At 61.4% G+C, this 56,891-nt stretch carries 56 protein-coding genes, 1 tRNA gene and 1 pseudogene (2 of these 58 cut by a window edge); 29 read left to right on the plus strand and 29 right to left on the minus strand.

The features are described from left to right. The 5 genes in view from pobA to NNA36_RS12700 are tightly spaced (at most 38 nt apart) and all read left to right on the plus strand, a layout consistent with a single transcriptional unit that may run on beyond the window. Positions 1-240, plus strand: partial view of a 4-hydroxybenzoate 3-monooxygenase gene (gene pobA, locus NNA36_RS12680; protein ID WP_255107537.1) — the 3' portion only. It extends 930 nt beyond the left edge of the window; the window shows 240 of its 1,170 coding nt (coding positions 931-1,170); its start codon lies off the left edge, out of view; it ends in the stop codon at positions 238-240. Positions 241-259: 19 nt separating this feature from the next. Continuing rightward, positions 260-667, plus strand: a complete 408-nt coding sequence (gene pcaC, locus NNA36_RS12685) for a 4-carboxymuconolactone decarboxylase (RefSeq protein WP_255107539.1) — start codon at positions 260-262, stop codon at positions 665-667. After that, positions 664-1,392: a protocatechuate 3,4-dioxygenase subunit beta gene (gene pcaH / locus NNA36_RS12690; RefSeq protein WP_255107541.1), complete on the plus strand. Its 729-nt coding sequence runs from the start codon at positions 664-666 to the stop codon at positions 1,390-1,392. Before pcaC ends, pcaH begins: the two co-directional genes overlap by 4 nt. Positions 1,393-1,396: 4 nt before the next feature. Beyond that, positions 1,397-2,017 (plus strand): protocatechuate 3,4-dioxygenase subunit alpha, encoded by a 621-nt coding sequence (pcaG, locus tag NNA36_RS12695; protein WP_255107543.1) that lies wholly within the window; start codon positions 1,397-1,399, stop codon positions 2,015-2,017. A gap of 38 nt (positions 2,018-2,055) precedes the next feature. Beyond that, positions 2,056-2,886: a 3-keto-5-aminohexanoate cleavage protein gene (locus NNA36_RS12700; protein ID WP_255107545.1), complete on the plus strand. Its 831-nt coding sequence runs from the start codon at positions 2,056-2,058 to the stop codon at positions 2,884-2,886. Positions 2,887-2,931: 45 nt separating this feature from the next. On the opposite strand, the gene NNA36_RS12705 is transcribed toward NNA36_RS12700, so the two are convergent. Both NNA36_RS12705 and NNA36_RS12710 read right to left on the minus strand, forming a co-directional pair. Next, on the minus strand, positions 2,932-4,395 hold the full coding sequence (locus tag NNA36_RS12705; protein WP_255107547.1) for a hypothetical protein: 1,464 nt from the start codon (positions 4,393-4,395) through the stop codon (positions 2,932-2,934). Next, positions 4,392-5,492 carry a glycosyltransferase family 4 protein gene (locus NNA36_RS12710; protein ID WP_255107549.1) on the minus strand — a complete coding sequence of 367 codons (1,101 nt, stop codon included), beginning with the start codon at positions 5,490-5,492 and terminating at the stop codon, positions 4,392-4,394. The genes NNA36_RS12705 and NNA36_RS12710 overlap by 4 nt, the downstream gene beginning before the upstream one ends. A gap of 158 nt (positions 5,493-5,650) precedes the next feature. Between NNA36_RS12710 and NNA36_RS12715 the strand changes: the two genes are divergently transcribed. Next, entirely contained in the window at positions 5,651-6,886 is a 1,236-nt protein-coding gene (locus tag NNA36_RS12715; protein ID WP_255107550.1) for a glycosyltransferase family 4 protein, read from the plus strand. Between the two features lie 3 nt (positions 6,887-6,889). Here the strand turns inward: NNA36_RS12715 and NNA36_RS12720 are convergent, their stop codons facing one another. Together NNA36_RS12720 and NNA36_RS12725 are read right to left on the minus strand one after the other, a co-directional pair. Further along, the gene (locus tag NNA36_RS12720; RefSeq protein WP_255107552.1) at positions 6,890-7,780 is read right to left on the minus strand and encodes a sulfotransferase; all 891 of its coding nucleotides are present in this window, start codon (positions 7,778-7,780) and stop codon (positions 6,890-6,892) included. A 2-nt stretch (positions 7,781-7,782) separates the two neighbouring features. Beyond that, the gene (locus tag NNA36_RS12725; RefSeq protein WP_255107554.1) at positions 7,783-8,892 is read right to left on the minus strand and encodes a glycosyltransferase family 4 protein; all 1,110 of its coding nucleotides are present in this window, start codon (positions 8,890-8,892) and stop codon (positions 7,783-7,785) included. A gap of 239 nt (positions 8,893-9,131) precedes the next feature. On the opposite strand from NNA36_RS12725, the gene NNA36_RS12730 reads away from it, so the two are divergent. The 6 genes from NNA36_RS12730 to NNA36_RS12755 are packed head-to-tail and all read left to right on the plus strand — an operon-like array spanning position 9,132 to position 16,550. Continuing rightward, complete coding sequence (locus NNA36_RS12730) at positions 9,132-9,821, plus strand: sugar transferase (RefSeq protein WP_255107556.1); 690 nt, start codon at positions 9,132-9,134, stop codon at positions 9,819-9,821. Further along, positions 9,818-12,070 (plus strand): polysaccharide biosynthesis tyrosine autokinase, encoded by a 2,253-nt coding sequence (locus NNA36_RS12735; protein WP_255107558.1) that lies wholly within the window; start codon positions 9,818-9,820, stop codon positions 12,068-12,070. The genes NNA36_RS12730 and NNA36_RS12735 overlap by 4 nt, the downstream gene beginning before the upstream one ends. A 4-nt stretch (positions 12,071-12,074) precedes the next feature. Further along, positions 12,075-13,418, plus strand: a complete 1,344-nt coding sequence (locus tag NNA36_RS12740) for a hypothetical protein (protein WP_255107560.1) — start codon at positions 12,075-12,077, stop codon at positions 13,416-13,418. Beyond that, positions 13,415-14,236, plus strand: coding sequence for a sulfotransferase family 2 domain-containing protein (locus NNA36_RS12745; RefSeq protein WP_255107562.1), 822 nt, complete (start codon positions 13,415-13,417; stop codon positions 14,234-14,236). The genes NNA36_RS12740 and NNA36_RS12745 overlap by 4 nt, the downstream gene beginning before the upstream one ends. Then, positions 14,233-15,510, plus strand: coding sequence for a lipopolysaccharide biosynthesis protein (locus tag NNA36_RS12750; protein WP_255107564.1), 1,278 nt, complete (start codon positions 14,233-14,235; stop codon positions 15,508-15,510). The genes NNA36_RS12745 and NNA36_RS12750 overlap by 4 nt, the downstream gene beginning before the upstream one ends. Next, the gene (locus NNA36_RS12755; protein ID WP_255107566.1) at positions 15,510-16,550 is read left to right on the plus strand and encodes a sugar-transfer associated ATP-grasp domain-containing protein; all 1,041 of its coding nucleotides are present in this window, start codon (positions 15,510-15,512) and stop codon (positions 16,548-16,550) included. The genes NNA36_RS12750 and NNA36_RS12755 overlap by 1 nt, the downstream gene beginning before the upstream one ends. 51 nt (positions 16,551-16,601) lie before the next feature. Here NNA36_RS12755 and NNA36_RS12760 read toward each other — a convergent pair. From NNA36_RS12760 to NNA36_RS12770, 3 genes are all read right to left on the minus strand, one after another. Continuing rightward, a tRNA-Met gene (locus tag NNA36_RS12760) sits at positions 16,602-16,678 on the minus strand. 76 nt (positions 16,679-16,754) lie between these two features. Next, the gene (locus tag NNA36_RS12765; protein WP_255107568.1) at positions 16,755-17,756 is read right to left on the minus strand and encodes a GlxA family transcriptional regulator; all 1,002 of its coding nucleotides are present in this window, start codon (positions 17,754-17,756) and stop codon (positions 16,755-16,757) included. Between the two features lie 98 nt (positions 17,757-17,854). Continuing rightward, positions 17,855-18,751, minus strand: a complete 897-nt coding sequence (locus NNA36_RS12770) for a LysR family transcriptional regulator (RefSeq protein ID WP_255107575.1) — start codon at positions 18,749-18,751, stop codon at positions 17,855-17,857. A gap of 110 nt (positions 18,752-18,861) precedes the next feature. On the opposite strand from NNA36_RS12770, the gene NNA36_RS12775 reads away from it, so the two are divergent. The 7 genes from NNA36_RS12775 (at position 18,862) to NNA36_RS12805 (ending at position 26,218) form a co-directional block, all read left to right on the plus strand. Beyond that, complete coding sequence (locus tag NNA36_RS12775; RefSeq protein WP_255107576.1) at positions 18,862-20,049, plus strand: lipid-transfer protein; 1,188 nt, start codon at positions 18,862-18,864, stop codon at positions 20,047-20,049. A 1-nt stretch (position 20,050) separates the two neighbouring features. Beyond that, positions 20,051-20,527 (plus strand): MaoC family dehydratase N-terminal domain-containing protein, encoded by a 477-nt coding sequence (locus NNA36_RS12780; RefSeq protein WP_255107577.1) that lies wholly within the window; start codon positions 20,051-20,053, stop codon positions 20,525-20,527. Continuing rightward, the gene (locus NNA36_RS12785; protein ID WP_255107578.1) at positions 20,524-20,934 is read left to right on the plus strand and encodes a MaoC family dehydratase; all 411 of its coding nucleotides are present in this window, start codon (positions 20,524-20,526) and stop codon (positions 20,932-20,934) included. Before NNA36_RS12780 ends, NNA36_RS12785 begins: the two co-directional genes overlap by 4 nt. Before the next feature lie 17 nt (positions 20,935-20,951). Then, on the plus strand, positions 20,952-22,100 hold the full coding sequence (locus NNA36_RS12790; protein ID WP_255107579.1) for an acyl-CoA dehydrogenase family protein: 1,149 nt from the start codon (positions 20,952-20,954) through the stop codon (positions 22,098-22,100). 212 nt (positions 22,101-22,312) lie between these two features. Next, complete coding sequence (locus NNA36_RS12795; RefSeq protein WP_255107580.1) at positions 22,313-23,140, plus strand: SDR family NAD(P)-dependent oxidoreductase; 828 nt, start codon at positions 22,313-22,315, stop codon at positions 23,138-23,140. Positions 23,141-23,189: 49 nt separating this feature from the next. Then, entirely contained in the window at positions 23,190-24,263 is a 1,074-nt protein-coding gene (locus NNA36_RS12800; RefSeq protein ID WP_255107582.1) for a CaiB/BaiF CoA-transferase family protein, read from the plus strand. Between the two features lie 176 nt (positions 24,264-24,439). Further along, positions 24,440-26,218, plus strand: a complete 1,779-nt coding sequence (locus tag NNA36_RS12805; protein ID WP_255107584.1) for an SLC13 family permease — start codon at positions 24,440-24,442, stop codon at positions 26,216-26,218. Positions 26,219-26,298: 80 nt separating this feature from the next. Here the strand turns inward: NNA36_RS12805 and hemE are convergent, their stop codons facing one another. Then, positions 26,299-27,333, minus strand: coding sequence for a uroporphyrinogen decarboxylase (gene hemE / locus NNA36_RS12810; RefSeq protein WP_255107587.1), 1,035 nt, complete (start codon positions 27,331-27,333; stop codon positions 26,299-26,301). Between the two features lie 210 nt (positions 27,334-27,543). Between hemE and hemC the strand changes: the two genes are divergently transcribed. Further along, positions 27,544-28,503 carry a hydroxymethylbilane synthase gene (gene hemC / locus NNA36_RS12815; protein WP_255107590.1) on the plus strand — a complete coding sequence of 320 codons (960 nt, stop codon included), beginning with the start codon at positions 27,544-27,546 and terminating at the stop codon, positions 28,501-28,503. 144 nt (positions 28,504-28,647) lie between these two features. Beyond that, a complete protein-coding gene (locus NNA36_RS12820; RefSeq protein WP_255107593.1) occupies positions 28,648-29,208 on the plus strand; it encodes a hypothetical protein in 561 nt (186 codons plus the stop codon). An 18-nt stretch (positions 29,209-29,226) separates the two neighbouring features. Here the strand turns inward: NNA36_RS12820 and hemF are convergent, their stop codons facing one another. The 4 genes from hemF to clpS form a co-directional block, all read right to left on the minus strand. Further along, entirely contained in the window at positions 29,227-30,120 is an 894-nt protein-coding gene (gene hemF, locus NNA36_RS12825) for an oxygen-dependent coproporphyrinogen oxidase (RefSeq protein ID WP_255107595.1), read from the minus strand. Positions 30,121-30,196: 76 nt separating this feature from the next. Beyond that, positions 30,197-30,997, minus strand: a complete 801-nt coding sequence (locus tag NNA36_RS12830) for an SDR family NAD(P)-dependent oxidoreductase (protein WP_255107597.1) — start codon at positions 30,995-30,997, stop codon at positions 30,197-30,199. A gap of 37 nt (positions 30,998-31,034) precedes the next feature. Continuing rightward, positions 31,035-32,015: a class I SAM-dependent methyltransferase gene (locus NNA36_RS12835; protein ID WP_255107599.1), complete on the minus strand. Its 981-nt coding sequence runs from the start codon at positions 32,013-32,015 to the stop codon at positions 31,035-31,037. Positions 32,016-32,045: 30 nt separating this feature from the next. Continuing rightward, entirely contained in the window at positions 32,046-32,366 is a 321-nt protein-coding gene (clpS, locus tag NNA36_RS12840) for an ATP-dependent Clp protease adapter ClpS (protein WP_255107862.1), read from the minus strand. Positions 32,367-32,486: 120 nt separating this feature from the next. Between clpS and NNA36_RS12845 the strand changes: the two genes are divergently transcribed. The 3 genes from NNA36_RS12845 (at position 32,487) to NNA36_RS12855 (ending at position 35,484) form a co-directional block, all read left to right on the plus strand. Then, positions 32,487-33,188 (plus strand): HAD family hydrolase, encoded by a 702-nt coding sequence (locus NNA36_RS12845; RefSeq protein ID WP_255107601.1) that lies wholly within the window; start codon positions 32,487-32,489, stop codon positions 33,186-33,188. 258 nt (positions 33,189-33,446) lie between these two features. Next, positions 33,447-34,751, plus strand: a complete 1,305-nt coding sequence (locus NNA36_RS12850; RefSeq protein WP_255107603.1) for a D-alanyl-D-alanine carboxypeptidase family protein — start codon at positions 33,447-33,449, stop codon at positions 34,749-34,751. A 40-nt stretch (positions 34,752-34,791) separates the two neighbouring features. Further along, a complete protein-coding gene (locus NNA36_RS12855; RefSeq protein WP_255107606.1) occupies positions 34,792-35,484 on the plus strand; it encodes a fumarylacetoacetate hydrolase family protein in 693 nt (230 codons plus the stop codon). An 85-nt stretch (positions 35,485-35,569) separates the two neighbouring features. Here NNA36_RS12855 and ccoS read toward each other — a convergent pair whose 3' ends face one another. The 4 genes from ccoS to ccoG are packed head-to-tail and all read right to left on the minus strand — an operon-like array spanning position 35,570 to position 39,817. After that, positions 35,570-35,728 (minus strand): cbb3-type cytochrome oxidase assembly protein CcoS, encoded by a 159-nt coding sequence (gene ccoS, locus NNA36_RS12860; RefSeq protein WP_255107607.1) that lies wholly within the window; start codon positions 35,726-35,728, stop codon positions 35,570-35,572. A gap of 3 nt (positions 35,729-35,731) precedes the next feature. Next, entirely contained in the window at positions 35,732-37,918 is a 2,187-nt protein-coding gene (locus NNA36_RS12865) for a heavy metal translocating P-type ATPase (protein WP_255107609.1), read from the minus strand. A 4-nt stretch (positions 37,919-37,922) separates the two neighbouring features. Then, complete coding sequence (locus NNA36_RS12870; protein ID WP_255107610.1) at positions 37,923-38,384, minus strand: FixH family protein; 462 nt, start codon at positions 38,382-38,384, stop codon at positions 37,923-37,925. Further along, entirely contained in the window at positions 38,384-39,817 is a 1,434-nt protein-coding gene (ccoG, locus tag NNA36_RS12875) for a cytochrome c oxidase accessory protein CcoG (RefSeq protein WP_255107611.1), read from the minus strand. The genes NNA36_RS12870 and ccoG overlap by 1 nt, the downstream gene beginning before the upstream one ends. 466 nt (positions 39,818-40,283) lie before the next feature. Between ccoG and NNA36_RS12880 the strand changes: the two genes are divergently transcribed. Beyond that, complete coding sequence (locus NNA36_RS12880) at positions 40,284-40,913, plus strand: DUF2270 domain-containing protein (RefSeq protein ID WP_255107863.1); 630 nt, start codon at positions 40,284-40,286, stop codon at positions 40,911-40,913. Here NNA36_RS12880 and NNA36_RS12885 read toward each other — a convergent pair. After that, entirely contained in the window at positions 40,910-41,767 is an 858-nt protein-coding gene (locus tag NNA36_RS12885; RefSeq protein ID WP_369681666.1) for a LysR family transcriptional regulator, read from the minus strand. The two genes, NNA36_RS12880 and NNA36_RS12885, sit on opposite strands and share 4 nt — an antisense overlap. Before the next feature lie 391 nt (positions 41,768-42,158). On the opposite strand from NNA36_RS12885, the pseudogene NNA36_RS12890 reads away from it, so the two are divergent. Continuing rightward, positions 42,159-42,439 (plus strand): annotated as a pseudogene (locus tag NNA36_RS12890) (IS1595 family transposase); the annotation flags it as partial. On the opposite strand, the gene NNA36_RS12895 reads toward NNA36_RS12890, so the two are convergent. The 6 genes from NNA36_RS12895 to ccoN form a co-directional block, all read right to left on the minus strand. Then, positions 42,408-43,079, minus strand: coding sequence for a hypothetical protein (locus tag NNA36_RS12895; RefSeq protein WP_255107613.1), 672 nt, complete (start codon positions 43,077-43,079; stop codon positions 42,408-42,410). The pseudogene NNA36_RS12890 and the gene NNA36_RS12895 sit on opposite strands and share 32 nt — an antisense overlap. Before the next feature lie 242 nt (positions 43,080-43,321). Continuing rightward, the gene (locus NNA36_RS12900; RefSeq protein ID WP_255107614.1) at positions 43,322-43,717 is read right to left on the minus strand and encodes a hypothetical protein; all 396 of its coding nucleotides are present in this window, start codon (positions 43,715-43,717) and stop codon (positions 43,322-43,324) included. A gap of 205 nt (positions 43,718-43,922) precedes the next feature. Next, positions 43,923-44,789 (minus strand): cytochrome-c oxidase, cbb3-type subunit III, encoded by an 867-nt coding sequence (gene ccoP / locus NNA36_RS12905; RefSeq protein WP_255107616.1) that lies wholly within the window; start codon positions 44,787-44,789, stop codon positions 43,923-43,925. A 12-nt stretch (positions 44,790-44,801) separates the two neighbouring features. Continuing rightward, on the minus strand, positions 44,802-44,972 hold the full coding sequence (locus NNA36_RS12910; RefSeq protein ID WP_255107619.1) for a cbb3-type cytochrome c oxidase subunit 3: 171 nt from the start codon (positions 44,970-44,972) through the stop codon (positions 44,802-44,804). 12 nt (positions 44,973-44,984) lie between these two features. Continuing rightward, positions 44,985-45,713, minus strand: coding sequence for a cytochrome-c oxidase, cbb3-type subunit II (gene ccoO / locus NNA36_RS12915; protein WP_255107620.1), 729 nt, complete (start codon positions 45,711-45,713; stop codon positions 44,985-44,987). Between the two features lie 14 nt (positions 45,714-45,727). Continuing rightward, positions 45,728-47,332 carry a cytochrome-c oxidase, cbb3-type subunit I gene (ccoN, locus tag NNA36_RS12920; protein WP_255107623.1) on the minus strand — a complete coding sequence of 535 codons (1,605 nt, stop codon included), beginning with the start codon at positions 47,330-47,332 and terminating at the stop codon, positions 45,728-45,730. A 207-nt stretch (positions 47,333-47,539) separates the two neighbouring features. Between ccoN and NNA36_RS12925 the strand changes: the two genes are divergently transcribed. Further along, a complete protein-coding gene (locus NNA36_RS12925) occupies positions 47,540-48,379 on the plus strand; it encodes a universal stress protein (protein WP_255107625.1) in 840 nt (279 codons plus the stop codon). Positions 48,380-48,451: 72 nt separating this feature from the next. On the opposite strand, the gene fnrL is transcribed toward NNA36_RS12925, so the two are convergent. Then, complete coding sequence (fnrL, locus tag NNA36_RS12930; RefSeq protein ID WP_255107865.1) at positions 48,452-49,198, minus strand: transcriptional regulator FnrL; 747 nt, start codon at positions 49,196-49,198, stop codon at positions 48,452-48,454. Positions 49,199-49,262: 64 nt separating this feature from the next. Between fnrL and hemN the strand changes: the two genes are divergently transcribed. Together hemN and NNA36_RS12940 are read left to right on the plus strand one after the other, a co-directional pair. Further along, positions 49,263-50,618 (plus strand): oxygen-independent coproporphyrinogen III oxidase, encoded by a 1,356-nt coding sequence (hemN, locus tag NNA36_RS12935; protein ID WP_255107627.1) that lies wholly within the window; start codon positions 49,263-49,265, stop codon positions 50,616-50,618. 22 nt (positions 50,619-50,640) lie between these two features. After that, positions 50,641-51,555, plus strand: coding sequence for an endonuclease/exonuclease/phosphatase family protein (locus tag NNA36_RS12940; protein WP_255107628.1), 915 nt, complete (start codon positions 50,641-50,643; stop codon positions 51,553-51,555). A 40-nt stretch (positions 51,556-51,595) separates the two neighbouring features. On the opposite strand, the gene NNA36_RS12945 is transcribed toward NNA36_RS12940, so the two are convergent. The 5 genes in view from NNA36_RS12945 to NNA36_RS12965 are tightly spaced (at most 6 nt apart) and all read right to left on the minus strand, a layout consistent with a single transcriptional unit that may run on beyond the window. Next, a complete protein-coding gene (locus NNA36_RS12945; protein WP_255107638.1) occupies positions 51,596-53,179 on the minus strand; it encodes an ABC transporter ATP-binding protein in 1,584 nt (527 codons plus the stop codon). After that, positions 53,176-53,472 carry a hypothetical protein gene (locus NNA36_RS12950; RefSeq protein WP_255107641.1) on the minus strand — a complete coding sequence of 99 codons (297 nt, stop codon included), beginning with the start codon at positions 53,470-53,472 and terminating at the stop codon, positions 53,176-53,178. The genes NNA36_RS12945 and NNA36_RS12950 overlap by 4 nt, the downstream gene beginning before the upstream one ends. After that, the gene (locus tag NNA36_RS12955; RefSeq protein WP_255107644.1) at positions 53,469-54,575 is read right to left on the minus strand and encodes an ABC transporter permease; all 1,107 of its coding nucleotides are present in this window, start codon (positions 54,573-54,575) and stop codon (positions 53,469-53,471) included. The genes NNA36_RS12950 and NNA36_RS12955 overlap by 4 nt, the downstream gene beginning before the upstream one ends. Positions 54,576-54,578: 3 nt before the next feature. After that, positions 54,579-55,679 carry a microcin C ABC transporter permease YejB gene (locus NNA36_RS12960; RefSeq protein WP_255107645.1) on the minus strand — a complete coding sequence of 367 codons (1,101 nt, stop codon included), beginning with the start codon at positions 55,677-55,679 and terminating at the stop codon, positions 54,579-54,581. A gap of 6 nt (positions 55,680-55,685) precedes the next feature. Then, on the minus strand, positions 55,686-56,891 hold the 3' portion of the coding sequence (locus tag NNA36_RS12965) for an extracellular solute-binding protein (RefSeq protein ID WP_255107648.1). The gene runs 729 nt beyond the window's last position; the window shows 1,206 of its 1,935 coding nt (coding positions 730-1,935); the start codon falls outside the window, past its right edge — the gene reads right to left on this strand; its stop codon occupies positions 55,686-55,688.

Here is a 56,891-nt window from a genome sequence, read left to right on the forward strand (position 1 = left end):
GGGCTGATCCAGCATTACCTCGACGGCGATGACACCGGCATCGACACCTATTCCGAAAAGGCTCTCGCCCGCATCTGGAAGGCCGAGCGTTTCAGCTGGTGGATGACCAACCTGCTGCACCGCTTCCCCGACCAATCCGAGTTCGATCTCAAGATGCAGGCCGCCGACATTGCCTTCCTGCGCGACAACCGCGCCGCGCAAACAGTGCTTGCTCAGAACTATGTCGGCCTGCCCTACTAAGGCCGAAGGAGACACCAAGATGACCGACCGCTTCGCAACAGGCATGCAGGTTCGCCGCAACATCCTTGGCGATGACCACGTCAACCGGGCCGAATCCGACAAGACGGACTTTGACACCCCCTTTCAGGACCTCATCACCGAAGGGGCATGGGGCACGGTCTGGGCCTCTGATGGTATCAGCGACCGGGAGCGTTCCATGCTCACTCTCGCCCTCCTCGCCGCCCTTGGCAACTTCGAGGAAATCCCCATGCACATCCGCGCCACCGCCCGCACGGGCGCCAGCAAACAGGACGTCCTCGAAGCCTTCCAACACGTCGCCATCTACGCCGGTGTCCCCCGCGCCAACCACGCGCTCAAACTCGCCAAGCAGACCTTTGCCGAAATGGACGCAGACGCCGCCCTACCCGAACAGGAGACACAGCCATGACCAAACCTGCGGAATTCTATCAACGCGACAGGCGCTGGCATCCCCCTGCCCTTGATGAACGCTACAAGACCTCTGTCGCCCGCTCCCCGCAATACGCGCCGATCTCGCTTGAAAACTCGCTAAGCGAGATCACAGGCCCCGTCTTCGGCCACAATGACATCGACGCAATCGACAATGACCTGCTCTCGAACTACGCCCAGCCGGGCCAAAGCCCGATTGGCGAGCGCATCATCGTCCATGGCCGCGTGCTCGACGAAAATGCCCGCCCCGTGCCAAACACCCTGGTGGAAATCTGGCAGGCCAACGCCGGTGGCCGCTACCGCCACAAGAAAGACACCTACCTTGCCCCGATTGACCCGAACTTCGGCGGCTGCGGACGGACCCTGACAGACGAAAACGGCTACTATTACTTCCGAACCGTGAAACCCGGCGCTTATCCCTGGCGCAACTGGGTCAATGATTGGCGCCCCGCCCATATCCACATCTCGGTCTTCGGCTCCGGCTTTGCCCAGCGCCTGATCACCCAGCTCTACTTCGAGGGCGATCCGCTGATTGCCAAATGTCCCATCGTCAACACCATCCCCGATCCCAAGGCCGTCGACCAACTGATCGCCGCCCTCGACATGAACGCAACCATCCCGCTGGATACCATCGCCTACAAGTTCGACATCGTCCTGCGCGGTCGCCGCTCGACCCTGTTTGAAAACCGTCTGGAGGGGAACTGATCCAATGGCTCAAGACCTGAATTATCTGAAAGAAACCCCCTCCCAGACCGCAGGCCCCTATGTCCACATCGGCCTCGCCCCCGGCGCGGCGGGCTTTGACATCTACCGCGAAGAACTCGGCTGGGACATTGCAGGCCCCAACGCCAGGGGTGAACGTATCCGCGTCGAAGGCCGTGTCATCGACGGCACGGGTTCCCCGATCAAGGACGTGCTCCTTGAGGCATGGCAGGCCAACAGCGAAGGCATCTACGCCCACCCCGAACACCAAGGCGAAGTCGAGGATGGCTTTCGCGGCTGGGGCCGTGTCATCACCGACTTCGACACCGGCGAATGGGGCTTCGACACCGTGAAACCCGGCGCCACACCGGGGCGCAACGGCACCACGCAGGCCCCCCACATCACCCTCTGGATCGTGGCACGCGGCATCAATCTCGGCCTGAACACCCGCCTCTATTTCGACGACGAAACCGAGGCCAACGCCGCCGATCCCGTCATCAACCTGATCGAGTGGGAACGCCGCCGCGCCACCCTCCTGGCCAAGCGCGGCGAACGCGATGGACAAATCGTCTACCGCTTCGATATCAAGATCCAAGGCGAGGACGAGACCGTCTTCTTTGACATCTGAGCGCCCGCCCCACCGGGGCGCGGCAACGAGGACCCACAATGACCAAACCCTGCATTCTCTGCTGCGCGATCACCGGTTCGGTGCCGCGCAAGTCGGACAACCCCGCCGTCCCGATCACGGTGTCGGAACAGATCGAAAGCAGCCACGCCGCCGTCGAGGCCGGGGCCAGCATCATCCACGCCCACGTCCGCATGGACGACGGCACGCCGACCTCCGACCCCGACAAGTTCGCGCTGCTCAAGGAAGGTCTCGAAAAACACTGCCCCGGCGTCATCATCCAGTTTTCGACCGGTGGCCGCTCCGGCGCCGGGGCCGAGCGCGGCGGTATGCTGCCCCTGCGCCCCGATATGGCCTCGCTCTCGGTCGGCTCGAACAACTTCCCGACCCGCGTCTATGAAAACCCGCCTGAATTGATCGACTGGCTGTCCTCCGAGATGATCAAATACGAGATCACCCCGGAAATCGAAGCCTTCGACATGTCCCACATCCTGCACGCCATCAAACGCAGCGAAGCGGGTCTTTTGTTCGGCAAGCTTTACGTGCAATTCGTGATGGGCGTGAAAAACGCCATGCCCTGCGACAAGGAAATCTTCGATTTCTACGTCCACACCATGCAGACCCGCGCGCCCAAGGCCGAATGGTGCGCCGCGGGCATCGGTGCAAACCAGATCGTGGTCAATGAATGGGCCATCGCCGCAGGCGGCCACACCCGCGCCGGTCTCGAAGACAACGTACGCCTCGACAAAGACACCCTTGCCCCTTCGAACGCCGCCCTGATCCAGCGCGCCGCCGACCTCTGCGCCAAGTACGACCGCCCCGTCGCCACGCCCGCACAGGCCCGCGAAATCCTCGGCCTCAAAGCGGCCTGAGACACGAAATCTGGCGGCCAGAACATCAGGCCGCCAAACACGGCACTACTTCCGCAGAACCGCCCGGTACCAGCGCCGCAGCGTCTCGCCCACCCCAAGCCGGAACAAGATCTTGATCGCCCGCCGCCTCACCTTGAGCAAGGCCATGCGCAGACGCAGGGAAAGCGACAATCCCCCCCGCTTGCCGGACTGCTCTTTCAACAGCGGTTCGATCAGCAACAGGTCTTCCCTGTCACGCCCCGCCAGACGACGCTTCTTGAGATCGCGCACAGCATCGAGACTGAGGAACTTGAGCCCACGGAAATAGAAATGGTGCTTCGGATCATAAAGCAGGTCTTGCGTCCCAACATCGTGATACGCGGCGTCATGCGTCTCGAACGGCGCACCGACCGCATCTAGGGCGGTCACCACATCAATGTCCCCCGGCGCCCGCAGCCCATAGACCGCCATCACCATCCCCGTGTCTAAGGCAACCTCTCCTGCCGCCCCGCCAACGTCTCGAAGATAGTCCTGCACCACCTGCATGTTGGCCCCGGTTTCGGCAAACGCCGTCGGCTTTGCGTGATCCAGAAAATGACGGGCATTTGCGTTGAACAGCAACCGCGCCAGCTCAACCGCCTCCGCGTGCGTATCAGTAATGTGGATCGAACTCTTGCCGATGCCATAGATCCCGCGAATGTCGTCCTTCAGGGCAACACGGTCCCGCTCGGGCGGGGCATCAAAGACAAGAACCCTTAGGGGATCGCGCCCCGAAAAACAGGCCATCAGCTTGCGGCGAACCCCGGGAAAATGCGCCTCTGCCTCGCCCAGCCATGGCTCCCCCTGATAGACCCGCGCCAACAGGTTTTGCCCCCCCGCCATCGTCAAATCGACACGCCGCCGATAGACAAGCGGACCAATCAGCTGATCCACCGCCTTGTCCTGTCCTTGCGCGGCAGGCCACAACAAGGCCACCGCCGCATTCGGCATGGCCTCAACCATGCGAACGGCACAGGCATCCAGATCTCCTTCGTCCATCCCCCGCTTGGCAAAAAACCGATAGTCGAACACCATCGGATCAAGGCCAGTCTCCACCGCCGCAATCTCCTTCCCGGCCCTGATCGCACAGGCCACACGATGCGCCGCGTTCAGGATGCTCCCGTCTTCGGCCAGAGGCACAAGACTGACCGATGCGTCAAACCCCTTGATCGCAATCTCGGTGTTTAGCTTCTGGAAATCCGCCCTGAACCTGTCGATCCCCAGTTTGCCCTCATTGCCCGGTTCCACCATGTCGCCCAGAGAAAACGCCGCGATATGCGCCTGATAGACCTCATCGGCATAGGCGCTCCCCCCGTGCTCAAGCGCATCAAGGTAAAGCAGCTTGAAACCAAGGTCGAAACGGTTCCACGTCGGTTCGGGGATGAAACGGCGCAGGTCAAAGGCGGTGGCCTGCGGGTTCAGCCGCTCGATCAGAAACGGCTCCACCCGCCCCCGAAGCTCTTCATACGAAACCGTCTCGGGTGTGCTCACGCGCGCCCCTCCGTCGTGGCGATCTCGGCCAGTTGATCCAGCAGCGCGTGAAAGTTCCGCGTTCCGTCGAAATGCCGCTCGGCGTGTTCTGCCGCGGCCCTTCCCATTTGACGCCGCCTTGCCCCATCCCCGATCAAAGTCGTCAACGCCTCCAGAAACCCTTGGTCATCCCCCGCATCCGGCAAAAACCCCGTCTGCCCGTCAAGCACCAGATCCTCCATGCCCCCGATCCTGCTCGCGACCACAGGAAGCCCGGCCGCCGCAGCTTCGACAACGACAAACGGCGACATATCGAGCCGCGTTGGCAAACAGAACACATCCATCTTTGGAAGGATCTCCTCGATGATCTTCTGATGATCCACCCGCCCGAGGAACGTGATGTTCGGCCCGTCTGGTGGCGTGGCCGTGTCGCCTGATACAATCGTCAGATGACAGCGGCCTGCCAACGGCCCCTCAACCCATGCCGCCAGACGACGCGCCCCCTTTCGCGCCAGATCATTTCCGACAAACAGGATCTGCGCCGGCGTGCCGTCACATGCGGCGGGCTTGGGCCACCGCGACCGACCTAGGGAAGGCGGCGCGACCATGATGTGATCAGAAGACACCCCATAATCCGCCTCCAGCGACCGCGCCACCCACCCACTCATCGGAAAAACCCGACTGGCGCGGCGGCACACATTCGCCTCTGTCTCGATTTCACCCGCGCGCCACCCCGCCAAGGGCAAGTCCCTGCTGATCGAGGCGCGTGTTGCATCCAGTGCGAGGGTAAAGGGCGGCGCGCCTTCACCGCGCGGCAACGCCCCCGCCGGCCAATGTGCCGCAAAATGCACCAGATCTGGCCGGTGCTGCATCACTTGCTGGCGAATGTCCTTTCCAAGACGCCCACCATGCAAGGTGATCGGATCAAATGGCCGAAACCACCGCGATACAGCCGTATCCGCATGGCGTCGCGCCAATCTCATGAGCATTTTGGATGGACGCCTGCGATACACCGTCACCTTAACGTCTGTCCTGTCCAGCGCCGCCGCTTCAAACTGGTCGGCATAGGTCCGCCAGCCCAACACCTCGTTGGCAACAAACAAAATATGCGGACTCATATGCCGATCCCAAAATTTGTTCCCTGCCCGGTTGCAAGGCTTTACCCCGCAGCTTAGCCTCAAGTCCCAAGCGAAATCCAGCACCTCGGGGTCGGAGCTGTCATTGCCGACACTCTACCCCGATACGGTATGACGCCCTTCAGATACTTGGAAACCCGATGAAAAATGCCGACGACACAAACCACATGCAGATCAGGCGTGTCGTCATCGTCAGCGACTTCGCCGACATCAACGGCGGACAAGCAAAGGTTGCCATAGACAGCGCCCTCCTGCTGGCCGACGCGGGGATCAAAGTCACCTTCTTCGCGGCAACCGGCCCCGTTCATCCCCTTCTTAACGCGACAGGGATCGAAACGGTCTGCCTTGATCAGCACACCCTTCTGGACAACCCCAGCCGCGTAAACGCGATGCTGACCGGCCTGTGGAACGCCTCTGCCGCCCGGGCACTTGCGGACACGCTGGGCGCCTGCGACCCCGCCCACACCGTCATTCACTGCCACGGCTGGGCCAAGGCACTTTCGCCATCCATCGGACGCGTGCTAGGCGCCAGCCCCATTCCAACCCTCTACACGATGCACGAGTATTTTCTCGCCTGCCCCAACGGTGGCTTTTTCGACTTTCGCAAGCAGGAAATCTGCCACCGATCGCCCCTGTCAGCGGCCTGCCTGTCCACGAATTGTGACGCCCGCCACCCCTCGCACAAGGCCTGGCGGTCCTTAAGAACCCTGATCGCAAACACGCTTGGCCGGATGCCGGGCAAGCTCGAACACATCGCCTATATTTCCGAAACCCAGCGCGCGGCCATGGCCCCCTATCTTCCCGCATCGACCCGCCTTCACGCCCTTCCCAATCCTGTGGCCACGGGCGGCGAAAAGGTCGATGCCTCCCGCAATAGCGAATACGTTTTCATCGGCAGGCTCGCGCCCGAAAAGGGCTGCACCCTCTTTGCCAGGGCCGCGCGAAAGGCCAATATCCCCGCCATATTCGTCGGCGATGGCCCCGAGGCCGACAACATCCGCGCCGCCAACCCCGATGCGGTAATCACCGGATGGGTCAGCCCGGAACAGGTTCAGCATCACATCTCCCGGGCCCGCGCCGTCGTCTTCCCAAGCCTCTGGTACGAGGGCCAGCCCCTCGTCCCGATCGAAGCCCTGCTGCGTGGCGTGCCCGTGATCTGCGGATCATGGTGCGCCGCAAGCGAATCTGTGTCGCATGGCACAAACGGCGTGATCTTTGACGCCCCGACCGTGGATGCCCTGACACAGGCGCTGCTCGACGTTACCCGGATTCCCGCTTTCGAAACGCCCGAACTCGCCGAACTGGTGTCGCCTCGAAACCACGTCGCGCGCCTTCTGGAAATCTATCGCGAGATGCTCGCTCCGACACCCGGATAGCCCTCAGCCACCCCAGTTCGTCAGATCAAGATCAAACGTCTCGGCCAACAATTGGTTGCGTGCTGCAAACTCCGCCCGCAGCTGCGCCTTGGTCTCTGCCTTGCCCGCCCTGTCGACCGGCCTCGTGTTCACCTTCCGGTACAAACGCCGCGCCATGTCATAGACCCTGCCTTTCGGAAGACGCTCACGCACCGCAATATTTAGGGTCTGCAGCGCCCTGTTCCGCGGGCGATAGCTTTCATTTTCTTTTGTAAAAACAAAGTCATCAAAGAACTCTTCCGAGACATCCAGCCACCCCGCGATCTCCTTGCAGATCGCACGCGGATTGTCCCGCAACTGATCAAAGGTGCGCACCATCATACGCGCCTCGCCAACCCGCTCGCGCCATGTCATCAACCACGGAAGATAATCCGCATAGCCCAGCGCATTACGCGCAAGTTCGTTGCCCTTGAAATCCCCGTTGCCCTGATGAACTGCCGACACGAACGCCTCAAACGTCAGCCCGGCCGGAATATGCGAATAATTGTTCTGAAAGTAGTCAAACACCGATGCAATCTGATCCGCAGGATCACGCAGGATGAACAACACCTTCGGGCAAGTTTCCAAGCCGGGAATATGCTCCAGCGCAGCGCGGCTGTAGATGTAGAACGGCGTCGCCTCGAAGGTCACCCGCGTTGACAGCGTCGGCGCGGGAAAAGCCGTCGAATAGGTATCAAGCCCCTGCGCAACACAGAAATCTGCCCGATAGGCATGACTGTCCGGATCGGCAAAGAAACAGGTTTCCTTTTCATAGGCCCCATTCATCTGAGGGTGCGCTGCAAGCCAGTTGAACAAGGCGGTCGTTCCGGCCTTTGGAACCCCAGCAATGAAGAAATTCGGAAGAGGGCCTGCCATGATCAATCCTTCAAAACCTGCCGCAAATGCCGCGCCAGCGCATCCGAAAACCGATCCATCGTAAATCGCCCTTCATAAGTGGCCCGCGCGCCTGCGCGCATGTCCGCCAGCGCACCTCGCTCCATCCCGCCAAGACAGTCCGCCAGGGCCTCAACGGACAAATCGAAACTCCCCCCACTCACGCCGTCTTCGATCAGATCGGGCATCGCGCTCCTGTCCGAAACGAAAACCGGCGTCCCGTTTCGAAGCGCCTCCGGAATCGTGAGCGGCAAGCCTTCCCACCGCGAAGGCACAATGACCGCGTCTGCGGCCTTGAAGAACCGGTCGATCTGGCCGGGCTCCACCCAACCATGCTGCTCCACCCCTTCGGGGATCACCGGCAAATCGCTCCCGCGAACCGGCGCGCCAACAAGGTGCAACCGTACATTCGCGCCGCGCTGGCGGGCCTTGCCAAAGGCGTCCAGCAGAATGTCCAACCCCTTCTGCCGGTCAAACCGCCCAACGAACAACAGCTGAACCTCGTCGTCATTTGTCCGGGTCAACGCGACGGGCTGCACCTCCGCCACATCCGGCGTGGCATTGGCCACCACCACATGCCGTCCCCGGTAGCCAAAGGTGCGGGCCAGCTGCGCATCCCCTTCCGAGACATTCACCACAAGATCGGCCAGCCCACATAGCCGCCCTTCCAGGAACCGAACCAAACGCCCCTTCAGGCTCGTCGGCTCATAATTCGACACGGCCCAGCAATGCGCGCAGTAAACGGCGGGTGTCCGATCCCCCGCAAGTCGCAGGGCAAATAGCGGTAGCAAAGAAAACGTGCTGTTGAAGAACAGAACATCCGGCCCCAGCCGCCTCTTCTGTTCAAAAACCGCGCGCACCAGCCGATAGATCGCCCCAGCCCCCCTGCGATCGCGCGAGAATGTCACGACGTTTCGCCGGTCTTCCAAAATCTCGCGATGGGCATCCGGCAACAGGATATGAACATCAAAACCCTGCGCCCCCAACGCCCGCAAACTCTCTTGATACCGCCCCACACCACCCTGAGCGGTTTCACAGATACTGAGAATCGTTTTCCGGGAATCCGTTGAACACCCCGCATTGCCACGTCTCATTTTCGCCTCATTTCCAAGACGACCTGCCGAGTTTTCCATCAATGCGCCGGGCTTTTTCGACCTCACCGTATCCTCCCGCGAACCAATAGGCCATTGGCTCGATAGATTGTTTCTTTTGAATGCGTAAAACCAAGGGAAACAAGGGATTATGTCCCTTCTACTAGGAATTGTGTCAAATTTATGTCAATCTTTCCTATGCCGAATTTGGGCACTCGTAGGGATGGAAGCGGGGGGTACCGATGAAGCGTCATGAGTTTTCGGCACGATTTATAGACAACGTGCAACTGACCGAGTGGTCCCAAGATGGCCGCTCGCATGGCTTTTACCAGAGGTATGGTAAGCGCATCTTTGACATCGTTGGGGCAACAATGTTGCTGGTCCTGACGACACCGATAATCGTGATCGCCGCCCTGTTGATCGCGCTCACGGGGGAAAAACCGTTTTTCTCGCACAGCCGTGTTGGCCAGAACGGCCGGCCCTTCCCCTGCTTCAAACTTCAGACCATGCGCAGCGAAAGCAAGCGCCTATTGCGCCACATCGTTCGCACGAACGTCTTGGCTGCCGAGGAATGGGAAACCCAGCAAAAACTCAGCCACGACCCGAGGATCACCCGCCTTGGCCGTTTCCTGAGGAAATCCAGCATCGACGAACTCCCCCAGCTTCTGAACATCCTTCGCGGTGAAATGAGCCTCGTCGGCCCCCGTCCGGTCACCGAAGACGAGCTCAAATTCTACGGCCCGCACTTGCCCGCATACCTGTCCCTCAAACCCGGCCTCACCGGTTTCTGGCAGGTCCACGGGCGCGGCACGACCACCTATGATGAGCGCATCTGGATGGACAGCTCCTACGCCGACAGCGTCTGCTTTTGGGTCGATTTGAAACTGGCTCTCCAAACGGCCTCGGTCATTGTGAAAAGGACCGGCACATGAACGGGCAAACCGACTTGCACCAATCCGCTGACAGCAACGCACAAACCTTCGCCGAAGTTCTGCGGGAAACCACCCGCTTCCTCTGGAAAAGCCGCTGGCGCATCCTTGCCTATGGCTTCCTGTTTGCAAGCATCGCGTTTTACATGACAACGCGCATGGACCGCCTCTACAAAAGCTCGGTCCAGCTGATGATCGAACGGCCAGCAACCAGCCCGATTGAAGTTGGGAAATCCGGTCTGGTTCTGCCCGACACCGGCTATGTGGACGGCCAGATCCTCCTGATTGAATCCGACGACACCCTGTCACGCGTCATCACCAAGCTGGACCTGCTGGACGAACCCGGCTTCCAGTCGCAACAGCCCGGCCTGTTCACGCAATCCGTCCGCTGGGTCAAAAGCACCCTGTCCGCCACGCCGCAGACAAACACGCCCCTGCCGGCAAATGTGCCCGACAAGAAAACCCTCTCGGCCCTCAAGATCCTGCGCGAAGCCGTTTTCGTCTCGCGCGAAGGGGACACCAACGTCGTCAGCATCGACGTCCGCACCGTCTCTCCGCGTCTGGCGCACACGATCGCGGACACCCTTGCCGGTGTCTACACCGAGATCCGTCTCGAACAGCGACAGTCCCAGGCCCGCGAGTTGAGCGGATGGATTGATGCCCGCGCCGGGGAACTGCGCGCGCAGGTCACACAGGCCGAAGCCGCCGTTACACAGTTCAGGATCGACAACAATCTCATCGGCGAATTTGACGGCCCGACTCTTGGCGATCAAAGGCTTGTCGAACTAAACGCCGAGTTGATCCGCTCGCGCGCGGAACTCGCACAAAAGATGGCCTCTTTCGAATTGGCCAAGGGCGTTCTGGCCGGAAACACCGACGCCAGCAGCATTCCCGAGGTGCAGACCTCGGTTATCTACACCGCCCTGCGCGAACAGCAGCTTGAACAGCAACGACGTGCACAGGAGGCAACGCTTCTAAGTTCCTCCGACAACCCGAGGGTCAACCAGATCCTGCGCCGCCTCGCGGCCATCGAAGACCAGATGACCGGTGAAATCGCCCGTATTACCGAAGTTCTGGCCAACGAAACCGAAACCCTGCAAAGCCGGATTCGCCTGTTGCAGGCCGAAGTCGCCAAGGCAAGCCAGCAGTCCGAAGTCGAGACCCGCTCGCAGGCGGAACTGCGCGATCTTGAACGCATCGCCGAAGCCTACCGGCAGCGCCACGAGCGTTACCTCAACAACGCCGGGATCGCTACGGAACTCAGCACCTTCGCCTCCAGCGGCACCCAGATCATAAGCGCAGCAACCTGGCCCCTTCTGCCATTCTACCCGCCGACCAAAGTTCTGGTCATCCTGAGTTTCCTGCTCGGGGCCGCGATTGCCGTTGTCCAGTCGCTGCTGCGCGACATCCTGCGCCCCAGGTTCACGTCCATCGCACAGGTCGAACGCGACCTTGGCATGAAAGTGCTTTCCGTACTGCCCACTCTCGAAGAGGGCCAGAAAGCTCAGAACGTGATCAATGAAGAACCCTTCTCGCTATTCACCGACGCAACGTCCGTTCTGCGTCAGAACCTCTGGAGCAAATCCGTGGCACGCCGCAGCGGAGAAACCCCGGTTGTCCTGATCACCTCCGCCTGCGAAACCGAGGGCAAGACCTCGATCGCGGCAGCCCTTGCAACCTCGGCAAGCTCCAGCGGACAGAAGGTCATGCTGGTTGATACAGACCTGCGCTACGCGGGCCTTTCAGAGATTTACAAACTCGATGATCAGGAAGGTCTCTGCGAAATTCTGCAAGGCCAGAGCTGGAGCCCGGTCAAGGCCGATGACAGCAGCATCCTCGACATCGTTCCGGCAGGCAAACTGAACGGGCGGCAACCTTCCGATCTTCTGTCCGGACCACAATTGCGCAACTTCATCGCAACCGCCCGCGCGCACTATGATCTGGTTGTCCTCGACAGCCCGCCCGTCGCGCACCTCGCCGACACGGCCATTCTCGCGGACCGCAGCACCGACATCGCGCTGGTTCTGCAACTGAATTCCACCTCTGTCGAAGCGGTGCGCTCCACCATTCAACGCCTGCCACGACGCCGCATCGCGGGTGCCATCGTGAATGCCGTCTCGCCCTCGGACAAGGCCGGCATCTGGTCAAACGCAGGTGTCTATGCCGCGACCTACAAGCAATCGGCCAAACTCTACCAACTGCACAACACGGGTGATGACCTCCAGACTCCGGATCGTCGGGAAAAGAGCTGATCCCATGCCCGCCAGCAAGGAAACCTCCCTCTCCGAAAGGCTCGTCGCATCCCTTCTGGTTCTCGCGCTGACCGCGCTGCCGCTGACATGGGTTCACATCGCGACAATCGGCGGTTTCAAACTGAACCTCGCCTACGTCGCGGTCCTTCTCTTGGGGTTGGTCCTGTTCTGCCTGCTGCCAAAGCTGCCCTCCCGAACCTGGCAGCTGCCCGGCTGGTGCGCCCTCATCCTAATGCCCTACTTCTTCTACCTCATGGTGCTCGCCATCAGCCTCGCCGGCCTGCCCGACAATGGCATCGTCATACGACAGGTCTTCTTCCTCCTGTGCGGCCTAACCGTCGGTGCCGCCCTAATGGTCACGGGCGCAGCCCCCCGCCTCCTGCGGCGCGGCGCCCTCTTCGCGATCCTGGGCTTTCTTGTCATTTCCGAAGTCGTCGCCCGCAACAATGGCCTCAGCTGGCTGATTGCCATCGAACGCCTTCTCCTGCACGGCGATCTGGACTTTGTCGTCTACGGGTTCCTGCGTGAACTCTTCCGCATTGCCGGCCCCAGCGGCGCCGATGCTGCAGCCTCGGAAAAGAACATCATCGCAATCGCCCTGTTCACGGCCCTCGTCCTGTTCCGCGCCGCACATACCGCGCAGAAACCGGATCGGATCGGTCAGGCCATGACCTTCTTCATTATCGCCATCCTGCTGGTTCTCAACACGCGTTCGGTTGTGCTCGTCGCCGTGGTAACGCTGCCGGTCACCGCATTCATCGCAAAGCTCAACCAACCCCGCTTCAACCGCACCAGCCTCATCGTGAAGACCCTCGTGACTGTCTTCGCCATCGCCTGCGTCCTCCTCTTCCTCACTTCCGGCGGTGCCGCCGTGTCCCTCTTCGGCGATCGTTTCGCTTTTGATGACGCCTCAACCCAGGGCCGCCTGGATCAGCTTGCCTTCGCCCTGTCCCGGATCGAACACGCCATCTGGTCGGGCACAGGCCTGCAAGAGATCAACGGACAACTGGTGCACAACCTGTTCCTCGGCGCGTGGCTCCACTCCGGATTGCTCGCCTTCCTGCTGGTCGCCTCTTTCTACCTTGCCGTTCTCGCCACATGGATCAACTTCCTGATCACCATCGCGCGAAATGGCGCAAACTTCGCCCTTCCCCTGCGCCCCGAATGGGTGGCCATGCTGCCGGTCCTGCCCCTGTTCCGTGTCTGGATCGGCGGTGACGCAGGCCATCCGGGCTTTCCGGAATGGATTGCGCTCTTTTCGTTTTTCACCATCCTGCTCCTCAACCGTCTGGCGCAAGGCAACCGGACGGCTTGGACGACGAGCCAGACCCTGAGAGCCGCCCATTGAACAGGACGAACGACAGATTTGAAGGCAAGGCAACCGGCACCGCCTTTGTCGACCGGGCCAAAGGTCTGCGCGGTCGTATTCTGAACGCAACCCTGCCCCAGCGTTTCGTGTTTCACCACGTCCCGAAATGCGGCGGCACCTCGGTCGGGCGCGCCTTCCGGAAACGCTACCTGCTCAGCCAGGCCACAATCTCGCCCGAAGCCAGCTTCAGGGCCTATCAGGCCTTCACCGGGCGGCGGGACCGCGAACAGATGCTGGTCGATGTGCTGGATCTTCGCGAACAGATGCTGCTTTACCACCTGTATTCAGACACCCGCTGCGTGTCTGCTCATGTCGCCTTTTCCGACATCGCCTACAGCGGCTTCTCGGACAGCTACAAATTCGTCACCATCCTGCGCGAGCCGGTGTCCCGTTTCCTGTCGCACTTCAACTGGAGCCACGCACGCGACGGCGCACACGCCCGTATCGAAGAGGATTTCGACACCTTTCTGGAGACCGAACGGGCAAAACGCATGGGGGCAACCTACGTCGAATACTTCGCAGGGCGCCCACCGCTCTCGGACATCGCCACCCCGAAGGCCATTGCCAAGGCCATCTGCAACCTGAACAAGTTCGACGTCGTCGGCCGCCTTGACGACATGGCGCGCTTCGAACGCAACATCTTGGACAAGCTGGGCTTCCGCGTTCGCATCGGCCACGAAAACCGCGCCAGTGCACCAAGATCAGGCATACAGCGATCCAACCTAACCACCGCACAACTTCAAATGGTTCAGGACCTCTGCGCCCCGGACATAGCGATTTACGAGGCCGCACCGTGACGACCTCTGCCCCGCCCCATATTTCCCGACCGCCATCGCTGCGCAGGAACATCGGTTTTGCGATTGCCGGACGCGGATATTACGCCCTCACCCAGTTTCTCGTCGTCGCCATCGCCGCCCGCCTTGGCAGCCCCGAAGACGTCGGTGCCCTCACCCTTGCCGCTGCAATCGTGACGCCGCTGTTCTTTCTCGCCACAATGGGCACGCGCGACGTGCTGACCGTCGACGACCTCGATCATTTCAAACGCGAGGACTACGTGGCACTCCGCCTGCTGGGCGGCTGTCTTGCCGTGGTCCTCAGCATCCTTGCCGCCTTTCTCCTTTATCGCTCCGACGGTGCTTTCCTTCTGCTCAGCGTCACCGCCTTTGCCTTTGTGAAGTTCTTTGGCGCTCAGGCCAGCATGAACCACGCCATGTTCCAGCGCGCCGAACGGCTCGACTATGTCGCGCTGTCGCTTCTGGTGCGCGGCTCTGCCGGGATCATCGCCTTTACACTGATCTTCTGGCAAACCCGCAACCTGCCTGTCGCCCTCGCCTGCGAGGCCCTCGCTTGGGCGCTCAGCTTCTGGATCGTCGACCGAAATCTCCTGGGCCGCCTGCAATCCGATGTCTCGCTTGAAAGCGCGCTGAACGCCAGCCTGCGCCGGGTCGGAAAACTCTTCCTCTGGGTCCTGCCGGTGGGCATTGCCCTCTGGATGCTCCGAGCCTCTTCTTCCGTGCCCGCCCTGATGCTGGAACGCGACTACGGGCTACAGGCCGTCGGTCTGTTCGGCGCGCTGTTCTACGTCCATACCGCGCTGTCGATGCTCGCCAACACCCTCGGCAGCGCCTCTGCCGCACGCCTGAGGCGCTACCTGCGTGAAGGCCGCCACAAGGATTTCACCCGCCTCTCCTGGTCACTCGTGAAATACGCCGCCCTCTTCGGCGCACTCTCGACGGCACTGGCATGGGTCTTCGGCGCGCAACTCCTCACCCTGCTCTTCGGCGCAGAGTACGCGGATCGAAATCTCTTCACGATCATCGTCTTTGCCTCTTCCATAACACTCGCGGCCTCTCCCCTCGTGACCGCCGTCACCGCGGCCCAAGCCTTTCGCTGGCGGGTTGTCATCTCCGGCTCAAGCCTTCTGGCCGCCTGCCTTGCGGCTTTGCTTCTGATCCCCGTCTATGGAACATTCGGCGCAGCCTGGACCTTTGTCCTCTCAAGCGTGGCCTATCTCGGCTCTACCCTGATCGCCTGCCGGCGTATCGCCGCCATCAGTCAAAAGGCAGCATGATGTCGAACCGGATCAAAACTCTCGGAAAACAGGGGATCGCCAACCTTCAGGCCCGACGCCGCCAGTGGCTCAGCGTTCGCGAGGCCCGGCGCATTGTCGACGCCGTCGAACAGTCTGACGGCCCGCTCACCTCTGCCATGCGCAAACGGGCACGCGAAGACGCGGTTGAGCGGCTGGGGAACGACTACCACGCCCACTGGCTTCTCGCCTTTGCCGCGCTTGCCGGAGAATACCGCGAAGGCTGGCTGCCGGAATGCTACTACCTCGCCCACACCATGCCCAATGTGAACGGCGAAGCGCACCGCCTCGGCCGCATTCGCGCCACCAACCCGCTGTTCATGGCCAACGCCGACCTGCCGGACATCGCCTATGCCCTGAACGGCCGTTTCCTCTCCGCACGGCTTGACCCCCTCACCCCCACCGAGGCGCTCAGCCGCCTGAAGGCCCACGATGAAATCGTCTTCAAATCCGATGGCTCCGGCTTCGGAAACGGTGTCGAAATCCTCGCCACCCAAGGCCTCACGGCCCCCGATCTCATCCGCCTTGGCAATGGCGTCTTCCAGCCAAGGATTTTGCCCCACCCGGACCTCTCCCGCCTTGGCTCGGACGCGCTGGCAACCATCCGCCTCGGCACCGTCCTGCCCGCAACCGGTCCGGCCCAGCTGCGCATGGCTTATCTGAAACTCGGACGTCATGGCCAGAAACACGTCGTCGCCCAGAACCAGCTGCGCATCGCGATTGATCTGCACTCCGGCCACCTGTCCGATCTGGGATACCTCTCCAACTGGACCCGCGTGGACCGCCATCCAGACTCACACACAGACTTCGCAGGCCTGCCCATCCCGGGCTTCGACAGCGCCGGCCAGATGGCACTTAACCTGCACGACAAGATGCCACTGGCGCGGTTCATCTGCTGGGATTTCGCCATCGACCGCGAAGAGCGCCCGCAGTTTCTCGAATGGGAAGGTGGCGTCGTCAGCTTTGCCGAGGGCATTCAGGGCCCCTGCTTCGCCGATCTTCACTGGGACAGCTTTCACTAGGGCCAAAAAGAAAACGGCCCTGAAAGCGGGTGCTTTCAGGGCCTGAATTCTTGGTGGCGGTACAGGGACTTGAACCCCGGACACGCGGATTATGATTCCGCTGCTCTAACCAACTGAGCTATACCGCCTTGAGTGAGGGGGGATTTATGGGACTCGCCGGTGATGGTCAAGAGGGAAATGCGCGGCCCATGCAGATTTTGTGATCTACCCCGTCGTCACCGAGAACGAGTAGGGTGAGACACCGAAACGCTCGCGAAAGCGCTTGGAAAAATGCGAGGTCGACTCGAACCCGCAGGCCACGGCCACCTCGCTTACCGGCAGATCGGTTTCCGCCATCAGCGCCCGCGCCCGTTGCAATCTCAGGTCCATCAGGTACCGCTTCGGCGTGCGCCCAAGATGATGCGAAAACAGCCGTTCCATCTGCCGCCGCGACACCCCAACCCGATCGGCGATGTCATCCAGAAGGATTTCCTGATCGATCTCTTCATCAAAGATGCTGATGATCTGCAAAAGCTTCTGGTTCCGGATGCCAAGCGACGCCGATTTTGACGACTGCTGGCTGTCCACCTCCGAACGATGCACGAAATGTAGGCACATGTTCAGCACCGCCTGGCTCAGCATCGGCCCGTGCTTTTCGTAGATCATCTTGAGAAACAGATCAGTCGCCGCCGCCCCGCCGCCACAGGTCATGATCCGGTCGTCGATAACATACAGTTGCTCGCGCACGTCCAGATCGGGATAGGTCTCGCGGAACGGCAACTGGTTCTCCCAGTGCAGCGTCAATCCACGCCCCTTGAGGATACCCGCACGCGCCAGCGCATAGGCCCCGGTACACAGCCCGCCCACCGTACGCCCGGTGCGCCACTGGTAACGCACCCAGTCCGCAACCTTCTTGGAAACGGCCTTTTCGGGTTCCACCCCGGAACAGACAAAAACCTTGGCACCTGCGGGGGTGTCCCCCATCGCGCAATCCACCCCAAGCTCAACCCCGTTCGAGGCCCGCACGCTCTGCCCGTCTTCCGACATCATCGTCCAGCGATACAACACCTGCCCCGTCAACTGGTTGGCGATCCGCAGCGGCTCGATCGCCGCGCTGAAGGCCAGCATGGACAGGTTCGGCAACAGCAGGAACACGAAATGCTCAGGCTCGGCAGTCACGCCAAGATCCACATGGGCCACGCCTTTGGGGACCAGTCCTTCGCTCATCTCGTTCCTCTACATATCTGGATACGCCAATATAACCGGCCCTATGCGTCCCTCACAACCAGACTGCGACGGTTTTTCGCCGCAAATCAGCGCACCTGTCAGGACGCCGTCGGCGGAAAGGCCTTCAACGCCTCTCGCAACCACCGCATCGCCCGCGCCGGAACCCGTTCGGCCCGATAAGCAAAGACCATCGGCAAGGGCGCTCCCATATCGAAATCAATCACCTCGAACCGGCTCTGGAAGGCCTGACTGTGAGTATAAGTTTCGACCACCACACCCACCGTATCCGTCCGCTCGATGATCCCCGAGGCCATCGGGAAGTTCTCAAGAATATGCAGCCCCCGCGCCGGATCCCCCTCAAGGTGATCCAGAACCCCCATCAGAGGCATCACGTGCGGCCCTGTAATGTCGGGCGAAATGATCGGAAATTGCGCCAGTTCGGCCGCCACCACCCGACGTCCGCTCAGCGGATGCCCCTTGCGCGCGAACATCCGCGCCTTCAGGGGCGGCAGGGGTTCGGTCACGAACCCGGCCTCGCCGAACAGCGTATGTTCCGGCGCGATCATCGTATCGAGATCACCCTGCCGCAAAAGCTGCACCCCCGCCTCATAGGGCGTGCCACGCAACTGTACCCGCACCTCGGGATGGTTCACCACAAGATGGCGCACGGCCCGGTTCATCACCCCCTCCAGAGACGGCGGCGCAATACCGATCCGCAGCACCCTGTCACGGGAATCGCGCCCGCTCTTGGCGTCCATCGCCAACTGGTCCATGTCCGAAAGGATACGCGCAGCGCGGTCAATGAAATCCCGCCCTGCCGCCGTCGCCACAACACCGCGTGCCCGCCGGTCAAACAGGGCAAACCCCAACTCGGCCTCCATATCGGCAACCGCCTTGGTCACCGCCGACTGCGTGATATGCAGCCCCCGCGCCGCGCCCGAGATCGATCCCTCGCGATCCACCGCCACAACATATCTCAGCTTGCTCAGATTCATCCATTCCTCCAAGGAATACCTTAGGATAATATTGAATTTGCCTAATGGCCTGCGTCAATCCCATACTTCGTCCTAAGCAAGTAAAGTGATTGGGATTCGGGGAGGACACCATGAGCAAGACATCCACCATCGTTGCCGGCGTCGGCATGATCAAATTCGCCAAGCCCGGCGCCTCTGACAGCTATGACCAGATGGGCGCAGCCGCAATCCGCGACGCGCTTGCAGATGCGGGCCTGTCCTATGATGACATCCAGCAGGCCTACGCCGGATACGTCTACGGCGATTCCACCTGTGGTCAGAAAGCCCTCTATCACGTCGGCATGACAGGCATCCCGGTGGTCAACGTCAACAACAACTGCTCGACCGGTTCAACCGCGCTGTTCCTTGCTCGTCAGGCCATCGAACACGGCGTTGCCGACTGTGTCCTTGCCGTCGGCTTCGAACAGATGCAGCCCGGCGCGCTCACCAGTCACTGGACAGACCGCCCCACCCCCTTCGATGATTTCGACGCCGAAACCGATGCGCTTGTCGGCAACGGTCAGGTGCCGCTGGCGCTGCGCTACTTTGGCGGCGCGGGCAAATCGCACATGGAAAAACACGGCACCACGCTGAATGACTTCGCCAGGATCCGCGCCAAGGCCTCGCGCCACGCGGTCAACAACCCGCTGGCCCTGTTCAACACCGAAGTGACCGAAGATCAGGTCATGGACGCCCCGATGATGTGGGAGGGCGTGATGACCCGCCTGATGGCCTGCCCGCCCACCTGTGGCGGCGCGGCGGCAATCCTCTGCTCCGAAGATTTCGCACGCAAACACAACATCCCGACAACCGTCACCATCAAGGCGCAGTCCATGACCACGGATTTCACCTCGACCTTCGAGGCCCACGATATGATGCAGGTTGTTGGCTACGACATGACCGCCGAGGCCGCCAAACAGGTACAAGAGCAATCCGGCATCGGCATTGAAGACGTCGACGTCGTGGAACTGCACGACTGTTTCGCCCACAACGAACTCATCACCTACGAAGGCCTTGGCCTCTGCCCCGAAGGCGGCGCGCAACAGTTCATCGCCGATGGCGACAACACCTACGGCGGCAGATTCGTGACCAACCCTTCCGGCGGTCTTCTGTCCAAGGGCCACCCCCTCGGGGCCACCGGCCTTGCCCAATGCTATGAACTCACCCACCAACTGCGCGGCACCGCCGAACGCCGACAGGTGGAGGGCGCGAAAACCGCTCTGCAACACAACCTCGGCCTTGGCGGTGCCTGCGTCGTCACCCTCTATCAGGCGGCCTGACATGGGAATTTTCGACCGCAGCTCCGAAGGCTATGAAAGCCCGCCCATCGAGATCACCGTCGAACGTGGCGCGGTGGCGTTCTTTGCCGAAACCATCGGCGAGACCAACCCGATCCACAGCGATGTCGATGCCGCCCGTGCCGCCGGCCACCCTGACGTGATGGCCCCGGCAACCTACCCCGTGGTCCTCGACATGGCCGCCGCCAAGGCCGGTGCCCGCAAGGGCATCGCTCCGCTTCTTGAGCGCATCAACGCCGACATGCGCGTGCTTCTGCACGGCACCGAAACCTATGACTATCACGGCCCGATCTTCGCAGGCGAAACCGTCGAGATCATCAGCCGCGTCAAGGGCTTCACCGACGCCAAAGGCGGCGCGCTGGAAATCGCCCATCTCGAAATGGAAGTGCGCCACCCCGACCGCGGCACGCTCTCTGTTGCGCGTCGTGATCTGATCCACCGTCTGGGAGGGGGCAAATGACACCGCAAACCGCACAAGTGGGCGACACGCTGCCCCCCGTCACCTTCGGCCCGATCACCCGCACCACACTGGCGCTTTATGCCGGGGCCTCGGGCGATCACAATCCGATTCACATCGACACCGATTTCGCCGCCAAGGCCGGTCTCGACGATGTCTTTGCCCATGGCATGCTGTCGATGGCGCAACTTGGCCGTCTCGCAACCGATTGGGCGGGGATCGACCGCCTGCGCGGCCTCTCCAGCCGCTTCACCGCCATCACGCCCGTCGGCGCAACAGTCACCTGCGAAGGCCGGATTGCCGAACGCCTTGAGAAAGAGGGCGAACCGCTGCTGCGCGTCGTCCTGACCGCAACCATCGACGACGGCACCCAGACCCTGCGCGGCGAAGCCCTGATCTCCGCTGCCTGATCCCAAAGGACCCCCACATGCCAACACACCTCTGGATGCAGGAAGAGCATCACGCCTTCGCCGATTCCGTCCGCCGTTTCCTGCAAGACGAATTCCAGCCCAACCGCGATCAATGGAAGAAAGACGGTCTCGTCCCCAAGGAGTTCTGGAAGAAATCCGCAGAGATCGGAATCCTCGGCGCCACCATCCCCGAAGACTTCGGCGGCCTTGGCCTCTCGCGCCACTTCGACGCCGTCACCTTCCTTGAACAGGCAAAGATCGGCGACAGTGGCTGGGGCTTCTCGGTCCACAATATCGCGACCCATTACATCACCGCCTTCGGCACCGACCAGCAAAAGGAAAAGTGGCTGCCCGACCTCGCCAGCGGAGAAAAGGTGGCCGCCATCGCCATGACCGAACCCGGCACCGGCTCTGACCTTCAGGCCGTCAAAACCACCGCCATCAAGGACGGCAACGAATACCTGATCAATGGCTCCAAGACCTTCATCACCAACGGTGGCAGCGCCGACCTGATCGTGCTGGTGGCCAAAACCGATCCCACCTCACGCTCCAAGGGCGTGTCACTGATCATCATCGAAACCGAAGGCCTCGAAGGTTTCTCCGTCGGCCGCCGCCTCGACAAGATGGGCATGAAGCGCAACGACACCGCCGAACTCTCGTTCCAGGACGTACGCGTGCCGCAAACCAACCTTCTGGGTCAGGACGAAGGACAGGGCTTCTACCAGCTGATGAAGCAGCTGCCGTGGGAACGCCTGATCCTCGCCTACTCGGCACTGGGTGCTGCACAATGCGCCCTCGATACGACCCTCGCCTATGTCAAGGAACGCAAGGCCTTTGGCCAGCGCATCATGGATTTCCAGAACAGCCGCTTCAAACTCGCCGAAGCCGCCTCCAAGATCGAAATCCTCGCGGCCTTCGTCGACCAGTGCCTCGCCGAACTGGATCAGGGCCTCCTGACCCCGGAAAAGGCAGCGATGGCGAAATGGTGGTCCACCGACGTGCAATGCGAGATCGTCGACAACTGCCTGCAACTGCACGGCGGCTACGGCTACATGAACGAATACCTGATTTCGGAACTCTACACCGACGCCCGCGTGCAAAAGATCTACGGCGGCACCAACGAAATCATGAAGGAAATCATCGCGCGATCTCTGGACCAGGACTAACAAGAGGTTCGCGCCCGACCACGAGGGTGGGCGCCCTCAAACCTACGCCACCACAAGAGTGGTTTGAAACGGCAACAAGGCCCGCGCCCTGACCGCCAATTCGCGCCCGCCCTGGGGGGCGGGGTCGGGCGCGAACCGGATCACAAGCGATCCGGAAAGACACGGATACGACCCGCACGTGCTGCGAGCCTAGAAAACGAAGGACTGACGAAATGAGCAAACTGATTGGCAAAACCGCCTATGTCACCGGCGCAGGCAACGGCATCGGCCGCGCCGTCGCCCTGAAACTCGCCTCCGACGGCGCCAATGTCGTGGTCAACGACCTCGAAGTCGATCCCGCGATCAGCGTGGTGAACGAGATCAAGGCCATGGGTGGCAACGCCGTCGCCGTGCCCGGCTCTGTCACCGAAGACGGCTTTGCCGAACGCTTCATCGGCACCGGCATCGAAACCTTCAAGGGCGTCGACATCATCGTCAACAACGCCGGCTACACATGGGATTCAATGATCGGCCACATGACCGACGACATGTTCGACGCGATGATGGCCGTACACGTCAAAGCCCCCTTCCAGATCCTGCGCGCCGCCAGCGGCTTCATCAAGGGCGCCGCCAAGCAAGAGGCCGAAGAAGGCCGCGAGGTCTTTCGCAAGGTCGTCAACATCTCCTCGGTCGCGGGCCTTGGCGGCAATATCGGCCAGGCCAACTATTCCTCGGCCAAGGCCGCTGTGGTCGGCCTCACCAAGACCATGGCCAAGGAATGGGGCCGCTCCAAGGTCTGCGTCAACTGCGTCGCCTTCGGCTATATCGAAACCCGCCTGACCGAAGCCACGGACGAAAAGAAAACCATCACCGTGGACGGCAACGAAGTCGGCATCGGCATCCCAACCAAGGTCGCGGGCGGCTTTGCCTCGATGGTTCCCATGGGGCGCGGCGGCACCCCCGAAGAGGCCGCAGGCGGCGTCTACCTGTTCTGCATCCCCGAATCCAATTATGTCTCGGGTCAGGTGCTGACAGTCGGCGGCGGTTTCACCCTCGGCTAAACCACCCGACATCCCGCCGGGACGGACAACGCAGACCAAGGAGATCCCCATGCTGAACGGCATTCGCATCATCGAAATCGAGGGCCTCGGCCCGGGGCCCTTCGCCGCCATGCTGCTGGCCGATCTGGGCGCGGATGTCATCACCATCCACCGCAAGGGCAAAGGCGGGCAGGTCACTGCCGACGGCTCGGTTCTGGATCGCGGCAAACGCTCCATCGCGCTTGACCTGAAAGATCCGGACGACCTCGCCACCGCCCGCAAGCTCATCGCCACGGCGGATGCCCTGATCGAAGGCTTCCGCCCCGGTGTGATGGAACGCCTAGGCCTCGGCCCCGAGGTCTGCCACGCAGACAACCCCGCACTTGTCTTCGGGCGCATGACCGGCTGGGGCCAGTCCGGCCCCCGCGCCGAAACCGCAGGCCACGATCTCAACTACATCGCCACTTCCGGTGCCCTGCACTATGCCTCCGAACCCGGCGCGCCCCCGATCACGCCGGCCACGCTGGTCGGTGACATCGGCGGCGGCGCGCTCTATCTCGTGGTGGGCCTCCTGTCCGGCATCCTCAACGCCCGCACCACCGGACGCGGCACCGTGGTTGACGCCGCCATCGTCGATGGCTCGGCCCACATGATGTCGCTCCTGATGGCGATCCGCCAGACCGGCATGATGCCCGACACCCGCGGTCAGGGCTTGCTCGACGGACCGCACTGGTCCCGCACCTATGCCTGCGCCGACGGCGGGTTTGTCTCGGTGCAATGCCTCGAACCCCAGTTCTACGCCGAGTTCCTGTCCCGCCTCGGCCTCTCCGATGATCCGGAATTCCAGAAGCAGCACGACCAGAGCCTCTGGACCAAGCTGACAGCCCGCCTCGAAGACATCTTTCTCGCGGAACCACGCAGCCACTGGGATGCCCTGTTTGATGGCTCCGACGCCTGTGTCGCCCCGGTCCTGTCTCCGGGCGAAGCCGCCAACGCGCCACATGTCTCGGCCCGCCACATCTGGCAAACTCCGGGCGGTACCCTCCAACCCGCCCCCGCCCCGCGATTTGACGGCAAGGTCGGAAGGGTGAACGCCCCCTGCAAACGCGGCGAACATACCGAAGAGCTGCGCGCGGAACTCTGACCCCCTCGCAACCAGCCAATTTTTCTAGAAAAATTGCGGGCGGATAACTTTTCCCAAAAAGTTTTCCGCCCTATTTTCAGACATATCCCTGCAATCAGCCTTTGAGGCCTGCTTCGGCCCCATGTTAAGCTGGACCCCCACCAACGCCCCCTGCCATTCTGCCCGTGGGAGACCAGATGACCGACCTAGCCCAACCAGCCACGCTTGATGCCCTGATTGCCCTCGGCATTCTCGCGCTGATGTTCGCGCTGTTTGTCTCTGAACGCTGGCCGCCCGAGGTGGTCGCCCTTGGCGCGGCGGCCACGATGCTGGCCACCGGCATCCTGCCCTACGAGGCCGCGCTCCTGGCCCTGTCCAACCCTGCGCCCTGGACCATCGCCGCCATGTTCATCGTCGCCGGGGCCATGGTCCGCACCGGCGCGCTGGATCGTTTCACCCGCCTGGCCGAAGCCTGGGCCGAAGCATCCCCCGCACGCGCCGTCGCCGGTCTCATCGGCTTTGCCGTCATCGCCTCTGCCTTTGTCAACAACACCCCCGTTGTCCTGATCCTGATCCCCGTATTCGTTCAGCTGTCACGCAAGCTGAAAATCCCCACCAGCAAACTGCTGATCCCGCTCTCCTATGCCTCCATCCTGGGTGGCACGCTCACACTCCTTGGCACCTCCACCAACCTCCTGGTGGCCGGGGTTGCCCAAACCCACGGCCTCGCCCCGTTCTCGATTTTCGAAGTCACCCCCCTGGCGATCTTCATCGTGATCTGGGGCACGCTCTACCTGCGCCTTGTCGCCCCCCGCCTGCTGCCCGAACGCGCAAGCATGGCCGCCCTCCTGTCCGATGGTGCGAAGAAAAAGTTCCTGACCGAGGTCGCCATCCCCGAAGACAGCCGCCTGATCGGCCTGGCCGCAACCGAGGTCGATCTCTTCAAACGCAGCGGCGTGCGCCTTGTCGACGTGTTGCGCGGCGAAGCCTCGCTGCGGCGTGACCTCAAGACCGTCACGCTTCAGGCCGGCGACAGGGTCGTCCTGCGCTCGCAGATGGAAGAGCTTCTCGGCCTGCAGGACAACAACGACATCCGCAGCGTCGACAAACTCACCTCGCGCGGCACCGCCACCGTCGAAATCCTGATCACCCCCACCACCACGATGGTGGGCAAGTCGCTTGGTCAACTGCGCCTGCGGCGGCGCTATGGCGTCTATCCGCTGGCCGTTCACCGCCGCAATCAGAACATCTCGGGCCAACTTGATCAGCTGGTCCTGCAAATCGGTGACACGCTGCTTCTGGAAGGCGCACCCGAAGATATTTCGCGCATGGCCTCCGACGTGGGCGCCGTCAGCGTCAACCAACCCGCCGTGCGCCCCTATCGCCGCTCTCATGCCCCCCTCGCCGCGCTCGCGCTCGCGGGGATCGTGCTTCTGGCGGCCTTCGGCATCGCACCGATCCTGTTTCTGGCCATCCTCGCCGTTGCCTTTGTCCTATTCACCCGCTGCATCGAAGCCGAAGAGGCCTTTTCCTTTGTCGACGGCCGTCTCCTCGTGCTGATCTTCTCGATGCTCGCGGTCGGCACAGGGCTCGAAGCCGCGGGCGCCGTCACCCTCGTGGTCGAGGCCGCCGCCCCCTTCCTCAAGACAATGCCGCCCTTCCTGATCATCTGGTCGCTCTACCTGCTGACCTCGATCCTGACCGAGCTGATCTCCAACAACGCCGTCGCCGTCGTCATCGCCCCGCTGGCGATCAGCCTCGGCACCTCGCTGGGCATTGATCCGCGCCCGCTGGTGATTGCTGTCATGGTCGCCGCCTCGGCCAGCTTCGCCACCCCCATCGGCTACCAGACCAACATGATGGTCTACGGCCCCGGCGGCTACAAGTTCACCGATTTCCTCAAGGTCGGCATCCCCCTAAACCTCAGCATCGGCCTCCTGGCCTCGGCCCTGATCCCCGTCATCTGGCCGCTCTGACGGCGTCCCCACACATCAGGAAACAAAAAACGGCGTGGGTGCAGACCCACGCCGTTAAACTTTGCGCATGGCACGCGGAATTACTTGCCGCGCACCGTGTCGATCATCAGCTGCACGTTCTCGGGATCGGCGTCCGGCGTGATACCGTGGCCCAGGTTGAAGATATGCGGCCCCTTGCCAAAGGCCTCCACGATCTTGCGGGTCTCGCGCACGAGATCCTCACCACCCGTCACCATATGCGACGACTTCAGGTTGCCCTGCACACAGCCGTCTTTCTGAACGTTGGCCGCGGCCCATTCCGGCGTCACACCATCATCCAGCGCAACGCAATCCGCACCGGTTGCCTCGGCAAAACCGGCATAGCGTTCGCCCGCACCACGCGGGAAGGCAATGATCGGCACATCCGGATGGCGCTCTTTCAGCGCGGCAATGATCTTCTTGGCCGGTTCAAGCGCATATTTGTCGAAATCCGCGCCCTTGAGCGATCCGGCCCAGCTGTCGAACAGCTTGACCACTTCGGCCCCGGCCTCGATCTGTTTCGACAGGTATTCGATGGTGCCCGCGGTCAGCAGGTCGATCACCTGGTCAAACAGCGCCGGGTTGGAATCCTTCAGCGCATGTGCCGGACCCTGATCCGGGGTGCCACGGCCCGCAATCATATAAGTCGCCACCGTCCAGGGCATCCCCGCAAAACCGATCAGCGTGGTCTCGTTCGGCAATTCGCGCGACAGGATGCGCACGGTCTCGTAAACCGGGTTCAACACCTCGTCGATCTCGGTCACAGGTTTCAGCTTGTCGAAATCTTCCTGGCTTTCGATGGTCGACAGACGTGGCCCCTCTCCGGTCACGAACCACAGATCGGCGCCAAGCGCCTGCGGCAACAGCAGGATGTCGGCAAACAGGATCGCCGCATCAAAGCCATAGCGCCGGATCGGTTGCAGGGTCACTTCCGCCGCCAGCTCGCTGTTATAGCAAAGCGACAGGAAGTCCCCGGCCTCGGCGCGGGTTGCACGGTATTCCGGCAGATAGCGCCCAGCTTGGCGCATCATCCAGATCGGGGGGGTGTCGAGCGTTTCGCCGGCCAGAGCCCGCAGGATTTTCTTCTTCTCAGTCATGATGCACCTCTTAGCTCTGCCCATTTGGCTCAGCGTTGACATGGGTCAAGGAAACCATGTGGCGATCCATGCCTTTTCAGCGGGAACCACAAGGCCCCGTTTGTCCCACGACAGCCAGGCCATTTGCCACAAGCTAGGTCACGTGCAAGCGGCAGGATGTCAACCCTTCTGCGCTTGTCAGGCCAAACCGTCAGGATTAGACCCGTAAATATGACACTGAACCTGCCTTCCCCCGACTCGCCCCTCAAGATCGGCACCCGTGGCTCTCCGCTGGCCCTCGCACAGGCCTACGAGACCCGCAGCCGCCTGATGGCCGCTTTCGACCTGCCCGAAGCCGCCTTCGAGATCGTCATCATCAAGACCACCGGTGACGATGCCGCGCTGATCGCCAAGGATCGCCCGCTCAAGGAACTGGGCGGCAAGGGCCTGTTCACCAAGGAGATCGAAGAAGACCTCCTGTCAGGTGCCATCGACATCGCCGTTCACTCGATGAAGGATATGCCGGTCCTGCAACCCGAGGGTCTCCTGCTCGACACCTACCTGCCGCGCGAAGACACCCGCGATGCCTTTGTCTCGCCCAGCGTGAAAACCCTGGCAGACCTGCCCGAGGGCGCCGTCGTCGGCACCTCGTCCCTGCGCCGCCGCGCCCAGCTGCTGAACTACCGGCCAGACCTCAAGGTCGTCGAATTCCGCGGCAACGTGCAGACGCGCCTCAAGAAACTCGGTGACGGCGTGGCCGACTGTACCTTCCTCGCCATGGCTGGTCTCAACCGCCTTGGCATGAACGACGTGGCCTCCTCCGCCATTCAGCCCGAAGAAATGCTGCCCGCCGTGGCGCAAGGGGCCATCGGCATCGAACGCCGCGCCAACGACAGCCGCACCGCCGACATGCTCGCCGCCCTGCACGACACGGCCACCGGCCAGCGCCTCGCCGCCGAACGCGCCTTCTTGGCGGCACTGGACGGCTCCTGCGAAACCCCGATCGCGGCCCTTGCCGAACTGGATGGCACCACCCTGCGCCTGCGCGGTGAAGTCCTGCGCCCCGACGGCTCCGAAAGCATCAGCGAAGACAAGACCTGCGCCATCGAAGACGGTGCCGAACTTGGCCGCGAAATGGCGGCCAGCCTTCTGGCCAAGGCAGGCGAAGGTTTCTTCGACTGGCGCCAGTAAGTTTCCAATCTCGAAACAATTCACGAAAACGGCGGGGATTACCCGCCGTTTCTCGTTTCAAGAACCCCATTTCGGCACGCTGCCTTCCCCATTTCCGCCATGTTCACAACCCATGCTGGAAACATGGCGAATGGAGATAACCTTATGAACGCAATGACGGGATCACTGGCAGTAACCGCGACCCCTACCCGAGTCAAAGTGCAGAAAGCCTATGCCTATACGGCGCGGGAAATGGATGGATACTTCCGCCACACCTCGCATAGCGAGGCGATCATTCGCTTTATAGGCATCGTGCTGATCCTCGGCGCCTTCATCCAGTGGCTTGTACCGGAAAACGCCGATGGCTTCCCGTCGCTGATGACCAAGACCGGGCTAGCCGTGGCCTTTTCGCTCATCGGGATCGCGATCTACACCTCGGCCCTGCGCGGCTCGCGCCATGAACTGCGTCTCGACCCAAGCCGCCGCGACCTCACCCTCACCCGCCTTGATCGCCGCGACAATGTCCGCAGCAGCAAGAGCTTCCCGCTCACCCAGATCAAGAGCATCTACGTCAAGAAACCCGAAGTGCCCGGCGCACCTGCCCGCATGCAACTGCGCCTGATCAACAGCAGCAACGAGATCACGGCGATCCGCGGCCCCTATGAAGAGGTCGAGATGATGCACCGCACCCTCTGCCGGCACATCCACATTCTTCAGAACAAGTAACTACGTGGGGGACTGCCCCTATACCCACTTCGCCATCGGCGGCAAGCTCATCAGAACCGCGTTGGCGTCATGCCCGGTCTCAAGCCCGAACTTGGTGCCACGGTCATAAACAAGATTGTACTCGGCATAGAGACCACGGTGCACCAACTGCGCATCCTTCTCGGCATCGCCAAATCCATCCACCCGACGTTTCTCGACCAGCGGCACAAAGGCCGGCAGGAAGGCCTTGCCCACATCCTGGATAAAGGCGAAATCCGCCTCCCAGTCGCCGCTGTTGTGATCATCAAGGAAAATGCCCCCCACACCCCGCGCACGGCCACGGTGCGGCACATAGAAATACTCGTCCGCCCATTCCTTGAGGCGCGGATAATGCGCCTCGTCGTGGCGATCACAATGCTCTTTCTGAACCGCGTGGAAATGCGCGGTATCCTCGTCATACTCCAGACAGGGGTTCAAATCAGACCCACCGCCGAACCACCACGCATGAGGTGTCCAGAACATCCGCGTGTTCATGTGCACCGCCGGACAATGCGGGTTCTGCATATGCGCCACGAGGGAAATGCCACTGGCCCAGAACCGCGGATCGTCCTTCATGCCGGGAATGCCCTTGCGCGCCGCCATCGCCGCCTGCGCCCGCTCTCCCAATTCGCCGTAAACGGTCGAGATGTTCACGCCGACCTTCTCGAACACGCGACCACCGCGCATCACCGACATCAATCCGCCACCAGCATCCGATCCGTCCGCACTGGCGCGTTTGGTTTCGCTCACGTCGAAACGGCCCGCGGCCTGATCGGCAAACGGCCCCTCGGCATGGCTGTCTTCCAGCCCCTCGAACGCCGCCACGATCTGATCGCGCAACTCGCGGAACCACGCCGACGCGCGTGCCTTCTGGCTTTCCATCTGATCGGTCATCCGGTCTCTCCCTGAACAGTCTTGACTGATCAACTATCAGGGCCGCCCCACAAGGGCCAGCGCCAGATCAACGCATCTAGTGCGCCGGAGCAGGCACCGGATCAACAAGGGTGCGCCCACCGTCAACCGTCAGGATCTGTCCGGTCATGAACCCCGACCCTTCCGACGCAAGGTACTGCACCGCATCCGCCAACTCGCCCGGACCGGCAATCCGGCCCAAGGGCGTGTTATCCTCGATAAGATTGCGGTAATCGCGATTGTCCTTCAGCGTGCTCTGAAGGCTGGCCGACATCACCGATCCAAACGCCACCGCGTTGACACGGATACGATGCGGCGCAAGCGCAACCGCAAGGGATCGGGTCATCTGGTCAAGCGCCGCCGTCGACACCGAATAGGCCAACAGGTTGGGGTGCGACCGGCGCGAGGCAATCGACGACAGGTTGATGATCGAGCCTGCCATGCCCTCTTCCTTGCCCTCGGCCTGCTTGACCATCCGCTTGGCCACGTATTGCGACAGCCGCAAAGAGGTCATGAGGTTCTGATTCAGCATGGTGATCACTGACTCGTCCTCGGGATCAAGCGCATTGGAATGCACCACCTGCCGACAGCCATTCACAAGAATATCGACCGTATCAAAGGCGTCGATCGTCGCCGACAACAGGTTCGCAATCGTCAGCTTTTCGCGAAGATCCCCAGCAAAGTAGCGGATATTGCCCTCTTCACGGTTTTCGCCAACCTCTTCGATGAGACCGCTCTCATCCATGTCGGCAAACATCACGTTGGCCCCGTGATCCGCAAAGTGACGCGCCACGGCCAAACCAATGCCGTTTGCCGCTCCGGTAACAATCGCGGTCTTGCCTGCAATCGAAAAAGACATCTGCGCCTCCGATGATTCTGCGCGACCTTACGCGGTTTTACCGCCTCGCGCGAGACGGACGCGACGCATGAAGCACCTTGAAGCGACCATCGCCCGCAATTTCCTCGACCTGCCCAAAGGCCGCATTCAACGCGGTTTCATAGGGAAGATGACGGTTTGCCACCATCCACAACTGGCCGGACGGCGCAAGCATCCGCGCCGCGGCCTCGATAAAGGCCACGCCCAGCGCAGGTTCGGCCGACCGCCCGGTGTGGAACGGCGGGTTCATCACCACCGAATCCATCCGCGCCCGCGCCTCCCACCGGGTCACATCCGCCCAGTGAAACGCGGCCCGCGCGTCCTCGACATTCTTTCGCGCGCAGTCCAGGGCCGCATGATCCGCTTCCACGAGGTAAAGCGTTTCGACACTCTCGCGGCTCAAGATGTCACGCGACAGGTATCCCCATCCGGCCCCAAGGTCCGCAACGTTGCGCCCCAGCTTGGCAGGCAGGGCCGCCGCCAGCATCTTCGACGCCGGATCAATCCCGTCCGCCGAAAACACGCCCGCACGGGTCAGGAAACCATCCACCTCCTGCCACTCGGGCGCGACCCAATCGGCAAAATCGCCACCCGAGAACCAGAACAGCTTGCCATGCGCCTTGGCGACCACACCGGCCACCTCTGCACGCTTGCGGCACTCTTTCAGGATACTGTCCGACCCCTCCGTCTTCTGGCCGTCCACGATCACCACATCCGCACAGGCCACCGCCCGCGCGATCAGGTCATGCGCCTGTTTCTTGGCGCGCGGCAGGCAAACCAGCGCAGCCGCATAATGACCGCTTTCGGCAACATCACAGGCATATCCCGCCCGCTCATAGGCCTCGTAGTCAGGCCGCAGGGGCTGAATCACCCGACACCGCTCGCGCGGCAGGGCCGAAAGGTCAAACCCCGCACGCGGGGCAAAAACTGCGATCTCCCCCGCCTCGGGCAGGGTCAGGCCATTGTCCTCAATGGCCAGGGTCAAACGGGAATGGGACATTCAGAGGTCAGATAACCGGCGCGTCGCCGATCATTCCTTTTCCATTGTGCATTGCAGCGGATGCTGATGACGACGGGCGAAATCCATCACCTGTGTCACCTTGGTTTCCGCGATTTCGTGGCTGAACACGCCAACAACCGCCACACCCTTCTTGTGTACGGTCAACATGATCTCGAACGCCTGCGCGTGGGTCATGCCAAAGAACCGCTCAAGGATGTGAACCACGAATTCCATCGGGGTATAGTCATCGTTCAGCAAGAGAACCTTGTACAAAGGCGGACGCCGCGTGCGCGTACGCGTCTGCAACGCGACGCCGAAATCGCCGTCGTCATCGCCGTTATCGGCGCTCATGTGCAAAGCATAATCGTGCATGGGTATCCGCGTCTGGTTTAAGGGTGTCGCCTTAGCGGGTTTATATAACCTGTCTTAAGTTTTAGAAAAGAGCTTCAGGCCACGAAATCAAGGCGAAACATGTCCAGAACCCTCACCACTGTCGGTTTCGACGCCGATGACACCCTCTGGCACAACGAGCGATTCTTCCGCATCACCCAGGATCGCTTTGCCGAATTGCTGGCCGACTACACCCACAAGGACCATCTCGAGGAACGCCTTCTCGAGGCCGAAAGGCGCAACATCGGCCACTACGGCTTTGGCATCAAGGGCTTCGTCCTGTCGATGATCGAAACCGCCATCGAGGTCACCGAGGAACAGGTTCCCGCCAGCGTTATCGCCGAACTCATGGCCGCCGGACGCGACATGCTGCAACATCCCATCGAACTCCTGCCGCACGCCCGCGAGGCCGTCGAAGCACTGGCCGGAAGCCACCGTATCGTGTTGATTACCAAAGGTGATCTTCTGGATCAGGAACGCAAACTGGCGCAATCCGGCCTTGGCGATCTCTTTGACGGGGTCGAAATTGTCTCCAACAAGACACCCGACATCTACCGCACGATCTTTGACCGCCACGGCGACGGCCCTGACCGCGCCATGATGGTCGGCAACTCCATGCGCTCCGACGTTGTCCCGGCAATCGAGGCCGGCGGCTGGGGCGTCTACGTCCCGCACGGTCTGGTCTGGGCCCTCGAACATGCCGAAGCCCCCAACGACGCGCCACGCTTTGCCGAACTGGAATCACTGGCCGGGCTTGCCGACCTCGTAAACGACATCGGCTGACCTGCCTTATTCCCGCCACATTCCCCCCACTCTAGTGGTCGCTCCGAAAAAATACCCCACATCTTGGTTGTTTTTCCGGTCACGCTGCCAAACCTGCTGAAAACAAAGGCTTTATCGAAAAGACACCCTGTGTTAGCCTGACGTCAAATAATAAGGCCGAACCGGAGAACCGGCGGCTTGAGGCAGAGAAGGCAGTTTATCGTGAAGGTTCGGCTCAGTTCGCCGGCTCGTTTCGGTGTCGTTGCGCTAGTGCTCCTGATGAGCCTGGCAACCGTCCCCTTATCGGCAATCGCAGCACCCTATGCCGCGATGGTCGTGGATGCGCGCTCGGGCGAAGTCCTCCATTCCCGCAATGCCGACACCCGTCTGCACCCCGCCTCCCTGACCAAGATGATGACGCTCTACATCGCTTTTGAGGCGGTAAAAAACGGCGAAATCTCCCTTGATACCAAGGTCCGCATCTCCAAGAACGCCGCCGCGGAACCGCCTTCGAAACTGGGCCTGCGCTCCGGTCAGCGCATTGCCCTGCGCTACCTGATCCGCGCCGCCGCCGTGAAATCCGCCAACGATGCCGCCACCGCCATCGGCGAGGCCATCTCCGGCTCCGAGGCCAAGTTCGCCCGCCGCATGAACCGCACCGCGCGGGCGCTCGGGATGACCAACACCACCTTCAAGAACGCCCACGGCCTGACCGAATCGGGCCACCTGTCTACCGCCCGCGACATGACAACGCTCGGGCGGCACCTGCTCTATGACTATCCGCAGTATTACAACCTCTTCTCGCGCCGCTCGACCCATGCTGGCGTGAAGACCGTCAACAACACCAACCGCCGCCTGCTGAACGCCTATCGCGGCGCCGACGGCATCAAGACCGGCTATACCCGCGCCGCGGGCTTCAACCTCGTGGCATCCGCCGAACGTGGCCGCGAACGGGTGATCGCCACCGTTTTCGGCGGTCGCTCCACCGCCTCGCGAAACGCCAAGGTGGCCGAACTCCTCGACCTCGGCTTCCGCCGCGCCCCCAGCCGGGTCGCCCTGCGCAAACCGAAACTGCCGACCTACGGCACCAGCGCGCCAGCGGGCAAAACCATCCGCGTCGCCACCGCCGTCAAGAAAAGCCTGCGTCCGCAGCTGCGCCCCAAAACCCTGTTCCGCACCGAGCCCGAGACGCCCGAAACACAGGATACGGTTGTCGCCAGCGCCAGCAGCATTGAGTTCGACATCCAGACCGCCCTCATCGAAGCCCAGGGCGACAAACCTGCCACCGCTCTCCCCGAGGAAGATATCGACACCCCGCAAGTCGTGACCCGCATCTCCACCTCCGGCGGACGCCACTGGGGCATCAACGTCGGTCGCTACGCCAGCCGCTACGCCGCCGAAAAAGTGCTCCTGAAAACCGCGCTCACCGAGATGAGCACGCTCGACGGCACCCTGCGCAAGGTGGTCAAGAATTCACGCGGCTACGAGGCCAACTTCGTCGGCATGACCCGCGAAACCGCCGACCTCGCCTGCCGCCGCCTTCAGGCCCGTCAGATCGCCTGTTTCACCATCGGCCCGTCCTGATCGCTTGCCCCCGCCGCCCGTCTGAGACAAGACTGGCGACATGAGCAAAACGGTCATCCCCGCCCCCGCCCCGACGCTGCTGCCGGTCCACGGCAGCGACGCGCTGTTCCCTGTCCGCCGCATCTTCTGCGTGGGCCGCAACTACTCCGAACACGCCCGCGAGATGGGGCACGACCCGGACCGCGAGCCACCCTTCTTCTTCACCAAACCCGGCGATGCAGCCGTGCCCTCCGGCCTGACCCTGCCCTTCCCGCCCGCCACCGAAAACCTCCACCACGAGGCGGAACTGGTTGTCGCCATCGGCACCGGCGGCCGCGACATTGCGGCAAAAGACGCAGACCGCCACATCTGGGGCTATGCCACCGGCAACGATCTCACCCGCCGCGACATGCAGGCCCGCGCCAAGGAGATGCGCCGCCCCTGGGACATGGCCAAGGGCTTTGACGCCTCCGCCATCATCGGCCCGCTGCACCCGATCACCGAAACCGGACCACTGACCTCGGGCGCGATCACCGCCCATGTCGATGACGACCTGCGCCAGACCGGCGATCTCTCGGAAATGATCTGGCCCACCAGTGACGTGATCGCCTTCCTCTCACGCCTCGTCACCCTCGCCCCCGGCGACCTGATCATGACAGGCACCCCCGCAGGCGTCGGCCCCATCACCCCCGGCCAAACCTGCCGCGTCGAAATCGCGGGCCTCTCCCCCGCGACAGTCATCTTCAAGCCATAAGAAAAGGGCCGGTCACAAAACCAGCCCTGCTTCAATGCACACAGAAATACTCCCGCCGGAGGCATCCCGCCCCCGCGGCCATTCCTCACGGTTTCGGGCGGTCGTCCCACTCGCCGCTCAGGATACGCTGCGCATCCCCTTCCGGGTCTTCATACTGGTCCGACCGCACCGTGTAGAGAAAGGCCAGAAGGCCCACGCCCCCAAGTATTAGCGAGATCGGGATCAGATAGGACAGCACAGACATGGATTACCTCAGGCGCAACGCGTTGAGCGAGACTGTAATCGAAGAGGACGACATGGCCAAGGCGGCAATCAGCGGCGTCGCCAAACCGGCAATCGCAAGCGGCACGGCAATCACGTTGTAAACCGTCGCGATCTGGAAGTTCTCCCGGATCCGCTTGGTCGCCTTGCGCGCGGTGTTGAGCGCATCGGCAATCGGGCTCAGGTCACTGCCCAGCAACACGATATCCGATGCCACCCGCGCCGCATCCAGCGCCGAGGCCGGCGAGATCGACACATGCGCCGCCGCAAGGGCCGCCGTGTCGTTCAGACCATCGCCCACCATCAGCACATGCTTGCCCTGTTCCGACAGCGCCTGCACCTTCGCGGCCTTGTCTTCCGGCAGCGCCTCGGCCACCCACTTCTGGATGCCCAGACGATTGGCCAAGGCTTCAACCGCCCCGGTGCTGTCGCCCGAGATCAGCATCACGTCCTTGCCATCCTCCAGCAACGCCCGAACCGATTCTTCCGCGCCATCCCGCAGCGCATCCGAGAAGGTGAAGGCCCGCGCCGTGTCTTCGCCCATCGACAGGAAGGCAGAGGTCTGCGCCAGCGGCTGCGCCCCAACCCAGGCCGCCCGCCCAAGGCGCACCAGCTTGCCATGCAACTTGCCCTGCGTCCCGAACCCCGGAACTTCCTCGATGTCGCTCAACTGGGCCGGTTTGATCCCCGCCTCGCGCGCGGCATCGACCAGCGCCAGCGACAAGGGATGCGATGACCCCATCGCCAACGCCATGGCCACTTCGATCTCGCGACGCGGAAACTCCCCAAGGTTGGTCACTTCCGGCGTTCCCGCCGTCAAGGTGCCCGTCTTGTCGAACACCACCGTATCCACCTGCGCCAGCCGTTCCAGCGCCGTGGAGTGCTTGATCAGCATCCCCTGTTTGAACAACCGCCCCGAGGCCGCCGTCGTCACCGCAGGCACCGCAAGCCCAAGCGCACAGGGGCAGGTGATGATCAGAACCGCCGCCGCGATGTTCAGCGCGGTGCGCATGTCAAAGGTGTAAAGGAACCAGCCCACGAAGGCCAAGGCCGACAGGATATGCACACCGGGCGCATAGAGCTTGGCGGCACTGTCCGCCAAAGAGGTATAGCGCGACCGCCCCGATTCCGCGATCGCCACCAGATCGGCCATGCGATGCAGCGAGGTTTCCTCGCCCACCGCCGTCGCCCGCACCACAAGCGGCCCGGTCAGGTTCACTTCCCCGGCACTCACGCCAAGCCCCGGCTCGGCATAGACCGGCAGGGTTTCCCCGGTCAGAAGCGAGCGATCCAGCTCCGACTGGCCTTCGACAATCTCTCCGTCCACCGGCATCCGCCCGCCGGGGCGCACCAGCACAAGGTCGCCCACCGCCAGTTCGGACACCTGCACGGTGTCTTCCACGCCATCGACCACGCGAATGGCACGCGGCACCTCAAGCGCCGCGAGCTCCTCGGCCGCAGAGCGCGCCACCGCCCGCGTGCGATAGTCAAGATACCGCCCCGCCAGCAGGAAAAACACCAACGTCAGCGCGGCATCGAAATAGGCGTGCTCCCCCGACAGCATGGTCTCCCAAAGCGAGGTCACAACCGCCAGCACGATGGCCAGCACAATCGGTACATCCATGTTCAGGCGCTTGTTCTTAAGCGCCGACCAGGCATTCACGTAAAACGGCTTGCCCGAAAACACGATGGTCGGCAGGGCAATCGCCGCCGAAATCCAGTGGAACATGTCCCGCGTTGCCGCCTCGGCGCCAGACCAGACCGAGACCGACAAAAGCATCACGTTCATCGAGGCAAACCCGGCCACCGCCAGACGCATCAGCAGGTCACGCCCCGCCTTGTCCGACGCCGTCGCCGAAAGCGTCCCCGCATCCAGCTCGTGCGCCTCGTAACCGATCCCCTCCAGCACCTTCACAAGGTCCTGTGCCGTCACATCCGCCTCGGCCTCAACCGTCGCCCGCTTCAACGTCAGGTTCACCCGCGCCGATTTCACACCGGGTTGGCGATGCAACTCGCGTTCAACCGCCGAGATACAGGCCGCGCAGTGAATGGTCGGCAGTGAAAGGGCAAGGCGGGCCTCTTCATGGGCCTCCTGCTCGGCCAGCGACTCTGCGGCAGGCGCAGCAACGCAGGCAGGGCAGGCCGAAGTTCCGGGGCGCATGGCAGCGGTCATGAACTTACTCCGTCACGTAGAGAACAACCCGCTGGCTGAACTCGGTCCCGTCTTTGGCAACAGCCTTCATCCGGATGTTCCAGTTGCCCTTCTCAATCGCCATCGGCGCCACATAGGCGGTGCCGTCGAATTTGAACTCGGGAACAACATCATCCTTCACATGGGTCGCCCGCCCCAGCACCGCATCCAACTCGCGGGCCTCTACCGGACGGCCGTTGATGTCCGAGATCTGAAGGATCAAAAGCCCGCCGGTGTGCCGCGCCGCAACTTTCCAGCCCAGCGATTCCTGCGCATCACGACGGTCGTCAAACTCCTGGCTGGCCACGTAGGAATTCTTGACCTCAAGACCGGGGAAGGTCCTGACAGCCGAAACTGCCAGGAGGACATTTACCCCGATGATCACACCAAACGCGCCGACAAAGATCATGGCGGCATGTTTGCCGGTGAATTTACGTTCTGAACTCATCAGTTGGCCTTCCCGTTAAACACCGTGTCCTTATACACGCGATCACCGTTCAGCGCATCTTCAACCCAGAAGCGGAAATCAGTGGCTTCACCGTTCGCCGGAAGCGACCCTTTCGGCGCCAGAACATAGACACGTTGCAGCTTCATCGTATCCGCCGGAACCGTCACGGTCTCATAAGGCGTGCCTTCCAGATCGATACGCAGGGTCGGATCCCCCTTGACCGAGATGCGGAACGGACGGTCCTCGCCATGCTTGTTGCGCAGACGGATCTCATAGGTGTTGCGGATCGTCCCATCCGACAGCGTCACGAAGGTCGGGTTCCGAACCGGCGCAACCGTCATGTCGATATCGGTCCGCAGGAACAGGGCCACCACCAGCAGGACGCCCACCAGCGACCACAACGTGGTGTAAAGGATCGTGCGCGGACGCAGGAAGTGGTGCTTCCAGATGCTGCGCGGTGCGTTGCCAGCGGTCTCCCAGGCCTCGTCACCAACGGCAAGATAATCGATCAGGCCACGCGGCTTGCCGATCTTGTCCATGATCTCGTCGCAGGCATCGATACACAGCGCACAGGTGATGCACTCCAGCTGCTGACCATCACGAATGTCGATACCCACCGGGCAGACGTTCACACAGGCCATGCAGTTGATGCAATCACCCTGCGTTTCGCCGTCACGCACCTCTTGCGATCCCTTGCGCGGCTCGCCGCGCCAGTCGCGGTACCCGACGGTCAGGGTGTCTTCGTCCATCATCGCCGCCTGGATACGCGGCCACGGGCAGGCGTAGATACAGATCTGTTCACGCGCGATGGCCCCAAAGAATACCGTGGTGAAGGTCATGACCGCGATGGTGGTATAGGCAATCGGGTGCGCCGTTCCCTTGAACAGGTCCACCATCAGCGTCGGCGCATCTGTGAAATAGAACACCCAGGCCCCACCGGTCGCCAGGGCGATCAGAATCCAGCTCAGGTATTTGATCATCCGCAGGCGGAACTTGCGGAGGTCCCATTTTTTCTGACGATGCAGACGCAGGCGCGCGTTGCGGTCCCCTTCGATCCATCGCTCCACGAGGATGAAAAGATCGGTCCACACGGTCTGCGGACAGGCATAACCACACCACACACGCCCAAGTGCCGAGGTGAACAGGAACAGGCCAAGACCTGCCATCACCAGCAAACCCGCAACGAAATAGAATTCGTGCGGCCAAATCTCGATCATGAAGAAAAAGAAGCGGCGGTTGCCAAGGTCCAGCAGAACTGCCTGATCCGGCAAACTCGGGCCGCGGTCCCAACGGATCCACGGCGTCAGGTAATAGATGCCCAGCATGACGGCCATCAGATACCATTTCAGGTTACGAAACTTGCCTTTGACCCGCTTCGGGAAAATCGGCTCTCGGGCAGCGTAAAGGCCAGGTTCTTGATCAGTAGTGCTCACTGGAATCACTCGCGCATAGGGAATTCTCTGATGTTCTTTTGGCCTCTGAAGCCGTTCGGAACTTTGATATGGGTCAAATATTGTATTAAAAATGTAGCTTTAAACGCGGCCATCCGCCACGGCTCACAAAAACAGGAACTGCGCCGCACACACCTTGCGACCGCCGTTTCAGGTGCTATATCGGAGAGGAATGAGTGCCGGCTTTCCAGGAAACGCGCGAACAGGACGGAAAGCCGGCACTTTTGCTCCACGCCAAAATGCCGCGGGCAACTTTCAGGTCCATTCCGTGAGTACGGCCAAAGGACCAATTTCTTCCCTCACTCTCACCGATTCCCGCCTTACGGCCTTTGACCCAGATCAAACTGCGTGCATTATCCTTGTCAGGGAGCGGGAAAAATCATCTTGAAGTGGAGGCAGGACGATTTCCCAAGAAGAAAGCGAGCGCAAGTCGCTCAACGCCGCCGAGATCGGGGCCGTGGCCCACCTTTACCGCGGCGAAGTCTATCGCAGCACCATCTGGCGCACCCGGTTGGACACGACCACGAACTGGGCCGTTGTCACCCTTGGTGTGGCCCTGTCGATTTCCTTTGCATCACCTGACGCCTCTCCCCTGCCCCTCGTGCTGGTGGGCGTCCTGATCATCTTCTTCCTGATGCTCGAAGCCCGCCGCTACCGTTATTTCAACGTCTGGCGTGCAAGGGCGCGGTGGCTGGAAACCCACTTCTACGCCCCCATGCTGTATGACGGGGATCTTCACCTCGAGGAAAACTGGCAGAAGGTTCTCGCCAACGACTACATGCGCCCCAAATACCACGTGCCCTACATGGTCGCCGTCGGACGCCGCATCCGCCGCAACTACCTCTGGATTCTGCTGATCCAGTCCCTCGCCTTCGCCGGCAAGATCGCCGTTCACCCCACCGCCGTGCAATCCTGGGACGAAGCCTTCCGCCGCGCCGATGTTGGCCCGCTTCCCGGCGAGGTGATCATCGGTTTCGGAACCGTCTACATGATTGCCTGGATCTTCCTCGCCTTCTGGAGCGATCGCGACGACGCCCGCCGCGCCCGCGCCCGCAAAACCGAAAGCGCAATGGGTTAACGTTCACTCCGGGCCTGCCTCAGAACCCAGGCCCGGAATGCCTTGGCCGCCGGCCTCAGCGCGGCCGGGTTGCTGACCACGTGATAGCCCTTCTCGAACGCCCCCTCAAACAGCTGCACCAGCCGCCCCGCCGCCAGATCATCCTCGACCCAGATCCGCGTACTGACTGCAACCCCCTGTGCATTGCGCGCCGCGTGCTGCAACAGGTTGCCGGGCAGATGGATCATGCCCCCTTTCGTGGCGCCCTCAGCCACTCCGTTCTCTTCCAGCCAGAGACTTGCTTCCGAGGTGCCCAACTCCTGCAACCAGGGCAGGTCGGCAAGGTCCAAGGCACTTTCCACCTTCCGGTCCCCGATCAACTCAGGCGCCGCCACCACGGCAATCGGCGTATGTACCAGTTCCTGCGCCTCCAGCCCCGGCCAGTTCCCGTCGCCATAGCGAATACACAGATCAATGCCGCCCGGTCTCGGATCGGTCAGCGCCGGGTTCGGATCAATCATGATATCGATCTCGGGATGCTTGGCGCGAAACGCAGGCAGCCGGTGCACCAGCCAGTTCGAGGCAAACTGCGGTGTTGTCGCCACGTGCAGGGGGCGCACCCCCTCCTGCATCGTCAGCTCCTCAACCCGCTCCGCGATCGTCGTGAACCCATCCAGCAGGGCATCCGCAAGGCGACGTCCTTCAACCGTCAGGACGGCAGACCGCCCCGCACGATCCAAAAGTTGCACGCCTAGATGCGCCTCCAGATTGCGGATCTGCTGGCTGATGGCCGCGTGGCTGACGTTCAGCCCCGCCCCTGCGGCCTGAACCGATCCCTGCTCGGCAAAGGCGGCAAAGGCACGAAGCGCGCTCATCGGGGGCAGTCTCGTCCAGTCCATATGTAATTTATACTGACATGTTGATTTCATTCCTGAGTCGCAGCTTCGCGCCTGAAACGCCATATTTCAAGACAGAAGCGAACCACCAAAGGAGGCTGACATGCTATTTCTACTTTCAGATGTCTTCAACATCGCAACCCGCCAATCCCCCCTCGGCCAGCTGCCGCCCAAACCGCAAACGCGCAGCACCGGCAAGAAAGGCTGATGGCCCAAAAAGAATATGCGATGTCTGCATAGCGTGTTGGTTGGTTCCGATTTGAAGGATTAGGCCAATATCGCCTCTGAACGACAGATCAGAGGCGCGATGCAAAAGAAATCCTTCGACAGAATCCTGAAAGGGCTTCGCGGCCTTACATCTGATCAAGCTGCAGCGCTCTGTTCAGATGGTTTTTCTGCGTATGACAAGTTTGCCAAGGCCACTGGCTTTCGCATTTCGTGCTCGGCACCAAACCCGGCACTCGCAAGATCCAGCAGAGCTTTCACATACAAAACGTGAACGCTTTGCATTCGCGCTTAAAGGCCTTCCTTCGCCCCTTTAAGGGGCCAGCCAAGAAATATCTCGACGGCTATGTGGATTGGTGTTTTGCTCGCGAGAATATGGAAGTTGATTGTGCACTTAGCCGCTTGCTGGATTGCGCCAGACCATAAGCGCAAAATGTTTTGATACCCCAACGTAGTTGGGAAGCGCGATCTGATGATTGAATCCATCGTATAGAGCAACGTTGATCGATGCAGATGAGCCCATGGCTCCAGACAGACGGGGCTGCCCATAATCTTTGACGCCCTCTTCCAAGGCCTGCTTCTGATATTCAGTAGTTCCTGAACGCTCGAGCTTACCCGGAAATGGCAGAGCAATGGCAATTCCATCTAATCCGGCTTTCTCAACCAGAGCCTTCAAAGATACGAGCAAGGGAGAGAGTTCCAGGACCAGTGATTGGTGGCCCGCTCCAGCTGTTAGAAGCATGCGGCAAACGTATAGCCAACTGCCAGCCGGGTCATGTGAAATCCCAGATCCGTCTCTGGTAGCTGTAGTCCAATCGTGTGTTGTCAAGGCAACGCGGGGCTGGAGACGTATGGCGTTCGCATACCCGATAATGCGCCCTCCCTTTTCACTTACAAAAGCTCCTTGGGGAAATCTATCGAAGCATGCGTTGACAGTGGCACCTGAATGCTCCGGATGAACAAAGGCAACGCTCCGTTGACCAAGAGTGTCCACTCCTGGGTTATCCTGCAGTTCCACGATGGCATTCAAGTCATCATGGATAACCGTTCGCGCAGACATTGTCACAAATGGACCCTCCTGAGTAGAAGTTGAATATATTAAGCGAAATCAAAGGATCAACTCTACAATTTCAAGTGCACGCAACACTTAGCCAACACGCAGTGCAGACATCGATAAAGAATAAGCCCGCCTGGAAGGGCGGGCATGATTCAAACTTGAAATTCCCGGCACCCCTGTAGGGTCGGGTGCCGATGCCCCCCTCCTACACCTGCTGTACGACACAAATGTGACAGATCCCGAAAGCGGCCTTACCCGGCCCCTTCGTAGACGTTCACGTGGGGGATCCGCCCACCGCTGCCAAAGATGCGGACGAACACGTAATGCCCGCGCCCGCTCATCACGTCCTCGAAAATGTAACGCGCCACCGGCTGTCCCGCCCGATAATAGGCCGGCAGGTTGGCACGCAGGTCCCGACGGTGAAAGAACGGATCATTCCCGTCATAGTCATCCCGCTTGCCAAAACGGTGGAAATTGGCCCGATCCTGGGCCAGCACCGCCCCGAAGGTGGTCAAGGGCGTGCCGCTTGAATTGACAATATCCCGTGGACCAAGCCAGGTCAGGTATTCGCCCATCAACTGCTGGGCTTGGGCGGGTGAGGCGTTCAGGCCGACAACACACGCCAGCGCCGCGAAAATTCGAAACATGAAATATCCTTTCGGCAATCCGGCCCGACACAGGGGCCATTCCGCCACCAGTCTATGAAACGTCTCCTCCTGCGTCACCCTGCAAGGCGCCATGAAATTCGGCCTTGCCAAAAAAGAAACGCCAGCCCCCGGGAAACGCGCGAACATGACGGGGACTGGCGCTTGAGCCGGGGGCAAATCCTGCCCCCGGATATGTCAGGATGGCTTATTCGCCACCACCCAACTGGTGCACATAGGCCGACACGGCGCGGATTTGCGCTTCGGTCAGACGGGTATTCCAGTTCGGCATAACGCCTGCGCGGCTATAGGTGACGGTCTCTTTGATCGAGTCATAGTCACCACCAAACAGCCAGATGGCGTCGGTCAGGTTCGGCGCACCCTGTGCGCGGTCACCGGTACCGTCATCCATGTGGCAGGCCGAGCATTCGTCCGCAAAGACAACCGCGCCATCTGCAACAAGCGATGCGTCTTTCGCATCACCCGACAGCGACATCACGTAGTTGACGACAGCTTCGATCTGCTCGTCTTCCAGATAGTCGTCGCCAAAGGCAGGCATTTCCGAGAAACGCGCATCTTCGTCTTCTTCGTTCCGGATACCGTGGCTAACGGTGGTGTGGATCGATTCGATGTCACCACCCCACAGCCAGTCATTGTCCAGCAGGTTGGGATAGCCAACCGCACCGGCAGCACCCGAACCGTGACACTGGGCACACCAGGTCTTGAACACGGCAGCACCGGCCGAAATCGCATAACCGTTCAACTCAGCGTCGCTGGTGATCGCGGTCAGTTCCGCCGCTTCCAGCTTGGCGTTGATCGGAGCCAGCGATTCATTCACACGGTCGATCTCGGCAGCCACTTCGCCCCGGGTCGAATACCCCAGAACACCGGCGGTTGCGCCTTTGATACCGGGCCATGCGGGATACGCGATGGTATAGCCGATGCCCCAAACGATACAGGCATAGAAGATGTAGACCCACCACTTGGGAAGAGGGTTGTTATATTCTTCGATGCCGTCCCAGGAGTGACCAGTCGTCTCGATCTGGTTTCCTTTTTGAACAGGTTTTTTACTCATGTCCTCGCCTCCTCATTCCGTGGCGGGTTTGTCTTCGTGCCGGAACGGGATGTCTGCGGTGTCGCGGTACTCCTTGGTGGCGCCTGGGCGGAAAACCCAGACGACAACACCAATGAAGAACGCAAACAGGAACAGAAGCATCCAGCTATCAGCGAACTCTCGCAGTAGGGAATAGGTCTCCATGTTCCTAACTCCTTACCGCGACGCGTCCGGCGTGAAGGTCGAGAAGTCGACCAGCGTACCCAGCATTTGCAGGTAGGCAACCATTGCGTCCATTTCGGACACGCCGGGCTTACCGTCAAAGTTGCGTACGTTGACTTTCTCACCATAGCGCTCGAGCAGACCATCATAGTCGCTGTCCGGATCCGCCTGGGCCGCAAAGTCGGCTTGGGCGTTGGCGATCATGTCCTCGGTGTAGGGCGTACCCAACAGAGCGTTGGTGCTCATGATGTCACCGATGTACTTGCCGTCGATCTTCTTCTTTTCAAGGAAGCCGTACTTCGGCATCACCGATTCCGGAACAACCGACTGCGGATCACGCAGGTGGTCTACGTGCCAGTCATCCGAATAACGGCCGCCTACACGGGCGAGATCGGGACCGGTACGTTTAGAACCCCACTGGAACGGGTGGTCGTATTTCGACTCCGCTGCCAGCGAGTAGTGACCATAGCGCTCCACCTCGTCGCGCATCGGACGGATCATCTGCGAGTGACAGACATAGCAGCCTTCACGCAGGTAGACCTCGCGGCCGGCCATTTCCAGCGGGGTGTAGGGGCGCATGCCCTCTACGTCCTCGATGGTGTTTTCCAGCCAGAACAGCGGTGCGATCTGCACAATGCCGCCGATGGTTACGACCAGGAAGCTGAAGATCAGCAGGAGGGTCGCGTTGGTCTCGAGGATTTTATGTTTATCGAGAATTGCCATTGCTCCGGCCCTCCTTATTCAGCCGGGACTGCAACCGACAGGCTGGCTTCTTTAGCCGGGGCCTTACGGACAGTCATCCAAAGGTTGTAGCACATGATGACGGCGCCAGCGAGGAACATGACCCCACCCAGACCGCGCACAACGTACATCGGGAACTTAGCTGCCACGGTGTCTGCGAACGAGTTCACAAGGAAACCGTTGGCATCAACTTCGCGCCACATCAGGCCTTCCATGATGCCGGTCACCCACATGGACGCCGCATAGAGAACGATACCGATGGTGGCGAGCCAGAAGTGCCAGCTGACCAGTTGCAGCGAATACAGGCGCTCACGCTTCCACAGAACCGGAACCAGGAAGTACAGCATACCGAAAGTGATCATGCCGTTCCAACCAAGCGCACCAGAGTGCACGTGACCAATGGTCCAGTCAGTGTAGTGCGACAGCGAGTTCACGGCGCGGATCGACATCATCGGACCTTCGAAGGTCGACATGCCGTAGAAACCAACCGAGATCACCATCATACGGATCACAGGGTCGGTGCGCAGCTTGTCCCATGCACCCGACAGGGTCATCAGACCGTTGATCATGCCGCCCCAGGAAGGCATCCACAGAACAACCGAGAACACCATGCCCAGCGTCGAAGCCCAGTCAGGCAGCGCGGTATAGTGCAGGTGGTGCGGACCCGCCCAGATGTAGATGAAGATCAGGGCCCAGAAGTGGATGATCGACAGCTTGTACGAGAACACCGGACGCTCGGCCTGTTTCGGGATGAAGTAGTACATCATGCCCAGGAAGCCTGCGGTCAGGAAGAAGCCCACAGCGTTGTGGCCATACCACCACTGGGTCATCGCGTCCTGAACACCGGCCCAGACGATGACCGACTTCGAACCGAAGATCGACACGGGGATCGTCAGGTTGTTGACGACGTGCAGCATCGCAACGGTCACGATGAACGACAGGTAGAACCAGTTCGCAACATAGATGTGCGGCTCTTTGCGTTTGATGATGGTACCCAGGAACACGGCCAGGTAAGCCACCCAAACAACGGTCAGCCACAGGTCAACATACCACTCGGGTTCCGCGTATTCTTTCGACTGGGTGCCGCCCAGCAGATAGCCGGTTGCCGCCAGAACGATGAAGAGCTGGTAGCCCCAGAACACGAACCACGCGAGGTTGCCGCCCCAGAGACGGGCAGCCGAGGTACGCTGAACAACATAGAACGACGACGCCAGAAGCGCGTTGCCGCCAAATGCGAAAATCACCGCCGAAGTGTGAAGCGGACGCAGGCGGCCAAAGTTGGCATAGCCTTGTGCCCAATCAAAGTTCAGCACCGGGAACGCCAGCTGGAACGCGATGAAAACGCCCGCCAGGAACCCGACCACGCCCCAGAAGGAGGTGGCGATAACACCAGCGCGGACCACGCTGTCGAGATATTCGTTCTGCGGCGCCGGGGTTTTTGCATCCCCGAACCCACGCAAGGTCCAGATAAAGAGGCCACCCGAGACCAATGCCACGATAACGGCATGGACCAGGTAAGCCACATCGCGCGCATAGTTTGCTGCGATCAACGCGAAGAGCGTGACCAAAGCAAGCGCGATCAGCTTGATATAATTCAACATTTTGCGTCCCTTCGTCTTGCCGGGCACGATTCGGATTTTGCCTCGGCGGATTTAGACTGAGTGTGTTTTGCTTTCGCAGTCGCAGAAACGCATTGATCTGTGTCAAAGCACTTCTTTTCAAAAGGTCTCCTAATCAAGGCAATGGGACGGACAGGCCCCAAATCTGTCCAGAAATCACCCGCAGACCCGTGCCACGGAGCTCAAGAAATGGCCTATAAATCAATCCTGTCGGTTCTGACCGATACAACCTTTGTTCAAAGCACGCTGGCGCAGGGCATTGAACTCGCCCGCGGCCAGGAGGCGCATCTTGACGCACTCTGCCTCGGCGTGGACCGCAGCCAGACCGGTTACTACTACGCCGGTGCCAACGCGATGATCCTTCAGGAAACCCTGAACCGCGCCCAGAAGGAAAGCAAAGACCTCGAAGAACAAGCCATCGAACACCTGCGCGCTGCCGGCATCCGCTGGGGCACGGAATCCGGTGTGGCTCAGATCGCCGATCTTGGCCGCCACGTCGCCGCCCGCGCCCGCTTTGCCGATCTCGTGGTGCTGCCCAAACCCTATGGCAAGGATCACGGCGCCGAACTCGAGCCCACCATCGAGGCCGCGATGTTCGAAGGTCAGGCCCCGGTGCTTGTTATCCCCGACAACACCCCGCCGATGGCCACCCCGAAACGCATCTCGATCGGCTGGAACGAAAGCGCCGAGGCCCTTGTCGCCGTACGCGCCGCCCTGCCCTTCCTGCAAAAGGCCGACGCGGTCCGCGTTGTCGTGATCGATCCGCCCACCCACGGCCCGCACCGCTCCGATCCCGGTGGCCTCTTGTCACAGTTCCTGTCGCGCCACGGCGTCCGCGTCGAGATCGACGTCCTGTCCAAAACCCTGCCGCGCGTCTCCGACGTCCTGCTGCGCCACGCCAAGGACACCGAGTGCGAAATGGTTGTCATGGGCGCCTACGGCCACTCCCGCTTCCGCGAGGCCATCCTCGGCGGCGCAACCCGTAACATGTTGGAACAGGCAGACATTCCCGTCTTCATGGCACACTGAAGACACCCCCGGAAAAACCAAAGCCGCCGAAATCCTCGGCGGCTTTTCTCGTCTCTTATACCCGGGGCTGGCTCAGGCCATCATACCGCCGTCCGCATCGTCGCCGGCTTCTTCAAGAAGACGGGTCAGATCAGGAATGGTCACATGCCGCTTGCCCTCAAGCTGGATCACACCATCGCGCTTCAGCGCCGACATCTGGCGGCTCACCGTCTCAAGCGTCAGGCCCAGATAATCGGCCATCGCCTCGCGGGTCAGCGGCAGATCGAACACCAGCGGCCCCTGGGTCCCGGTCAGCTTCAGCGTCGCATCACGCCGCGCGATGATCGACAGCAGGCTCGCGATCTTCTCGCGCGCGGTCTTGCGACCAAGCACCAGCATCCATTCACGCGCCGCATCCAGCTCGTCCAGAGTCATCTCCAGAAGGCGCTGCGCGATATGCGGTGTCTCGATCATCATTCGCTCGAACGGCTTCTTGCGGAAACAGCACATCACGAGGTCAGTGGTCGCCACGACATCATAGGCCGCGCCCTCGCGCCCCGGACGCCCAACGAAATCCGACGGCAGCAACAGGCCAACCATCTGGGTGCGCCCGTCTTCCATCGTCTGCGTCAAAGAGGCGATCCCGGTCACCACCGAGCCGACAAAATCCATCGGGTCACCAGACCAGATGACGGTCTGCCCGGCTTCGAAACTGCGGTAATACTTGATCTCGTCCAGCGCCTCGAGCTCGGTCGCGTCGCAACGCGCACAGACAGCTCTGTGGCGAATCGGACAATCCGCACACTCGTGCGAGCTGACTAAGGACGGTTCATTTAGCATATTCATGTTCGCGCTTGATCTGGGTCAAGGATTGGCCTGGACCTGTGTGCATAAGCGTAAATCCATGACGACGAAAACACAATTGGCAAAGCTGGGATTATTTGACGCGAAAGTACCGCGTTATACCAGTTACCCAACGGCACCGCACTTCAAGAACGATGTAACCCCCGAGATTTTCGGGGAATGGATCTCTGCAATCAAACCTGATTCGCAGATATCTCTTTACATCCATGTCCCCTTTTGCCGGCGCCTGTGCTGGTTCTGCGCCTGCCGCACCCAGGGAACCGCCTCCGCCTCACCGGTCGCTGCATATGTCGAGACCCTCAAGCAGGAACTCGCCATTCTCAAGGCCCAGTTGCCCTCGGGCGTCTCCCTGTCGCGCCTGCACTGGGGGGGCGGCACGCCCACCCTGCTCGAACCGGGCATGATGGAAGACCTCGCCGGCGCGATCTTCGATGTCGCCCCGATGGCCGAAACAGGCGAGTTCTCGGTCGAGATCGATCCCTGCGAAATCGATGACGCCCGCCTCGCCGTGCTGTCCAAGGCCGGCATGAACCGCGCCTCCATCGGTGTGCAGGATTTCGACGACGAGATTCAGAAAACCATCGGCCGTATCCAGGGCTATGACGTCACCAAGGAAGCGGTCGACATGATCCGCGCCCACGGCGTCTACAGCCTCAACGCCGACATCCTCTTCGGCCTGCCCCACCAGAACCAGGCCCGCATCACCGAAAGCGTGCAGAAACTCCTGTCGCTCTCGCCGGATCGTGTCGCCCTCTACGGCTACGCCCACGTGCCCTGGATGGCCAAGCGCCAGCAAATGATCCCCTCCGATGCCCTGCCCACCCCGCAGGAACGTCTCGAACTCTTCGAGACCGCCCGCAAGCTGTTCCTCTGGGACAACTACGAGGAAATCGGCATCGACCACTTCGCCACCAAGGAAGACGGCCTCTCGGTCGCCCAGAAGGCGGGCAAGCTGCGCCGCAACTTCCAGGGCTACACCGACGATCTGGCCGAGGCCCTGATCGGCGTCGGCGCCTCTTCGATCTCGCGCTTCCCGCAGGGCTATGCCCAGAACGCCCCGGCCACCTCGGCCCACACCGGGCGTATCCGCGACGGCAATTTCACCACCACCCGCGGCCACGTCTTCACCGAAGAAGACAAGCTGCGCGGCCGCCTGATCGAGGCCCTGATGTGCGACTTCCGCATTGACAGCGCCGAGATCATGCAGACCTTCAAGATTTCACCGGTCCGCCTTCAGGAACTCTACAAACCGGTGATCGAAGGCTTCCCCGGCATGGTTGAAATCACCCCCGAAGGTCTCTCGATCCCGGTCGAGGCCCGGCCCCTGACCCGGATGATGGCCCGCGCGCTCGACGCCTACGACATGGATTCGGCAGGACACAGTTCGGCAATCTGACGCCTGCGCCCTGCCACCCGCAATGCGACTGGCAAGCTTCAACGTGCAGAACATGCGCCTGCGCGCCGATCACCTCGACGGCGCGCGGGATCGCGACATGCCGGAGGATCTCGGTCCCGCCGCCCCGCTTCTTGATGACTACGACCGCGCCCTGACCGCCGCCGTGATCGGCGAAACCAACGCGGACATCATCGCGCTTCAGGAAGTCTTCGACCAACCGACCCTCGATCATTTCCACGACACCTGCCTGCGCGACGCGGGCATCGCCTCCTATCCCTATCGCATCTGCCTGCCCGGCAATGACGGACGCGGCCTTGATGTGGCCCTGCTGTCCCGCATCGCCCCGCAGGCGATCCAAAGCCACGCCCACCTGACCCCGGCCCACCTCGGCCTCGACGCGCCAGAGGGCCTGTCTCCCCATACCCCGCTGTTCCGCCGCGACTGCCTCGAGATCACCTTCCCCGCGCTGACGCTGTTCATCTGTCACTTCAAGGCCCCCTACCCGGATGCCGCCGCAACATGGCCCGTGCGCAACCTCGAGGCCCGCGCCGTGTGCGCCCTGATAAAGCGCCGCTTCGAAACCCCGGCCAAGGAAAACTGGCTGATCCTCGGCGATCTCAACCAGCCGCGCCACGAAGACCTGCCCGCCACCGCGCCGCTCACCTCCGGTTTCGCCGTCGACCTTGTTGCCCGCCTGCCCGCAGGCAGCCGCTGGAGCTATCACGACACGATGGATGATTTCTACGCCCGTCCCGACGCGATTCTCGCCTCCCCGGCACTGGCCCGACGCTTCCCCAAAGCCCGGCCAGAGCTGATCCGCTCGGGTCTGCCCTACGAGGCCCGCCTCTACCACGGCCCGCGGCTTGATACCGTGGGCACACACCGCCCCCACGCCTCGGATCACGCCGCGCTGGTCCTCGACCTGCCGGGCCTCTGACCGGCTTCAATGCACTGAAAATACTCCCGCCGGAGGCGCCTTAAAGATCAGGCGCCGCCGCCAGAAGGTTGCGGGTATATTCGGTCTGCGGATTGTCGAACAGGCTCTGCGCCTCACCCTGCTCCACCACGTCGCCGGCCTTCATCACCATGATCTTGTGGCTCATCGCCCGCACCACATGCAGGTCGTGGCTGATAAACAGATAGGCCAGCCCGTATTTTTTCTGCAACCCCCGCAGAAGATCGACGATCTGCACCTGCACCGTCATGTCCAGCGCCGAGGTCGGCTCGTCCAGCACCACCAGCTTGGGCCGCAGGATCATCGCCCGCGCAATGGCGATCCGCTGCCGCTGCCCGCCCGAGAACTCATGCGGGTAACGGTCCATCGTCGCGGGGTCCAGCCCAACCTCTTCCATCACCTCGGCCACCATCTCGCGTTCCGACCGCCCCTCGCGCAGCCCATGCACACCAAGACCCTCGGCAATGATCTGTTCACAGGTCATCCGCGGGCTCAGGCTACCAAACGGATCCTGGAACACGATCTGCATGTCCTTGCGCAGGTCGCGCAACTCCCGCGTCGACCACTTGCGCACGTCGCGCCCGTCAAAGGTGATCCCGCCTTCCGAGGCGATCAATCGCATGATCGCCAGCGCCAGCGTCGTCTTGCCCGATCCGGATTCCCCGACAATGCCCAGCGTTTCACCCGCACGCACGTCGATCGTCGCCTCGTTCACCGCCTTAACATGACCGACGGTGCGCTTGAAAAACCCGCGCTGGATCGGGAACCACACCTTGAGGTTCTCGGTTTCCGCCATCACCGGCGCGTCCCCGGCCACCGGTTCCGGTGCCCCCACCGCCCGCGCACTCAAAAGCGTCTTGGTATAGTCATGCTGCGGGTTGGCAAAAATCTCGTCCACCGGCCCGGCCTCGACGATCTCGCCCCCCTTCATCACACAGACCTTGTCGGCAATCCGCCGCACGATCCCAAGGTCATGGGTGATGAACAACAATCCCATCCCCTCGGCATCCTTCAGCTCTTTCAGCAACTCGAGGATCTGCGCCTGAATGGTCACATCCAACGCCGTTGTCGGCTCGTCCGCGATCAGGATGTCGGGCTTGTTGGCCAGCGCCATGGCGATCATCACACGCTGCCGCTGCCCGCCGGACAACTGGTGCGGATAGGCACCCAGGCGGTTCTCGGCATCGCGAATGCCGACCTTGCGCAACAGGTCTAGAATACGCTCCCGCGCTTTGTCACCGGCAATCCCCTGGTGCAGCGATAGGCTCTCGGCCAGCTGCTTTTCAAGCGTGTGCAGCGGGTTCAAAGAGGTCATCGGCTCCTGGAAGATGAACGAGATGTCGTTGCCCCGCACCTTGCGCAACAGGTTCTCCTTCGCGCCCACCATCTCCTGCCCGTCATAGGTGATCGAGCCCTCGATCTCGGCACTTGCCCCCAAAAGCGACACGGTCGACAGCGCCGTGACCGACTTGCCCGAACCGGATTCCCCCACCAGCGCCACGGTCTCACCGCGATCCACCGTAAAGGACACACCCTTCACCGCCTGCACCACCCGGCCATCCTGCCGGAACCCGACGCGCAGGTCTTTGACTTCGAGGATACTCATAGGCTTCCGATCGTATTCAACATCACAACACCCCAGGCCGCACCGCCCACCGCGACGCCAAACCCAAGCCAGCCCGCCGGTTGCCGCCCCACACGCCGCAGCGCTCCATAAAGCACCGAAAGAAAGGTCGGCGCATAAAGCAGGCCCAAAGACGCGGCCGCCGCAGCACCCGCACCCGCCTCAACCGCCTCAAACAGCACCCAGGCCAGCACGGCAACCGACAGGACCATCGCCGTGCCCGCCAGCCCGTTTACCTGGCACTGCCACTTCGACTCGCAAACCCCGGCGCTCATGAAAAGGTCTTCCTCGGGTCAAAGGCATCGCGCACGCCCTCGAAGATGAACACAAGCAGCGACAACATGATGGCAAAGGTGAAAAACGCGGTGAAGGCCAGCCACGGGGCCTGAAGGTTCTGCTTGGCCTGCAAGGTCAGCTCGCCCAGCGACGGCGCCGTCGACGGCAACCCGAAGCCAAGGAAATCCAGACCCGCCAGAACCGAAATCGTGCCGGTCACGATAAAGGGCAGCATGGTCACCGTCGCCACCATCGCGTTCGGCAACATGTGGCGGAACATGATCACCCGGTTGCTCACGCCCAGCGCCTTGGCCGCCCGCACATATTCAAGGTTGCGCGCCCGCAGGAACTCGGCCCGCACCACGCCCACAAGCGCAGTCCAGCCGAACAGCACCATCAGGATCACCAAAAGCCAGAAACTCCGCCCCAGAACCGCGAACATGATGATGATCACGTAAAGCTGCGGCGTCGCGCCCCAGATCTCGATCACCCGCTGGAACACAAGGTCGATCCAGCCCCCGAAATAGCCCTGCACGGCGCCGGCAATGATGCCGATCACGCTCGCCGCCGCGGTCACGATCAGGGTAAAGACAATCGACAGGCGGAAGCCATAGAGTACCCGCGCCACCACGTCCCGCTTGCGGTCATCCGTGCCCAGCCAGTTCTGCGCACTTGGCGGCAGCGGCGCGGCACCGGGGCGGTCGACGGGCGTGTCATAGGAATAGGGAATAAGCGGCCAAAGGGTCCACCCCTTCTCGAAGCCCTCCTCGGCATAACTGCCCGCCGCGACCTGCGCCAGAATATCCTCCGGCTCGTCAAAGCAGAACTCGACGCCACCGGTCTCGATCAGGCATTGCACCACCGGATCCTTGTAATCCGCCTCGGTCTTGAAATCGCCACCAAAGGCGGTCTCGGGATAGAACTTGGCAATCGGCACATAATACTCGCCGCGATAGCTCACGAGGATCGGCTTGTCGTTGGCCAGAACCTCGGCAAACAGCGAGACAAAGAACACCACCGAAAAGATCACCAGCGACCACAGCGCCCGGCGATTGCGTTTGAAGTTGCGCCAGCGGCGCTGGTTCAGCGGGGACAACGCCATGGCTCAGCCCTCCCGCTTTTCAAAGTCGATACGCGGATCGACAAGCACGTACATCAAATCCGACAACAGCCCTACCACGAGGCCGATCAGGCCAAATATGAACAGGGTGCCAAAGACAATCGGATAGTCGCGCTGCACCGCCGCCTCGAACCCGAGCCGCCCCAGACCATCCAGCGAGAAGATCGTCTCGATCAGCACCGAACCGCCAAAGAACACCCCGATGAACACCGCCGGAAAGCCCGCGATCACGATCAGCATCGCATTGCGGAACACATGCCCGTAAAGCACCCGGTTCTCCGTCAGCCCCTTGGCCCGCGCCGTCATCACATAGTGTTTCTTGATCTCGTCCAGGAACGAGTTCTTGGTCAGCAGCGTCAGCGTCGCAAAGGCGGCAATGGTCGAGGCCACCACCGGCAGGGTGATGTGCCAGAAATAATCCAGCACCTTGCCCACCATCGTCAGGTCTTCGAACCCGTCCGATGTCAGCCCGCGCAACGGGAACAGTTTCCAGTAGGAGCCACCCGCAAACAGCACCAGCAGCATGATCGCAAACAGGAACCCGGGGATCGCATAGGCCACGATGATTGCCCCCGAGGTCCAGGTATCAAAGGGCGAGCCATCCTTGACCGCCTTGCGAATACCCAGCGGGATCGACACCAGATAGGCAATCAGCGTCGACCACAGGCCAAGCGTGATCGACACCGGCAGCTTTTCCAGCACAAGGTCGATCACCCCGATCTTGCGAAAATAACTCTCGCCGAAATCCAGCGTCATATAGTTGCCAAGCATGATGAAAAACCGCTGGTAGGCCGGTTTGTCGAACCCGAATTCCTCTTCCAGCTGGGCAATGAACTCCGGCGGCAACCCCTGCGCCCCGGCATATTTGCTGTTGGCGCCGCCCGCGAAATCATCGGTCTCCAGCGCACCGGCATCCTGCCCGCTGCCCGCAAAGCCTTCGAACACGTCCCCCTGCCCCTGGATCTGGGCAATGACCTGCTCGACCGGCCCGCCCGGCACGAATTGCACAAGGGCAAAGTTGATCAGCATGATCCCGAACAGGGTCGGAATGATCAGCAGCAAACGTCGTAGAATATAGGCGCCCATGCGCGATTACCTCAAAGCGCCTTCGGCCTTCAGCTTGGCCGCTTTTTCCGCATTGAACCACCAGAAGTCCAGCTCACCCAGCGCGAATGTCGGCAGGGGGGTCGGATATTCATACTGGTCATAATAGGACACCCAGACACTGTCGTTGTACCAGACCGGAATGATGAACCGCTCATACCGCAGCACCCGGTCCAGCGCCTTGAGCGCCGCGTATTCCTCTTCGCGCGACTCGGCATTCAACGACCGCTCGATGATCGCATCCACCAATGGGCTGGCAAGCCCCGCCGGATTGAACAGCGAAAACGCCGCCTCGCCCGAACCGTACATCTGCATCAGACCGGTCCCGGTCGACAGGAAAGAGCGATAGTTGTCATAGACAAGGTCATAATCCCGCTCGCGTTCCCGCAGGGTATACTGCGCCGGGTCCACCTTCTCCTGCGTGGCCTCGATGCCCATCTTTTGCAGGTTCTGCACGAACACCTCGATAAAGGCCGCAAGCGTTGCCGAGACTGACGACGGATAGGGGAAGTTGATCTTCATCGTCTCCCCCGCCGCGTTCCGACGCTTCCCGTCATCGCCAACTTCCCAGCCGGCCTCATCCAGAAGCTTCATCGCCTTGCGCAGGTTTCGACGGTCCACTTCCCGCGCCCCGTTCGAAGAATGCGCCATCACCGCAGGAGTCGTCATGATCTCTTCCGGCACCAGATCGCCCAGCGACATCAGGATGTCCTTCTCAAGCCCCTCCGGCACACCGCTGGCCGCATGATCGGCCCCCTGCACAAAGGAATGGCGCTGTTTGAACAGCCCGAACTGAAGCGATTCATTCACCCATTCAAAGTTGAAGGCCAGCGCCACGGCCTCGCGCACGCGGCGGTCCTTGAAGATGTCGCGGCCAAGGTTGAACACAACGCCCGTGGGCACCGGCGGCGTCCCATCGGGCAGCGCCTCTTTCACGACCCAGCCCTTTTCGATGCCCGGAAACTCGTATCCGGTGGCCCATTTCTTCGAATTGCCCTCTGCGCGGAAGGTATATTCCCCCGCCTTGAAGGCCTCGAACGCCGCCGCATCATCGGCGAAATATTCGATCCGGATCTTGTCAAAGTTATGCCGCCCCTTGTTGAACGGCAGATCCCAGCCCCAGTAGTCCGGATTGCGCTTGTAGGTGATGCGACGGTTCACATCGACCTCGTCCACCATATACGGCCCCGACCC

The organism is Shimia sp. CNT1-13L.2, from assembly GCF_024331145.1.
Taxonomy (GTDB): domain Bacteria; phylum Pseudomonadota; class Alphaproteobacteria; order Rhodobacterales; family Rhodobacteraceae; genus Shimia.

Coding starts and splice junctions, on each gene's coding strand:
- NNA36_RS12850 (WP_255107603.1), top strand. CDS start 33,447: ATGAGCCTGGCAACCGTCCCCTTATCGGCAATCGCAGCACCCTATGCC.
- ccoP (WP_255107616.1), bottom strand. CDS start 44,789: ATGAGTAAAAAACCTGTTCAAAAAGGAAACCAGATCGAGACGACTGGT.
- NNA36_RS12945 (WP_255107638.1), bottom strand. CDS start 53,179: ATGAGTATCCTCGAAGTCAAAGACCTGCGCGTCGGGTTCCGGCAGGAT.
- hemC (WP_255107590.1), top strand. CDS start 27,544: ATGACACTGAACCTGCCTTCCCCCGACTCGCCCCTCAAGATCGGCACC.
- NNA36_RS12770 (WP_255107575.1), bottom strand. CDS start 18,751: ATGAATCTGAGCAAGCTGAGATATGTTGTGGCGGTGGATCGCGAGGGA.
- NNA36_RS12795 (WP_255107580.1), top strand. CDS start 22,313: ATGAGCAAACTGATTGGCAAAACCGCCTATGTCACCGGCGCAGGCAAC.
- hemF (WP_255107595.1), bottom strand. CDS start 30,120: ATGACCGATCAGATGGAAAGCCAGAAGGCACGCGCGTCGGCGTGGTTC.
- fnrL (WP_255107865.1), bottom strand. CDS start 49,198: ATGCTAAATGAACCGTCCTTAGTCAGCTCGCACGAGTGTGCGGATTGT.
- NNA36_RS12765 (WP_255107568.1), bottom strand. CDS start 17,756: ATGAGCGAAGGACTGGTCCCCAAAGGCGTGGCCCATGTGGATCTTGGC.
- NNA36_RS12720 (WP_255107552.1), bottom strand. CDS start 7,780: ATGGCAGGCCCTCTTCCGAATTTCTTCATTGCTGGGGTTCCAAAGGCC.
- ccoO (WP_255107620.1), bottom strand. CDS start 45,713: ATGGCAATTCTCGATAAACATAAAATCCTCGAGACCAACGCGACCCTC.
- clpS (WP_255107862.1), bottom strand. CDS start 32,366: ATGAGCGCCGATAACGGCGATGACGACGGCGATTTCGGCGTCGCGTTG.
- NNA36_RS12820 (WP_255107593.1), top strand. CDS start 28,648: ATGAACGCAATGACGGGATCACTGGCAGTAACCGCGACCCCTACCCGA.
- NNA36_RS12700 (WP_255107545.1), top strand. CDS start 2,056: ATGACCAAACCCTGCATTCTCTGCTGCGCGATCACCGGTTCGGTGCCG.
- NNA36_RS12785 (WP_255107578.1), top strand. CDS start 20,524: ATGACACCGCAAACCGCACAAGTGGGCGACACGCTGCCCCCCGTCACC.
- NNA36_RS12960 (WP_255107645.1), bottom strand. CDS start 55,679: ATGGGCGCCTATATTCTACGACGTTTGCTGCTGATCATTCCGACCCTG.
- pcaC (WP_255107539.1), top strand. CDS start 260: ATGACCGACCGCTTCGCAACAGGCATGCAGGTTCGCCGCAACATCCTT.
- NNA36_RS12740 (WP_255107560.1), top strand. CDS start 12,075: ATGCCCGCCAGCAAGGAAACCTCCCTCTCCGAAAGGCTCGTCGCATCC.
- NNA36_RS12830 (WP_255107597.1), bottom strand. CDS start 30,997: ATGTCTTTTTCGATTGCAGGCAAGACCGCGATTGTTACCGGAGCGGCA.
- NNA36_RS12780 (WP_255107577.1), top strand. CDS start 20,051: ATGGGAATTTTCGACCGCAGCTCCGAAGGCTATGAAAGCCCGCCCATC.
- NNA36_RS12710 (WP_255107549.1), bottom strand. CDS start 5,492: ATGAGTCCGCATATTTTGTTTGTTGCCAACGAGGTGTTGGGCTGGCGG.
- NNA36_RS12805 (WP_255107584.1), top strand. CDS start 24,440: ATGACCGACCTAGCCCAACCAGCCACGCTTGATGCCCTGATTGCCCTC.
- pcaG (WP_255107543.1), top strand. CDS start 1,397: ATGGCTCAAGACCTGAATTATCTGAAAGAAACCCCCTCCCAGACCGCA.
- NNA36_RS12835 (WP_255107599.1), bottom strand. CDS start 32,015: ATGTCCCATTCCCGTTTGACCCTGGCCATTGAGGACAATGGCCTGACC.
- pcaH (WP_255107541.1), top strand. CDS start 664: ATGACCAAACCTGCGGAATTCTATCAACGCGACAGGCGCTGGCATCCC.
- NNA36_RS12715 (WP_255107550.1), top strand. CDS start 5,651: ATGAAAAATGCCGACGACACAAACCACATGCAGATCAGGCGTGTCGTC.
- NNA36_RS12800 (WP_255107582.1), top strand. CDS start 23,190: ATGCTGAACGGCATTCGCATCATCGAAATCGAGGGCCTCGGCCCGGGG.
- NNA36_RS12925 (WP_255107625.1), top strand. CDS start 47,540: ATGGCCTATAAATCAATCCTGTCGGTTCTGACCGATACAACCTTTGTT.
- NNA36_RS12885 (WP_369681666.1), bottom strand. CDS start 41,767: ATGAGCGCGCTTCGTGCCTTTGCCGCCTTTGCCGAGCAGGGATCGGTT.
- NNA36_RS12735 (WP_255107558.1), top strand. CDS start 9,818: ATGAACGGGCAAACCGACTTGCACCAATCCGCTGACAGCAACGCACAA.
- NNA36_RS12940 (WP_255107628.1), top strand. CDS start 50,641: ATGCGACTGGCAAGCTTCAACGTGCAGAACATGCGCCTGCGCGCCGAT.
- ccoS (WP_255107607.1), bottom strand. CDS start 35,728: ATGTCTGTGCTGTCCTATCTGATCCCGATCTCGCTAATACTTGGGGGC.
- NNA36_RS12900 (WP_255107614.1), bottom strand. CDS start 43,717: ATGTTTCGAATTTTCGCGGCGCTGGCGTGTGTTGTCGGCCTGAACGCC.
- NNA36_RS12910 (WP_255107619.1), bottom strand. CDS start 44,972: ATGGAGACCTATTCCCTACTGCGAGAGTTCGCTGATAGCTGGATGCTT.
- NNA36_RS12955 (WP_255107644.1), bottom strand. CDS start 54,575: ATGGCGTTGTCCCCGCTGAACCAGCGCCGCTGGCGCAACTTCAAACGC.
- NNA36_RS12755 (WP_255107566.1), top strand. CDS start 15,510: ATGTCGAACCGGATCAAAACTCTCGGAAAACAGGGGATCGCCAACCTT.
- NNA36_RS12790 (WP_255107579.1), top strand. CDS start 20,952: ATGCCAACACACCTCTGGATGCAGGAAGAGCATCACGCCTTCGCCGAT.
- NNA36_RS12725 (WP_255107554.1), bottom strand. CDS start 8,892: ATGAGACGTGGCAATGCGGGGTGTTCAACGGATTCCCGGAAAACGATT.
- NNA36_RS12870 (WP_255107610.1), bottom strand. CDS start 38,384: ATGAGTTCAGAACGTAAATTCACCGGCAAACATGCCGCCATGATCTTT.
- NNA36_RS12730 (WP_255107556.1), top strand. CDS start 9,132: ATGAAGCGTCATGAGTTTTCGGCACGATTTATAGACAACGTGCAACTG.
- NNA36_RS12865 (WP_255107609.1), bottom strand. CDS start 37,918: ATGACCGCTGCCATGCGCCCCGGAACTTCGGCCTGCCCTGCCTGCGTT.
- NNA36_RS12845 (WP_255107601.1), top strand. CDS start 32,487: ATGTCCAGAACCCTCACCACTGTCGGTTTCGACGCCGATGACACCCTC.
- NNA36_RS12775 (WP_255107576.1), top strand. CDS start 18,862: ATGAGCAAGACATCCACCATCGTTGCCGGCGTCGGCATGATCAAATTC.
- hemN (WP_255107627.1), top strand. CDS start 49,263: ATGACGACGAAAACACAATTGGCAAAGCTGGGATTATTTGACGCGAAA.
- NNA36_RS12950 (WP_255107641.1), bottom strand. CDS start 53,472: ATGAGCGCCGGGGTTTGCGAGTCGAAGTGGCAGTGCCAGGTAAACGGG.
- ccoN (WP_255107623.1), bottom strand. CDS start 47,332: ATGTTGAATTATATCAAGCTGATCGCGCTTGCTTTGGTCACGCTCTTC.
- hemE (WP_255107587.1), bottom strand. CDS start 27,333: ATGACTGAGAAGAAGAAAATCCTGCGGGCTCTGGCCGGCGAAACGCTC.
- NNA36_RS12855 (WP_255107606.1), top strand. CDS start 34,792: ATGAGCAAAACGGTCATCCCCGCCCCCGCCCCGACGCTGCTGCCGGTC.